Raw genomic sequence first — 57,113 nt, 5'->3', positions numbered from 1 at the left:
ACCGCCAGCCCCTCGCCGCGGGTTACCGGACCGAGCTCGGCGACCGCGCCATGGAGCTGCTCGAGAAGGGCGCCCGGACGCCCGGCGAGCTGTTCGCCGAGTCGAACGTCCGCGAACTCGACGCCGCCGACCTGTTGGCCGACCCGATCCTCGAGCACGTGGACCCCGAGCTCGCCTCGGTCCGCAACATCAACACGGCCGAGGAGTACGAGCAGGCCCGCGCCGAGCCGGAGCCCGAGATCACGATCCACATCCACGGCACGTGGATGGACCAGGGCAAGACCCGGATCGAGACGATCCGCGCCGCCAACATCGGCAGCGCGACGCGGACGATGCGCATCGGCATCGCGGCCGCTCTGCTCGTCACCGTCAACAGCGAGAAGGTGGCGAAGGAGCCCGACGTCCCCCTGTTCCAGGGCGACTCGGTCGCGATCCTGACCTCCAACGTCGGTGTCTGACGCCTCGATGCCGCCGGAGCCCGCGCACGACCTCCCCGCCGCCGAGTCCCTGGCGATCTGGCTCGAGGCGTGCCGGGCCGCGGGGTGCCCGGAGCGCACCCCGGCCGAGGTGGTGCCGCTGAACCGCGCCGTCGGCCGGGTGACCGCCGAGCCGGTGCTCGCCCGCCGCTCGTCCCCCGCCTACGACGCCGCCGCGATGGACGGGATCGCCGTCCACGCCGCGCAGGCGACGGCCGGGGCGGTGCTGACCGACTTCGTCGTCGTCGACACCGGGGACCCGATGCCGACCGGCTACGACGCGGTCGTCATGCGCGAGGACGTGACGTTCGTCGACGACAAGGCCGAGGTCGGCAAGGCGGCCGAGCCGGGCAAGCACGTCCGTCCGGTCGGCGAGGACGTCCGCGAGGGCGAGACGCTGCTGCCGGCCGGGCTGCGTCTCCAGCCCTGGGACGTCGCGGCCGCGGCAGCCGCCGGACACGAGAACCTGACGGTGCATCAGGCTCCGCGGGTGGCGATCGTCCCGACCGGCGACGAGATCCGTCCCCTCGGTTCGCGGCTTGAACCCGGCGACATCCTCGACACCAACTCGCTGATGCTCGCCGCCCAGGCGGAGGAGCTCGGCTGCCGGACGCGGATCCTCGACATCGTCCCCGACGAACCGCCGCAGCTGCTCGCGGCGATGCGCGACGCGGCGGCCACGTCCGACCTCGTTCTCTTCATCGCGGGGTCGAGCAAGGGCCGTGGGGACCACACCGCCGACGTCGTCGCCGCGGCCGGGGCGCTGGCGGTGCACGGGGTCGCGGTGCGGCCGGGGCACCCGGTCGTGCTCGGCGTCGCGGGCCGGACGCCGGTGCTCGGCGCGCCGGGCTACCCCGTCTCGGCCGCGCTGACGTTCGAGGTCTTCGCTGCGCCGATGATCGCCGCCCTGATGAACACCGCGCCCCCGCGGCGCGCGGTCGTCGAGGCCCGGCTGGCCACCGGACTGAACTCGACCGAGAGCAGCGAGGACTGGATCCGCGTGCAGCTCTCCTCCGACGGCGACGATCTCGTCGCGACCCCGCTGACCCGCCGGGCCGGGGTGCTCACCTCGCTGGTGCGGGCCGACGGCATCGTCGTGCTGCCCGCCGGGACCCCCGGTCCCGGGGCCGGTGACCGGGTCCCGGTACGCCTGCTCCGCACCTGAGACGCTGACCCCGCCCGTCCCGAGCACGCCCGTCCCGAGCACGCCCAAGGAGAGTCCCGATGGACCGGAACGTCACGCCCGACGCGATCCTGCAGCTCGGCTTCGGGTTCTGGGGCGCGAAGACGCTCCTGAGCGCGGTCGAGCTCGGCGTGTTCACCGCGCTGGCCGACGGACCGAAGCCGCTGCCGGTGCTGTCCGCGGAGTTCGGGCTGCACCCGCGCTCGGCGGTCGACTTCTTCGACGCGCTCGTCGCCCTCGGAATGCTGACCCGGGACGACAACGGCTACGCCAACACCCCCGCGACCGCGGCGTACCTGGACCGCAACTCCCCCACCTACGTCGGCGGCATCCTCGAGATGGCGAATGCCCGGCTGTACACGCACTGGGGCAACCTCACCGAGGCGCTGCGGACCGGCGAGCCGCAGAACGAGGCCAAGGGCGGCGGCGACGACCTGTTCGACGCGCTGTACTCCGACCCCGACCGGCTCCAGCAGTTCCTGCGGGCGATGACCGGCGCGAGCCTCGGCCCCGCGTACGCGCTCGCCGAGGCCTTCCCGTGGAAGGACTACTCCAGCTTCCTCGACGTCGGTTGTGCCCAGGGCGCGGTGCCCGTCGCGCTCGCGAAGGCGCACCCGCACCTGACCGGCGCCGGCTTCGACCTGCCGGCCGTCGAGCCGATCTTCACCGAGTACGTCACCGAGCACGGCGTCGCCGACCGCGTCACCTTCGCCGGCGGGGACTTCTTCACCGACGACCTGCCGAACGCCGACGTCGTCGTGATGGGCCGGATCCTGCACGACTGGCCGTTCGAGACCAAGTTCGAACTGCTCGGCAAGGCCTACGACGCGCTGCCCGAGGGCGGCGCGCTGATCGTCTACGAGACCCTGATCGACGACGACCGGCGCGAGAACGCCTTCGGTCTGCTGATGAGCCTGAACATGCTCATCGAGACTCAGGGCGGCTTCGACTACACCGGCAAGGACTGCAGCGGGTGGATGACGCTCGTCGGCTTCACCGAGACCCGGGTCCAGCACCTCGCCGGACCCGTCTCGATGGTCGTCGGGATCAAGTAGCGCGTGGCGGATCGGCCGCTGGGTATCGGGATGGGGTTCGGACACCCCTTCCGAGAAGAGGAACCAGCATGGCCACCCGCGTGGGGTACTTCGTCGGCAGCCTGTCGTCGACCTCGATCAACCGGGTCCTCAGCCGCGCGCTGATCCGCCTGGCCCCGGAGCACCTGGAGTTCACCGAGATCCCGATCGGGAACCTGCCGCTCTACAGCCCCGACCACGACGCGAACTACCCGCCGCAGGCGCTCGCGCTGAAGGAGGCGATCGCCGGCTCCGACGCGGTTCTGTTCGTCACGCCGGAGTACAACCGGTCGATCCCGGGGGCGTTGAAGAACGCCATCGACTGGGCCTCGCGGCCGTGGGGACAGAACTCCTTCCACCACATGCCGGCGGCGGTGATCGGGGCGTCGATCGGCGCGATCGGGACCGCCGTGGGCCAGCAGAGCCTGCGCGCGGTGCTGAGCTTCTGCAACGCGCGGCAGATGACCTCGCCGGAGGCCTACGTCCACTTCACGCCCGAGGTGTTCCGCGACGACGGAGAGATCACCGACCCCTCGACCGCGGAGTTCCTGACCGACTACATGCAGGAGTTCGCGACCCACATCGAACGCGTCCTCACCGTCATCCCCCGGCGGTAAGTCCTCAGGCCTTCACCGCCTGCTGATCTGACGGGGCCTCGGCCGGGACCGCGGCGACCGGGGCGTCCGCCGGGGCTTCGGCCGGGGCGAGGCCCGGGTTGTAGTTGGGCAGGTCGGTGTCCGGGTACTCGTCGGCCCACGGGAAGCGGCCGAGCTTCTTGTCGAGCTTGTAGCGCAGCCGGCCGTGCTGCTTCATGTAGTGCCAGACGAAGTGCATCGTCACCGGCTGGGGGCGGATCCAGAACCCGGACGGGATGATGTCGACCGGCTGGGGGTCGGCGATCTTCACGTCGGCGGCGACCGAGCCCTCGCCGTCCTCGTAGGTCATGCGGGCCAGGACGGTGCCGTCGCGCTCGCAGATCTGGGACTCGCCGGTCATGATCGTGTTCCACGGGATGCCGGGCATCGCGGGCGTCTTGCCCTTGATGTTCCCGACGTGCCACGCCGTCGCGGCGGGGGCGCCGACGGCGCGGGCCAGCGTCCGGGTCGTGTCAGCGGCCCAGACGCGGTAGTACTCCATGTCGCGGTTGAACCAGCCGCGCGGGAACGCCCACGTCGGGTACGACGGCCAGCAGCACCCGGCGAGGATGAGGTTCACGCGCGCCGCCGCCATGCGTCGCGCGGTGCGGGAGCGGCCGGTCTCGAAGCCGCACGCCAGCCCGACGGTGCCGAACCGGTGGCTGAAGACGCCGGGGTCGGTGCCGGGCGTGTAGTAGCAGTACTCCCACACGCTCGGCTCGTCCTTGTCGTGCAGGTTGGTCGTGCCGTCCGGGTCGGCGAGGACGAACGTGTTCCGGGTGTCCTGGCCCCGCTTGGCGAGAAAGCCGCCGCCGACGGTGCAGTCGAGCTCGCGGGCGAGTCGCTTGAGCAGCTGGTACGGCGCCCCGTCGACGGGCATCGCGCAGTTGCGCAGCCGCTCGTCGTAGACGTTGGGCGAGGTGAAGGCCTCGGGCAGCACGATCACCTGCGGGTTGTGCTGCCGGTGCGCGTCGCGGACGAGAGCCTCGCAGCGCGCCATGTTCGCCTCCACCTCCCCGATCTTCAGGGCGGGCTGGACGACGGCGATGCGGACGGTGTTGCTCACGAGGCCTGCTCCAGGGTCGGTGCGGGGTGGACGCCGTTGGCGGAGGCGCGCACGAGCTCGCCCTCGTCGCGGGCGAGGTCGCTGCGCTGCGGCTGACGCGGCGCCACGTGATCAGCCGTCAGCTTCTCCGGCGGGATCGGTTTGGTGCCGCCCCACGCCTCCCAGTTCCGGGGCACGAGCCGCTTGCCGCGCGAGATGCGGGCGAGGTCGCGGTAGAGCCGGGCCTTGGTGCTCAGCTCGCGCGTGACGTCGCCGAGGACGTCGCGATTCGACTGCCGCCGGTCCAGGAAGCCGCGGGCGGTCCAGGTGATCAGGTCCGGGTAGTTGAGGAGCTTCTCGGGCGAGAGCGTCCGGCCGAAGGCGTCGGCGAGGCGGCGGGCCCGCTGCGGGTCGTGCTCGCTGGCCTTCCAGATCTCCAGCTCCACCGGCGAGACCGGGTGCGTCTTCGAGAGGCGGAGCGCGAAGTGGTAGCTGATGACGCACTCCCGGTCGCGGTCGAGCTCCCAGTCGAACAGGGCGCGGTCGAGCCACGTCGGGTCGTCGAGCGCCGCCGCGGCGGCCTGGCCGAGCTTGCGGCCGTAGTGGACGCCGTCGCGGATGCCCTGCGCGATGACCGGGTCCTTGAAGTGCCCGGCGTCGCCGACCAGCGCCCAGCCGGGGCCGGAGGACTTGCGGAAGTAGGAGAACGGGTCGGAGGCCTTGCGCAGCTTGGTGCGCGGGGCGCCGCCGGCGATGCGCTCCTTGAGCATCGGGTACTGGTTCAGGCGCTCGTTCCAGTGGACGAGGTCCTGGCCGAACCAGTTGACCTGCTCGCGCGGCGGCATGAACAGCACGACCGCGCCGTTGTCGCACGTCGGGAAGTACATGCCGAGGGTGTCACCGACGCGCCACTGGAACAGCTGCGACCGCTCCTCGCTGTCCGCGGGGTACGGGTCGTCGACGTACATGAAGACCAGGCCGCGGCCGTTCTCGTCGCGGCGGTACGGCACCGCGGACCCGACCAGCGAGGCCACCGTCGACCGGCGGCCGTCGGCGCCGATGACGAGCTTGCAGCCGATCGTCCCGGTGTTGCCCTCGCGGTCCTTGTAGTGGACACCGCTCACACGCCCGGCCGTCCACTCCAGCCCGGTGACCTTCGTGGCCTCGCGGATCTCGGCGCCGGCCTCGCGGGCCACGTCGACCAGGACGCCGTCGAGCGTCGTACGCCGGGGGCACATGCCGAAGTCGTAGCCGTCGACCGGGGTGTAGTCCCAATGGACGTCGATCCCGCCGTGGTTGATCAGCACCTTCGGCTGCTTGGGGGTCCCGGTCGCGAGCAGCGGTTCCAGCGCCCCGAGGGCGGCGAGCTCGGCGGTCAGCGTCGGGAAGACGACGTGGGTCGAGAGCGTGTCGGAGGGGAAGGTCGAGGAGTCGAGCACGACGACCTTCCGGCCGCGCCGGGCCAGTTCGATCGCCGCCGGGGATCCGGCCACGCGGGCACCCACCACCACGACGTCCGCCTGCTCACGCCTGCTCATCCGTGTCTCCGCCCTCACGCTCGTCCTGTGTCCGGGCTCACACCCTGCCGTGCGCCGGTCCCCCGCAGCACCGTCCGGGAGCACGAAGTTCGCTGGCGATCGTCGGTCTGACAGGTCTAGGGTCGCGGCGATGGCTGACGAGGACGAGGTCGCACGGCTGCGCCGGCAGCTCTCGGACCTGCACGGACTGTTCGTCCTCGGGATGCTGATGACCGAGACCCGGGACGCCGACGAGATCGTCGCCCTCGCGCTCGGGTCGGCCCCGGCGCTCGGGCCGTGCTCGTCGGTCGAGGCGCAGCTGGAGGCGGGGTCGGAGGACGAGGTCGCCCGCCCCGCCACGGCGTGGAGCGCCGCCTATCCCCTGCACGGCCCCGGCGGGCTGCGGGGCCACCTCGTCGTCGGGGCGGACGCGCCGCCCCCGGCGGAGGCCGAGTTCCTCTGGCGGGTACTCGCCCACCAGACCGGGACCTCGCTGGCCAACGCCGAGCTGCACCAGCAGGCGCTCGCCGAGGCCGCGGCCGCGGACGCCGCGAAGGAGCGGCTGGCCGCGACGGTGTCCGACCTGGAGCGCACGGTCGAGATCCACGAGGCCCTCGCCCGGGTGAGCGCGGCCGGCGGCGGCGAGGCCGGGATCGCCGCGGCGGTCGCGGAGCTGACCGGGCGGGGCGTCGCCGTCGAGGACCGCTTCGGCAACCTGCGCGCGTGGGCCGGTCCCGGCCGTCCGGACCCGTACCCGAAGCCGGATCGCCGGGCCCGCGCCGAGCTGATCCGCCGCGCCCAGGCCGAGGGCCGCCCGCTGCGCGCCGACGGCCGGCTGCTCGCGCTGGCCCAGCCGCGGGACGACGTCCTCGGCGTCCTCGTCCTGGCCGACCCGGACGGCGACGCCGGGCCGCTCGACACCGTCGCGCTGCAGCACGGGGCGGTGGTGCTGGCGATGGAGCTCGCGCACGTCCGGACCCTCGCCGAGACCGAGCTGCGACTGCGGCGGGACCTGGTCTCGGACCTGACGACCGGCACCGACGCGGCCGGCGCGCACCTGCGCGCGCAGGCGCTCGGCCACGACCTGCACCAGCCGCACCAGGTGCTCGCGATCGGCGGGGCGGAGACCGACGAGCTCGCCGACGCCGTCGACGCCGCGGTCACCCGGCTCGGGCTGACGGCGCTGACCGGCCGCCGCTCGGACACGGTGCTCCTGCTCGCCGCCGCCCCGGTGCCGACGGCCGACCTGCTCGCCGCGGTCGGCGACCGGCTCGCCCGCGCCGTGGCGATCGGGGTCGGGCGGGTCTGCTCGGCGCCGGCGGACTACCCCGACTCGTGCCGGGAGGCGCTGCTCGCGCTCGACGTCCGGCTGAACTCGGCGGATCCCCACGGCGCGACGACCTACGCCGACCTCGGGATCTTCCGTCTCCTCGCCGCGGGCGGGCCGAACCCCGAGCTCGACGCGTTCGTCCAGCAGTGGCTCGGCGCGCTGCTGGAGTACGACGCCCGGCACCGGTCCGACCTGGTCCGGACGCTGATCGAGTACCTCGAACGCGGCGGCAACTACGACGAGACCGCGCAGGCCGTCGCCGTCCACCGGAGCACGCTGCGCTACCGGCTCCAGCGGATCCGGGAGATCAGCGGCTACGACCTCGCCGACGTCGACAGCCGGTTCAACCTGCACGTCGCGACCCGGGCTTGGCGGATCCTCCAAGGCGCGCCGCGCTGACCCTTCGGTGGGACGGCCCCGGCCTGCGAGGCGAGATTCGACCGCCGACTCTCGTGCTCGCAGGCCCAAGCTTTGCCGGCTCGGGCCTGCCAGACTCCGGCCATGAGCGCCCCGACCCTGTCCGCGGAACGGTTGACGACCGCCCCGGGCGACCACGTCTGCGCCTTCTACCGGGGCGAGGCGGAGCGGCGGGAGATCCTGCGCGAGTTCCTCGCCGCCGGGCTTGCCGCGGGGGCGCCGTGCCTGTGCATCGCCGGCGACGCCGACCGGGAGTGGCTGGCCCAGACCCTCGGACCCGACCTGGCGCTGGACTCCTACCCCGCGACCTACACCCACGGCGGCGCCTTCGACCGGGAGCACCTGCTCTCCTACTGGCAGGCCTGGGGCGAGGCGCACGGTCGCGGGACGCGCACGGCGAGCGACATGAGCTGGGCCGAGGCGGCGTTCGGGACGCCCGTCCTCGAGGAGTTCATGGCCTACGAGGCCGAGACCACCGCGCTGGCCCGCCAGCTCGACGCGACCGCCCTGTGCCTGTACGACCTGGAGCGGCTCGGGCGGCACGTGATCATCCCCGCGCTGCGGGCGCACCCCGTCGTCCTCGTCAGTGGTGTCCTGGTTCGCAACCCGTACTGCGAGGCGCGGTAACGTCCGCCACATGGCAGCGACTGTTGTTCTCGTTCACGGCGCCTTCCACGGCAGCGGTTACTGGGCCCCCACGCTCAAGGGCCTCGCGAATCTCGGCATCAACGCTCTGGCCCCCGACCTCCCCGGCCGCGGCGCCGACACCCGGCCCCAGCCGGACCTGCTCGGTGACATCGCCGCGCTGACCGAGGTCCTGGACGGCGTACCGGGTCCGATCGTCCTCGTCGGGCACTCCTACGGCGGCGCGGTCGTCACCGGCGCGGGCCTGCACCCCAACGTCGAGCACGTCGTCGTCCTCGCCGGGTACCTCCTGGAGGAGGGCGAGACGATCAACACCGCCGGCGTGGTCGGCGAGGTCGAGGGCATCGACCACACCGGCCGGCCCAACCTGCGCGACGCGCTCTCCATCGAGGACGGGGTGGCGACGATCCTCCCCGAGCCGGCCCGGCCGATCTTCTACTCGGACTTCGACGACGAGCAGTACGCCGAGATCATCACGATGCTGAGCCCGCAGCGGCTCGACTCGTTCAACCAGCACCCCGGCAAGTACGCCTTCTACGAGAAGAAGTCGACCTTCCTGGTCTGCAACAACGACATGGTCATCCACCCGCACATCCAGCGGATCATGGCCCGCCGCACCACCCGGGCCGCGGCCTGGGACTGCGGCCACTTCCCGATGATCACCGAGGCGGACAAGACCGTCCGGTTCCTGGCGAAGATCGCCGGACAGGTCTGACGGGAGCTCAGGCGCTCAGCTGAACGCCTGGACCAGGGACCAGAGCGAGAGCGTCACCATCACCCCGGCGGCGACCCGCCGGACGACGAGCAGCGGCACCTTGGTCGCGATCGTCCGTCCGGCGGCGAGAGCCAGCCCGGAGACGGCGCACAGGGCCACGAAGGCGCCGATCCCGACCGCGAGCGCGCTGTTGTTGGCGGCGAGGTTCGCGGTGGTGATCTGGGTGAGGTCGCCCCACTCGCTGACGAAGACGGCGAGGAAGCCGGCGCTGTAGGCGGGCCAGAACCGCTGGGTGGCGTCGAAGCCGGACTCGTCGACGGTCTCCGAGGACCCGCGCAGGATCAGCAGGGCCCCGAGCGCGAACATCGCGGCCGAGGCGAGCTTGACCGGGCGGTCCGGGAGCTGGGCCAGCGCCCCGCCGACGAGGGCCGCGAGCGTCGCGTGGACGGCGAACGCCGAGCTGGTTCCGAGCCAGACGTACCGCGCCCGCATCCGGGCGCCCATCGCGAGCGAGGCGAACATCGTCTTGTCCGGCAGCTCCGCCAGGAAGATGACCCCGAAGGCCGTCCCGGCCACCACCGCTGCGTTCGCCACCGCGCCATCCTCCCCGCCGGGCGGGCCCGTCTCGGCCCGGGGCGGGTGTGGGTCGCGTCACCGGAGAGGCGCGCCACAAAGGCGAAATTGCTGCTCAAGGCGGGCGCGTCGGCGTGAGATCCTCCATTCGTAGGACCAAGATCAATCCGAACGGCCCCGTCAAGATCGTTGTGATCTCCGTCGAAGTGTGGCCGGGGACGTACAGCGGTAGACGGAGTGATCATGAGCTTGATCGACACGAACAACACCTCGCAGGCCCTCGACCCCGAGGTGGAGAACGCCCGCGCCGACGCGCGCGGCATCGCCTTCCTCGCCGTCATGGCCGTCGCGGGCGCCCTCACCGTCGCCGCGACCCTGACCCTCGCCACCCCCTCCGGCTCCCCCGCGAAGCCCGGGACCCCCACCGCCCCCGTCGCGGCCCCCGTCGCCGCCGCCCGCTGACGCCCGCCGACACCCTTTTTCGACATTGCGCCGATCCGGCGCGACGCAGCCCACCCGGGCGACGCTCGACGGGTACGGTGCGAACGTGAGCGACGGCACCCTCGCGACGCAGTTCGCGAACCCCGAGGAGCTGGCCCGGGCCCTGGACGGGGTCGACTACCTCGCGGACCCCGGCATCGCGACCGCGGCGTTCCTCGCCCTGCGGCTGGGGCGGCCCCTGTTCCTCGAAGGTGAGGCCGGGGTCGGGAAGACCGCCCTGGCGCACGCGCTGGCGAAACTGTCGGGCACTCCCCTGATCCGGCTCCAGTGCTACGAGGGCATCGACGCGGCCCAGGCGCTCTACGACTGGGACTTCCCCCGCCAGCTGCTGCACCTGCGCGCGGCCGAGGCGGCCGGCGGCGCGGACGCGGCACGGCTGGAGGGCGAGCTCTACGACCGCCGGTTCCTGCTGGCGCGGCCGCTGCTGCAGGCGATCGAGACCAGCCCGGCCGTCCTGCTCGTCGACGAGCTCGACCGCGCCGACGACGAGTTCGAGGCGTTCCTGCTCGAGGTCCTCTCGGACTTCACGATCTCGATCCCCGAGCTCGGGACGATCCACACCGACACGCCCCCGGTCGTCGTCGTCACCTCGAACCGGACGCGCGAGGTCCACGACGCCTTGAAGCGGCGCTGCCTCTACCACTGGCTGGACCACCCGCCGTACGAGCGCGAGGTCGAGATCCTGCGACGGCGGCTGCCGGACGTCACCGAGGAGCTCGCCGACCAGGTCGCCTACGCGACGGGCGTGCTGCGGGAGCTGAACCTGCTCAAGCCGCCGGGGATCGCGGAGTCGCTGGACTGGACCGCGGCCCTGCTCGCCCTCGGGGCGCGGCGTCTCGACGTCGACGCCGCGGCGCGGACCCTCGGCGCGGTGCTCAAGTACCGCGAGGACACCGACCGCGTCACCACCGCCGGCCTGGCGCAACTCGTCCGCTGATGACCCGCGGCGGCCAATCCGGACCCGACCGGGACATCGTCGTCACGATGGCCGGTTTCGTCCGGACGCTGCGGGCCGCGGGGATGGTCGCCGACACCGGACGGTTCGAGGCGATGCTGCGGGCGCTCCACACCCTCGACGTCCGGCGCGGGGTCGACGCGTACTGGGCCGGCCGGCTGACGCTGTGCACCGGACCCGAGGACATCGCCCGCTTCGACGCGGCGTTCGCGGCGTACTTCGGCGGGGAGATCCCGCGCAACGCCGCCCTCGGCCTGCAGAAGACGCCGAGCCGGGTCGTCGGCATCACCGCCCTCGACACGCTCGACGGCGAGACCGACGCCCCGACCGAGACGCAGGAGCTCGCGACCGAGGCCTCGGACACCGACCTGCTGCGCCAGGCCGACTTCGCGACGCTGACCGACGAGCAGCGGGAGGAGGTTCGGCGGATGCTGGCCCAGCTCGCCGCCGTCGGGCCGACGCGCCGGAGCCTGCGCACCGAGGCCGCCGCCCGCGGGGACGTCGACCCGCGCCGGGTGCTGCGCGCGATGCTCCGCCGTGGCGGGGAGACCGTCGAACTCCCCCGGAAGAGCAAACGCGACCGGCCGCGCCGGATCGTCCTGCTCCTCGACGTCTCCGGGTCCATGGAGCCCTACGCCGAGGCGTACCTGCGCTTCGCGCACACGCTGAGCCGCCGGCGGCCGGCCGTCGAGGTCTTCACGATCGGGACGCGGCTGACACGCATCACCCGCGCGATGTCCGCGCGCGACCCGGACGCGGCGCTGAAGGCGGTCGCGGCCGCGGTGCCCGACTGGTCCGGCGGCACGCGCCTCGGCGAGTTGCTCCAGGCCTTCCTCGACCGCTGGGGCCAGCGGGGCATGGCGCGCGGCGCCGTCGTCGTCATCGCCAGCGACGGGTGGGAGCGGGGCGAGGTGGACCTGCTCGCCGACCAGATGGCGCGGCTGCGGCGACTCGCCCGGGCGGTCGTCTGGGTCAACCCGCACGTCGGCAAGGAGGGGTTCGCGCCGACCGCCGCCGGGATGTCGGCCGCACTACCCCATATCGACCGACTTGTCTCGGGCCATTCGGTGGAGGCGTTCGCCGAACTCGCGAAATTGCTGTCCGAGGACTTTCTCCGGGCCGCTCGCCTCTGGCCCGTTCCAAGGTCCGCTGCCTAGGGTGGCCACGTGTCGGTGACGCTCCACTGACGCTGCGAAACCTGACCGTCCCATCACAACTTCATGAGCCCGTCCTCCTGTACCGCCCGGTTGGAGAAGACCTTGGTAGCGATCAATGTCAATGTCGACGGACGATCCGCGTCCCACGACGTAGAGCCCCGCCTGCTCCTCGTCCATTACCTCCGTGACGTGCTCGGCAAGGGCGGAACGCCCGTCGGGTGCGACACCTCGAACTGCGGGGCCTGCACGGTCTCGCTCAACGGCCAGTCGGTGAAGAGCTGCACCGTGCTGGCCGTGCAGGCGGACGGCGCCGACGTCCTCACCATCGAGGGCCTGGCCGACACCGTGGACAGCGATCTGCACCCGGTGCAGGAGGCGTTCCGCGAGTGTCACGGCCTCCAGTGCGGTTACTGCACGCCCGGCATGATCATGGCGTCGGTCGACCTGCTGAAGGAGAACCCGAACCCGAGCGAGGCCGAGATCCGTGAAGGTCTGGAGGGCAACCTCTGCCGGTGCACGGGCTACCACAACATCGTGCGTGCGGTGCAGACCGCGGCCGCGGCGATGGGCTCGGGGGTGACGGCATGACGGTCACCGACAAGGAGTACGAGTCGGCGTTCGGCCAGCCGCTGCGCCGCAAGGAGGACGCGCATCTGATCACGGGTCAGACGCGCTGGGTCGACAACCTCTCCGCCCCCGGGATGCTGTACGCGGCGTACCTGCGCAGCCCGATGGCCCACGCGAAGATCCGCGTCAACACGGAGCCGGCGAAGTCCTACCCCGGCGTCGTCGCGGTGTACAGCGCCGCCGACTTCGGTGAGGCGCAGGCCGTCATCCCCGACGCGTGGACCGTCCACCCGGAGATGAAGAAGCCGGTCATGACGCCGCTGGCCACCGACGAGGTCCGGTACGTGGGCGAGCCCATCGCGGTGGTCGTGGCCGAGACGCGCTACCAGGCCGCCGACGCCCTCGAGGCCATCGACGTCGACTACGAGCCGCTGACCGCGGTGGTCGACCTCGAGGAGGCCGTCAAGGACGAGGCGCTCGTGCACTCCTCCATCGGCACGAACACCTGCTTCTACATCGAGTCCCCCGGCGAGGACTACCAGGCCGCGAAGGCCCGGGCCGAGTCCGAGGGTGGCGTCGTCATTTCGCGCCGCTTCCGTCAGCAGCGCCTGCTGCCGACGCCGATGGAGCCGCGCGCGGTGCTCGTCGTCCCGACCATGGACGACGTGACGGTGTATGCGGCGACGCAGATCCCGCACGTGCTGCGCCTGCTGCTCGCGATGCTGACGGGGCAGCCGGAGCACAAGCTGCGCGTGGTCGCCCCGGACGTGGGCGGCGGCTTCGGCGGGAAGATCAACTGCCTGACCGAGGAGATCATCGGCGTCCACCTGGCCCGGCGGCTCGGCCGGCCGGTGAAGTGGACCGAGTCGCGCAGCGAGAACTTCCTGCAGATGCACCACGGCCGTGCGCAGATCCAGGACATCGAGATCGCGGCCACCCGCGAGGGCAAGCTGCTCGGCCTCAAGGTCGACCTGATCGCGGACCTCGGCGCGGGCCTGCGCCTGTTCACCGCCGGCGTGCCGATGTTCGGCGCGGCGATGTTCAACGCGATCTACAAGATGGACGCCTACCAGTTCAACTGCCGGACGGTGTTCACCAACCTCACCCCGACCGACGCCTACCGCGGCGCCGGCCGGCCCGAGGCGACGTACGCCATCGAGCGGATGATGGACGAGCTCGCCGCCGAGCTCGGCATGGACCCGATCGAGGTGCGGCGCAAGAACTGGATCGAGCACCACGAGTTCCCGTACACGACGATCTCGGGCTCGGTCTACGACTCCGGCAACTACGAGGCCGCGACCGACCGGGCCGTCGAACTGTTCGACTACGACGCCCTCCGCGCCGAGCAGAAGGCCCGCCGGGAGCGCGGTGACCGCAAGCAGATCGGCATCGGCGTCTCGACCTTCACCGAGGCGTGCGGGCTCGCGCCCTCGCGGGTGATGGGTCAGCTCGGCGTCGGCGCCGGCGGTTGGGAGCGCGCGGAGATCCGCGTGACGCTCACCGGCAAGATCCAGGTGGTCTCCGGCTCGACGCCGCACGGCCAGGGTCACTGGACGGCGTGGTCGCAGCTGGTGTCGGACAAGCTCGGGGTGCCGTTCGAGGACGTCGAGCTCCTCGCCGGCGACACCGCGACCGGACCGCAGGGCATGGACACCTACGGCTCACGGTCGCTGGTCGTCGGTGGCTCGGCGATCGTGAAGGCCTGCGACAAGGTCATCGAGAAGGCGAAGCGGGTCGCGGCGCACACCCTCGAGGCGAACCCGGACGACCTGGAGTTCGCGAACGGTGTCTTCACCGTCAAGGGCTCCCCCGGACCGCAGATCTCCTTCGTCGAGGTCGCGGCGGCCACGCAGTTGGCGCACAACCTCCCGGACGGGATGGAGCCGTCGCTGAACTCGGCCTACACCTTCGACCCGGTGAACCTCTCGTACCCGCACGGCACGCACCTGTGCGCTGTCGAGATCGACACCGAGACCGGGTGGACCGAGATCTACCGGTACGCGTGCGTGGACGACGTCGGGACCGTCGTGAACCCGATGATCGTCGAGGGCCAGATCCACGGCGGTCTGGTGCAGGGCATCGCGCAGGCTCTGTTCGAGGAGGCCGTCTACGACGACGCCGGGAACCTCATCACCGGCACGCTCGTGGACTACCTGGTCCCGTCCGCGGCTGACGTCCCGTCATTCCTGACGGACCGTACGGAGACGCCGTCGACGGACAACCCGATCGGCGCCAAGGGCGTCGGCGAGGCCGGGTGCATCGCCTCGACCCCGGCGGTCGTGAACGCGATCGTCGACGCGCTGCGCCCGCTCGGCATCAACGACGTCCAGATGCCGTGCACACCGGAGCGCGTCTGGCGAGCCATCCAGTCGGCGAAGGGCGGTGCGGCATGATCCCGGCGAAGTTCGACTACGTGCGGGTCACCACCGCGGCGGACGCGGTGGCGGCGCTCGGCACGAGCGAGGACGCGAAGATCCTCGGCGGTGGGCAGTCCCTGATCCCGATCCTGCGGCTGCGGCTCGCCGCGCCGGAGCTGATCGTGGACGTCTCGGGTTGCTCCGAGATGACCGGCGTCTCCGAGGACGGCGACGCGATCGTCATCGGGGCGGCGACGACGCACCACGACGTGCTGAACAACCCGCTGGTGCGGGAGCACGCGCCGCTGCTGGCGCAGGCGACCGCGACGGTGGCGGACCCGCAGGTCCGGCACCGGGGCACGTTCGGCGGCGCGATCGCGCACGCCGACCCGGCGGGTGACCTGCCGGGTGTGACGCTCGTCCACGGCGCGACGATGACCATCGCCGGGCCGGGCGGGACGCGTGAGGTGGCGGCGTCGGACTTCTTCGTCGACTACCTGACGACGACGCTGGCCGAGGACGAGGTGCTCGTCTCCGTGCGGCTCCCGAAACTGGGCGCCGGGTGGGGCACGCACTACGAGAAGTTCAACCGGGTGGCGCAGGCCTGGTCGATCGTGGGTGTGGCCGCGGCGGTGCGGCGCGAGAGCGGCAGCATCGCCGAGGCCCGGATCGCGCTGACCAACATGGGTCCGACCCATCTGCGGGCGGCGGCGACCGAGGCGGCGCTCGCCGGGTCGGCGGCCTCCGCCGAGGCGATCACGGCCGCGGCGGCGTCCGCGGCCGAGGGCACGAACCCGACCAGCGACCTCAACGCGCAGGCGGACTACCGGGCCGAGCTGGCCCGCGTCCTGACCGGTCGCGCGGTCGCGAAGGCGGCGGGTCTGTCCTGACCGTCGCATCGAACAGTTGGTTCACTTGAGTCGACGGCCCGTCCCGGACGCCCCCGGGGCGGGTCGTCGCTCGTTACGTCCGACGATGTGGCTGCTATTGCACGCATCTGATCGGACGTCCGACCCGAATGTCCGCGTGAGAGGCTGAGGTCATGGAGCTGCAGCACGAGTTCACCGTCCCCGTCCCGGTCGAGCGCGCCTGGGAGATCCTCAACGACGTCGAGGGCATCGCGCCCTGCATGCCGGGGGCCGCAGTCGACGAGGTGCGGCCCGCCAAGGACGGTGGGCAGGTCGAGGTCGACGGCCGGGTGAAGGTGAAGCTCGGCCCGATCTCGGTGACGTACTCGGGGACCGCGACCTTCATCGAGGTCGACGAGGCCGCGCGGCGTCTGGTCGTGAAGGCGGCCGGCAAGGAGACCCGCGGGTCCGGGACCGCGAACGCGACGATCACCGCGGTGCTGACCGACAAGGGCGAGTCGACGACCGTGGCCGTGACGACCGACCTCGCGATCACCGGCAAGCCGGCCCAGTTCGCGCGGGGCGTCATGGTGGACGTCTCGAACAAGCTGCTCGGGCAGTTCGTCGACTGCCTGTCGGCGAAGATCACCGCTCCCGCCGAGCCGGAGCCCGCTCCCTCGATCCCGGGCTACTCCACCCCTCCGGGCGAGACCGACGACGCCGACCCGACCGGGGTCTCCGCCGCCGGCGGAGCCGGCCGCGCCCCGGCCTCGGCCCCGGAGTCGGGGTACTCCCCCGGTTCGAACGGCACCCGCGCCACCCCGCGGACCATCCCGCCCCAGCGCACCGAGCCCGAGGCCATCGACCTGCTCGGCACCGCGGGGACCCCGGTCCTCAAGCGCCTCGCCCCCCTCGCCGGGGTGGTCGTGCTTCTCCTCTTCCTCCTCGCCCGCCGCCGGAAGTAACTCGCCGGGGGCCTCGGGGTTCATCTTCGCCGGCGCGGCGCGCCCATCCCGAACCTCGGATGGGCGCGGCGCGCGGGAGAAGCTGACCGATCCGCGCGTGGCGCGGCGAAAGAATCGCCGCGGCGCCGGACATTCTGTGGCCGTGAGCCCTGTCCAGGACGCCCGGCGGCGCGCCGAGTTCGAGCAACTCGTCGCGCAGGCGTACGAGCCGCTGCAGCGGTTCCTGCGTCGGCGGACCGACCCGGCGACGGCGGACGACGTCCTCGGGGACGTGCTGCTGGTGCTGTGGCGCCGCGTCGACGAGATCCCGGCCGAGGCGCCGGTGGCCTGGTCCTACGGGGTGGCGCGCGGATGTCTGGCGAACCACGTCCGGGGATCGGTGCGGCAGGAGCGGCTGGTCGAGCGGCTCAAGCAGGAGCCCGCCGGCGGACCGGCGCTCGGGGCCGAGCACGAGGCGCTCGACGAGGCGATGGCTCAGCTGCCGGAGAACGACCGTGAGCTGCTGCGCCTGTGGGCGTGGGAGCAGCTCGCGCCACGGGAGATCGCGACGGTCCTGGGGATCACGCCGAACGCCGCGAGCATCCGGCTCCATCGCGCGATCGGCAAGCTGAAGGAGCTGATGGGACGCCCCGCCACCGGCGGAGCAGCCCGGGGTGAGACGGAAAGGGGTGCGGGCGCATGAGCAACGAGAACGTCCCCTCCGACGAGTTCCCCGCCGACCTCCCGGCCGACTTCGACTTCGCCGCCGACGACGACCTCCGCGCCCTCCTCGCGGACCTCGACCCGATGGCCGAGCGCGTCCCGGTCGATCCGGTCACGAGCGCGCGGGCCCGGGAGCAGGTCGAGCGCGTGCTGGCGGCCGGGGCGGACGTCGTGACGCCGCCGGCCGCGCGGTCCCGCTGGGCCCGGCCGTCCTCGTGGCTCGCCGCCGCGGCGGCGGTCGCCGCGATCGCGGTCGGGACGACTGTTGCCGTCACCGCCGCCGGGGGCGAGGACGGCCGCGACGTCGTCGCCGGCCCCACCGTGCTCGAGCTGCAGGGCAACCCGAGCGACCCGATGACCTCGATGTGCCTCGCGTTCGAGGTTCAGCAGCTCGCCAAGGCGCCAGTCGCGTTCGCGGGCACGGTCACCGAGATCGGCGCCGAGCAGGTCACCCTCGACGTCGACCGCTGGTTCACCGGCGGGACCGCGGACGTCGTCACCGTCGCGACCCCGGAGGGCATGCCCACCGCCGCCCTCGACGGCGTGAACTGGGAGACCGGCAAGCGGTACCTGATCAGCGCCACCGACGGCATGGTCGACGCCTGCGGCTACAGCGGCCCCGCCACCCCCGAGTTCGAGACGCAGTTCGAGCAGGCCTTCCCGACGAAGTCCTGACGGCAGGTCAGGAACTACCAGAGCACCGGCAGTCCGGGGAGCTCCGAGAACACGTTGTCCCGGGTGACCAGCGTCGCCTGCGCGAGCATTGCCTGCGCAGCCAGCATTCGGTCAAACGGATCGGGGTGCGCCCAGGTCATCGTCCCGGCGCGAATCGCGTCGGCCGCGGTGATGGGCCTGTGGTGCGCACCGAGCCGACGGCAGTACATGTCGTGCTGACTGACCAACGCCTCCGCCTCCGGCCACTTGCCGCTGTGGAACTTGATGGCCAACTCCCACGCCGTCACGGCGGAGACGAGCACGTCGTTGCCGATGTCCGTGATTGCCCCACGGGCGCGGTCGGAGAGTCGGTCCGGTGTACTGATCGCCCAGGCGTACGCGTGGGTGTCGAGCAGCAAAGTGCTCATGTCCACCGGGCCAGGTCTGCCTCGTTCAAAGGGTCGAACAGGTCGTCCGGAAGCTCGAGCGGGACGAACCCGAGCTCGCGACCAGGCGGCGGTGCGATCGGGACCAAGCGCACGAGTGGCCGACCGGCGCGTGCCACGACGACGTCCTCGCCCGCGAGGGCGGCATCGAGCAAGCGGGAAAGATTCGCTTTCGCCTCGGCCACGTTGTACGTGCTGGTCATGATGGTCAGACTAACATGACCAACTCGGGTCGGCGCGCCTGTCATGCGCACCTCGCCAACGGGGGCGGCGGTGTCACGATCACGGGCAACGGCGGCAACCCGCGCAGCGCGGCGATCACCAGCAGGATGTTGCGGAGTCCCGCACGAGTGAAGGGGTCGACGTCCAGGCCGGGCGGCAACTCATCGATCTCCTCCTGCCACTCCGGATCGACGCCCTGTGGGCCCGCCCGATGAGCTTGGTAGCGCAGGGCCGACGCCACGACTGCCGCAGCCTCGGCGTCCGCACGTCGGGAGACCACGCGAATGAGATCTGAGGGCAGCCATCCCGCCGTGGTGTGCCCGTCGACGAGCAGGTCCATCGTGCGCGCTAGCCGAATGCTCAGCCACTCCGCGCGCGAGCCCGTCCGGGTGAGCAGGGCTTCAGCGAAGCGACCTGCGTGCTCCGGATTGGCGACCACCAAACTGACCAGGACGGAGGCCCAACACATCAAGTCGTGATCGGCCCGTTCCAGGAGCATCGCGGTCTCGCCGGTGCGAGTGGGGACGCGCCGGCCCGTTTTCTGCGGACGACGAGTGGCGGTGCGGTTCTTCCTGCGCCGAGTCCGGCGGCGCTGCCGGGTTCGAGTGGTCATGGGCGAACCCTGGACCCGGCCACCGACAGTCGGTTTCGGTGCAGGTCAGAGGCCCGCGAAAACTTTTCGTGCCCCGACGAAAGAGTTCCGCGGGTGCCGGACATCCAGTGTGTGACAGGAGAGGGGGGATGGCGGATGAGCGAGTCCTTCGGCGGGACCTCGGAGGAGGACCGACGGCTGCGGGCGCTGCTCACCGGCCTCGACCCGATGTCCGCTCGGGTCCCTGTCGATCCACACACCAGTCCGCGGGCCCGCCAACAACTGGAGCAGATCATGTCGCAGAGCACCGAGTTCGAGACCCCCGTCGCCAAGCGCGCGGGGCGGGGCAAGACCTGGCTCGCCGCCGCGGCGGCCGTGGCCGCGATCGCGGTGGGCACCACCGTCGCCGTGACGTCAGGCGGTGACGACGGCGAGAACGTCGTCGCGGCCCCGACCGTGATGGAGCTGCAGGGCAACCCCAGCGACCCGCTGACGTCGATGTGCCTCGCCTTCGACGTCAAGACGCTCGCCAAGGCGCCAGTCGCGTTCGGGGGGACCGTGACCGACATCGGCAACGAGAAGGTCACCATCGACGTCGACCGCTGGTACAAGGGCGGCGACGCCGACGTCGTCACCGTTCAGACCCCGGAGGGCATGCCCACCGCGGCGCTCGACGGCGTCAACTGGGAGAAGGGTCAGCGCTACCTGATCTCCGCGCACGAGGGCATGGTCGACGGCTGCGGCTACAGCGGCCCCGCCTCCGCCGACTTCGCGAAGCAGTTCGACAAGGCGTTCCCGGCTTCCTGAGCGGGCGTCAGAGCCCACTGACGTCAGCGGGATCGCGCGCTATGGCGCCCGATCCCGCTGACGTTGTGACGTTAGTGGGGACGGGGGCCGGGGTCAGGGTCAGGTTCCGGCCGCGAGGCGGAGGGTCGAGCCGGCGCCGCCGAGGACGGGGCGACCGTGGCCGAAGCAGGCGACGTCGACGTCGAGCTGGGCCAGGGCGCGGAACGCGTCGAGGACCCGCTCCCCGTCGAGGTTGAACACCCCGGGGATGACGGCGCCCTGGTGCTCGGCGATGACGTCTCCGGTGAACAGGACACCCTGGCCGGGGAGGTGGAGGGCGATGCTGCCGTCGGTGTGGCCGGGGACGGCGAGGACCCGCGCTCCTCCACCGAAGGGCAGGACGTCGCCGTCGTGGACGTCGAGGTCGACGGGCACGGGCGGAGCGGCCGCGAGGTCGGCGGCGACCTGGGCGTGGAGCTCGCGTTCCCAGTCGGTGAAGTTCGGCGGCGGACCAGCTTGCTCGCCGCGGATGACCGGCGCATCCGCGACGTGGGCGACGACCTGCGCACCGGTCCGCGCACGCAGCTCGGCCGCGGAACCGACGTGGTCGTCGTGGAAGTGGGTGAGCACGATCCGCGTCAGCTCGCCCGGGTCGCGGCCGCGCCGGGCGAGGGCGTCGAGGATCGCGTCCGTCGACCCGACGGGGCCGGTGTCGATCAGCGTGACGCCGTCCGGGTCGTACCAGACGTAGAGCTGGAACCCGGCGACCTCGACGCGGTCGAGCCGGTCGGTCAGGCGTTCGGCGGACATGCGCACCTCCGTCGGTCGATGCTGCGTCCAACGACGGATGTGCGACAAGCGTTTCCGGGTTCGCCGTCAGCAGAAACCTGACGTGACGTCAGGCGAAGGTGTCGCAGGCGTTGAGGTTGCCGCTGTCGCGTCCGGTGGTGAACCAGCGCTCGCGCTGGGCGGCGCTGCCGTGGGTCCAGGACTCGGGGTCGACGCGCCCGGTGGACTTCTGCTGGATCCGGTCGTCGCCGACGGCGGCAGCGGCGGCCTGGGCCTCGCGGACCTCGTCCTCGCTGACGGAGACGTTCCCGGCGTCGTCGGCGAGCCGACTCCACACGCCGGCGTAACAGTCGGCCTGGAGCTCGAAGGCGACGGAGAGCTCGTTCTTACGCTTGGGCGAGGAGCGTTGCTCCTGGCGCATGCGGTCCTCGGTGCCCAGCATCGTCTGGATGTGATGCCCGGCCTCGTGGGCAAGGATGTAGGCCTGCGCGTACCGCCCCGCGGCGCCGAACTGGCGCTGGAGCTCGGCGAGGAAACCGATGTCGATGTAGATCGACTCGTCACCCGGGCAGTAGAACGGCCCGACCTGCGACGAGGCCCGCCCGCACCCGCCGGTGCTCACGGCCGTCTCGAAGAACGTCAGTGCCGGACGCTCGTAACGCTCGCCGCGACGGGCGAAGTCGTCCGTCCAGACCTCGTTGATCTCGTTGTAGACCTTGACCAGGTAGCAGTCGTCGTACTTCTCGATCGCGCCCTCGGTGTTGCAACGGGTCTGCAGGTCGCCGGAGGTGTCGGCCTTGCTCTGGACGCTCCCGTCGGCGGGAAAGAGCAGGGACGGGTCGAGGCCACTGCCGCCTCCGCCGAGCACGCTGAACAGCGCGTAGACCAGGAGCCCGACGATGCCGACGCCGCCGCCCCCGATCGCGGCGGTGCTGCCCTTGCCCCGGCGGTCGCGGACCCCGGAGGCGTCGACGGAGCTGTCGTCGAACTTGATCACGGCCGGGACGCTACTCCCCGCCGGTCCCGGCGGGCGCGGCGCCTACGCCGGGACGCAGCGGGAGTTCAGGACGGCGTGGACGTCGGTCCGCTCGGGGCCGTCGAGGTGGCCGTCGGCGGCGAGCAGGGTCGTCAGGCCGCGCAGGTCGACGAGCGCGACGCCAGTGATCGACTCGCTCACCCACGGCAGCGGGGTGTCGACGAAGCACAGCGCCCCGTGGACGGGGACGGTGTGGCCGACGTCGACGAGGGTCCGCTGCAGTGTGACGACCTCGCGGCGGAGCTGGTCGACGAGCTCGGTGCGGTCGCGGTAGTTGATGAACAGCCGCTCGTCGCGCGGGGTGAGGATCCCGCCGGTGCGGCGCACCTCGTGGGGGCCGTAGTGGGTCTTCGCGTCGACCACCCAGACCCCGGACGGCGCGACGACGAAGTGATCGACGACCTCCCGGCTCGGCCGGCCGTTGGGCCCGACCGTCCGCCGGTCGTGGAGCGCGAGCACCCCCGGGACAGCCGTGATCGCCGCCGTGACGGGGTCGAGCTCCCGTCGGCGTTCCGTCTCCCGCCGACCACCACGGCGCAGGGGCAGACCGATCACGACTGGGTTATCGGCGTCCCCACGCCCAACGTGAGGGTGACCTAAGACCCGCAGCGGATGCACAGCGCGGGGACAGGGTCAGGCTGGCGGGAAGCGCGAGTCGAGGAGAGCAGCGACCGACGCGCGCGCCGCCGCGTCAAGGTCGCCGCGACGCTGGACGGCCTTGCGCAGCCCCCGGCGGCCGATGAGCGGGATGCCGTCGATCGCCTTGTCGGTCCACGGGAGCGTGGTGCCGACGAAGCAGAGGGCCCCGTGGACCGGGACGTCGAGCTGCGCCGTGATCAGCGCTCGCTGAACCGTTTCGACCTGGCGCTGGAGCCCCTCGATCAGGGAGGTCCGGTCGCGGCCGTTGATTAACAGGCGGTCCTCGCGGGGCCGGAAGACCCCACCGAGGCGCCGCACTTCGAGATCGCCCTTGTGGGTCTTCGTGTCGACCACCCAGACCCCGGACGCCGCCACGACGAGGTGGTCGATGTTCGCGCGCGAACCGCCGTTCAGTCGTCGATCGTGAAGTACCAGGACGTCCGCAATCCCGTCGAGCACCGCGCCGACGGCCTCCTCGCCCTTCGCGCCCTGGTCCCACACCCGAGTCGAGGTCGGCTCCTCATTCAAGGCGAGCAGCAGTCCGCCGATGCGGGGAAAGCGGGCACGGGCGTGGTCCTCCCGCTGTGCCCGACGGCGGTCGTACTCGCGGCGGGCCGAGGCTCCCGCAGGGGAACCGGCTGAGGTCGCGTCGCCGGCGTCGTCACGGCGGGAGGATCGCTTCACCCCGCCGTCATCGGGTCGTTCGGAGATCGACGTGAGGCCGGCGGTCGGAGGTGTGCGACTCGCCCCGTTTCGTCCTCCGCCGAACGGATGAACGTGCCTGAGCGCCGGGGTGGTGGGACGGCCGGTCGACCACAATCCCGGTCGTTCCGACGGCGAAAGCCGTCCCGTTCCGTCAGGAGGTTGTGTGTTCCACCGCACCGTCCGCGTCGCTGTGATCACCGGAGTTGCCGTCGCCGCCCTGGCGGAGGTTCCGAGCGCGGAGGCGGCGTCATCGCCGGTCCGGGTCTCGCAGGTGTACTTCGACCCGCCGGGCAACGACACGAAGGCCAAGGCGTCCAAGCTGAACCTCGAGAAGGTGGTCATCCGGAACACCGGCCGCAAGGCAGTCAGCCTCGCCGGCTGGACGCTGCGGGACACGTCGAGGACCCATCGCTTCGTCTTCCCGAAGGGCTTCAAGCTCGCGGCCGGCGCGACGGTGACCGTGCACACCGGGAGCGGCAAGAACACCGCCGGCCACCTCTACTGGCGGAGCAAGGACTGGATCTGGAACAACGACGGCGACCGCGCCTACCTGCGCAACGCCAAGGGCACCGTCGTGCACCAGTGCGCCTGGACGAAGAAGAGCGCATCCCCGAAGTTCTGCTGAGCCTCAGCAGGCCGCGTCGCAGGGTGGGATCTCGCCGCGGTCGTCGCGGAGCTCGCGGATCGCTCTGGCCGGGGAGCGGTCCTTGCCGTCGCGCCAGGCGTCGAGGTAGGGGGCGGGGGCGAGCATGCCGCGGCGGACCCACCAGGCCCGGTGGGGTGTCGGCCAGGACAGGCCGAAGTGCACGTGGGGACTGGTGCCGCGGGCGCTGCCGGTCCGGCCGACCTGGCCGAGCCGCCGGCCCGCGGTGACCCGCTCCCCCGGCTCGATGCGGCGGTTGATGACCGACAGGTGCGAGTAGTAGTAGCGGACCCCGTCGTCGCCGATGATCGAGACCGACAGCCCGCCGCGGGTGGCGCCGTCGTTCCTCCGCGGGTTCCACCGGTCGCGCCGGCTCACCTCGTCGACCACCCCGTCGGTGACCGAGACGATCGGGCATCCCTCGCGGGCGAACACGTCGCTCGCCGGGTAGTCGTGGTGGACGCGGCCGTAGCTCGCGTCGCAGTCCTGGATCGGGAAGACGTACGACGGCGAGGGGGAAGCCACCGACCCGGCTGCCGTTGTCCCGCCGGCCCACGTCATCGCGAACGCGACGCCGATTGCCACCAAGATTCGCACCATGTCCTCCCCCGTGCCCACGTCCGCGTCGGCGAACCCCGGTCAGATCTCGCGGTGGAAGTAGAACGCCCGCTCCCCGGTCTCGGGGTACTCGATCTCGGTGAACCCGTGGGAGCGGTAGAACCGCTGGGCGTCGACGTCGCCCTCGTCGACGTTGATCTCGAAGGTCGTGACGCCCCGTTCCTTCGCGGCGGCGATTGCGCGGGTGAGGACCGCGGCCCCGATCCCGCGGCTGCGGAGCTCGGGGCGGACGTAGAGCTCCTCGAGCAGGGCGACCGGGCCCGGGCTCCACAGGCTCGGGCGGAACGTCGTCACCGCGACCGCGACCGCCGGCTCCCCCGCGAGCAGGATCTTGAAGTCCGGTCGGGTCACCAGGGTCCGGATCCGCTCCGCCAGCTCCGCGACCGGCGGGGTCGGGCAGTCGAACTCGACGTTGAAGTCGTGGAGCAGCTGGGCCGCGCTCTCCGCTTCCGCGGGCCCGCACACCCGGACGACGTAGTTCGCATCGGTCATGATCCGAGCATGCCAAAGGCTCGCCGGCCCGACCCGCGGACGCCCCTGACGCAATCGGCTGCCTAGAGCGCCGCCACCGAGACGGCCTCGGCGTGGGCGACCAGGCGCCGCAGATCCTTCGGGTCTCCCGTCGCGATGATGGCGCCGGCGGAGAGGTCGGCCACCGCGACGAGGAACGCGTCGATCGCCAGCGTGGAGTCCGCCCCGCAGGCCCCGAGCAATTGACCCGCACGAACCGCGACACGGCTGTCGACCGCGTGCACCTCGACGCGTTCGCGGCGGAGACCGGCGAAGACGGCAGCGTCTTGGGAACGTCCGCGCACGACCTCCGCGAGGACCGCAGCGACGGTCGCAACGGGAAGTTCGCGGCGGCGCATCTCGCCAACAAGCGCACGAACGCGGTCGCGCCGGTCGGCCGGGCCGTGCGCGATGGACGAGAGGGCCTCGCTGTCCAGCAGGAGCACCGCTCACCCGGCCCGGCGGCGACGGCGAGGGGCGATCTTCGACGCGGACGCCCGCGAGGCGTCCCATGCTTCGACAAGGTCCGCGGCCCAGGCGAGAGTCTCGGTCGGGACGGGCCCGTGCTCCCGTTCGAGCTCGACGAGCCAGTCGTCGACGGCCGCGAGGTGCCGGACCCGCGTCAGGTACGCGGCGACGGCCGAATCCACGGCGGCCGACAGACTCCGCGCTCCCACCAGAGCGCGCAGTTCCTCCAGCTGCTCCGAGTCGAGCGTCAACGTCACCTTCGTCTTGGGTGCCATGGCCGTATGTTAGTACCTTCATACGACTAAATGGTCGCCCCGGCCGTCTACTGGTCCGGCGGCCGACGGTTATCCACAGCTCTGACGACCCCCTTCCCCTCGCCCTCTTCCCCGGGCACAGTTGCGCCACTTCACACCACCGGGGGGACGGATGGACGAGCGGACGGTCAGATCGTTCGAGGCACTGAATCGTCGGGAGACGCCGACCGATGCGCTGACACCACGTCAGTTGCGGAAGGTCCGGTCACTGGCGCGGGCTGCTCTCGCCGATCGCGGGATCGAGGCGGCGATCTACGCCGACCACCTGAAGACCTTGGACGGGCGAACGTTCGGGCTGCACAACCTGATCTCGAAGTGCCGGACGAGCGGGCTGCCCGTCGAACTCTGGGACGAGGTCGTGCGGCTCCACTTCGACGCGCTGCTCGACGCGTTCCCCGACGGGGCCGACCCGGGCGTGGTGCCCGCCGACGAGTTGGAGGCGAACACCTTCGTCCGGCTGCAGGTCGAGGAGGCGCTCCCCCGCGACTGGCACCCGCACTACCGCTACGTCCGACGTATCGGGGGCGGGTTGATCGAGCTGCTCGCGCACCGGAAGGACGACATGGTCCGCTGGCTCCGGGACGAGGACCTGGAGCCCCACGGCACCGAACGACTCCGTGAGGTCGGACTGGCGAACGTCCGAGCCGTCGAACCGGACGAGCATGTGATCGTCGAGGAAGGAAAGCTGCGCTTCCACGTGGTCCGCGGGGAGTCGGGCTTTATTGCGTCGAAGTTGCTCGTCCTCCCGGACCTGCTCGCCGACGTCCTCGGTCGGCGGTCCTGGCCCGAGGGGGTCGCAGTCGCGGTGCCGTCCCGCTACGAGATCGCGTTCGCGCCCGTCGGCCCCGGGATCCTTGGCGGCACCGCGGGGCTGTGGTCCTACGCGGCGTGGGCCTGCGCGCACCGCGCCGGGCCGCTGAGCCCGTACCTGTACTGGTGGCGGGACGGCCGGGTCACCCAGCTGAGCTACTTCGGGCCCGACGGCAACGGCCACCTCTACCCCAACCCCGCCTACGAAGCCCTTGTGGAGCGCTACGACCCCGACGGGATCACCGGCGCCGCCTGACTCCTCCACCGACTACCGAAGGATCGCCATGCCTGAGACCACCGTTCTGACGCCCCGCCAGATCCGTGACCACACCTATCCGCTGCTGCTCGCCGTCACCGACCGCGGGACCAAGGGCCGCCCCGGGTTCACCTACGCCCGCCCGGTCGGCGAGGACCTCGTCGAGTTTCTGGCCCACCGGGACGGCGACGACCTGCGGCTGCTGCACGACGGCGAGGTCGCGACGGTCGGTGCGGCCGAGCTGTTCACGCTGGCCCGCGAGCGGCTGCGGCTGCTTCCGTTCGAGAGCTCCGAGTGCGTGCAGCAGGACGGCGGGGAGTTCTACGTCCTCCGCGGGGCGGCGGAACTCACCGCCGGCAAGCTCGTCCTGCTGCCCGACGTCCTGCGCTCGGTGCTTGGCGTCGCGACGGAGACCCCCGCCGGACTGCTCGTCTCCGTGCCGACCCCGCACGAACTCGTCTGCGCCCCGGTCGCCGGCGACCTCCCGGCGACCCTGCTGTACCTCGCCCGGTACACCCTGATGACCTACGAGCAGAGCCGCCGTCCCCTGAGCCCCATCACCTACTGGTGGCACGAGGGCGTCCTCACTCCGGTCGTCACCATGGACGAGGACGGGATGGTCGACTTCCGCCTCCCACCCGCCTTCCTCGACGCCGCCGCGTCCTGACGCGACGCATCGCGCGGTGTGGCTATTCGTCGGACTGCCGCGCGATGAAGTCGGCCATGCCCGGGACGGTGAACGCGACGACCTCGTGCTCCGGGGCGTAGATCAGTCCCTTGGCGATGAGGCTTGCCCGCGCCGGGCCGAGACTTGTCTGTGGACGGCCGTTGCGCACCGGGTCCACGCGCTCATGTAATGAGTTATGTCGGACACTAGGATTTCCTTATACCCGCTAATACTTCGCTACACCCGCGTGAGACTGCGCACCCAATATGCCGGTCGGCACCGACATCGCCAGGCTGCTCAGCCTCTACCTGGCTTCGCACCGCCGGAGACCAGCGCACACGCGAGGCGCTGCTCCTCCTCATCCGGGTCGCCGAACACTAGGGTGAGCGGCAAGGGTGCGAGTGGGGGTTCGATGGCCGGAGGGTTCCAGGTCGACCTCGAGGCGCTGATCGGCGCTTCGAAGGGCGTCCTGGACCTTGCCCGCGACTTCCAGAACACGGACGTCAAGAACTTCCTGCCGGACCAATCAGCTGCCGGATCCACCGCTCTCGCCAAGGCGCTCGACGAGTTCGGCGATCGCTGGAATCGCGGGATCGACAACTTGATGAAGGACTCGACCGAAATCGCCGGTCGGCTCGGCGAGACCGCGGTCGCCTACATCGAGGCCGACCGCGCGGTCGCACAGACATTCCGGGACCTGCTGGCGCGGCTCGAGTCAAGCGGTCCGATCGGCTGATGACCGACTTCACCATCTCCGGCGACCCGGCTGCGCTCCGCGCGTCGGCGTCGTCACTGCGCGCCCTGGCGATTCGGCTGGAGACGACCGCGACCTCGATGCGTCGCCTGTCCACGTACGGGTGGGAGGGAGTCGCCGCAGACGCGTTCCGGGACGCGTTCACCCCGGAGCCTCGCCGTTGGGAGCAGGCCGCTGACGGGTTCCGGGACGCAGCCTCGGCCTTGGACGCGCACGCCGGAACCCTGGAGTGGGCCAAGACGCGTGCGGTCGCGTGTGCTGAGGCCTGCCGGGCCGCGGACGCCGTCACCGACCAAGCACGCCGAGCCCATGAGGCGGACCGGGCGTTTCGTCCGCAGCCCGCGTACGGTCGCTCATTGCTCGAGGCCGCGGGCGCGTTCACGGACCCAGGGGCAGCCGCGCGTAACGCGGCGTTGGAGGACTTCCGCGCGATCGGAAACGAGGTCGAGGACTCCGGCGACCGCGCGGCGGCCCGAGTTCGCGCCGCCTGCGACGCGGCTCCTTCGAAGCCCGGCTGGTTCTCGCGCACCGTGGGAAGCTTCTTCCTCGGCGCCGGTGAGTCTCTCTGGGACCTCGGGAGGATGGCTCTCTGGGACCTGAACCCGCAGACACAACTGGCGTGGGCGGCCGTGCGCGTCGCCACCGGGCAGGCAACGGTCGGCGAGATTGCCGATGAGTTCGAATCCAAGGGCGAAGCCCTCGCCGCCATCGCGCAGGCGGCCTACCAGGATCCCGACGGTTTTGCTCTCAACGTCGGGAAATCCCTCATCGATCTCGAGACCTGGCAGGACGATCCCGCTCGGGCACTCGGCCACCTCGTGCCGGACGCGGTCGCGGCCGTGGCCAGTGGTGGTGCCGGTGCCGGAGCGAAGGCGCTCCGGAGCCTCGACGGCATTCACGACGTCGCGATGTGGGAGCGGCCGCTGCACGGCCTGAGGACGCTGCGGGGCACGAACGCTCTCGATCTCGCCGGTCTCGGCAACCTCGACGACGTGTCCCTGGCACGCCACCTCGACGAGATCGGCCCCTCCGGCCAGAGCCTCCTGCTGCGCCGCGGGGAGGACTACGAGATGCGGTCGATGGCTGGCATCTTCGAGAAATCCAGAGAGACCCACTACGCCGCACACCTGGACAGCTTCGCCGGCACTCCGGGGTCGGTGGCAGACCGCGTCGTCGACGGCGGTCCGTTGGTGAACTATCACGCTTCCGCGGCGCCGGGATCGGGTGCCTTCTGGACTGACCCGGCGGAGATGCTCCGCATGCGGAGTGAACAGGATGCCTTCGACCGTCTCGCTCTCCGCGATGAGTGGGACATGCGGTTCGAGGACGGCACGTGGCATCAACTGTCACGCGACGAGATCACTGTTCGCGAGTTCGCCGTCGGCGAGGAGCAACGCATGCAGACCGGCACGGTGGGCCCCCAGGACCGCGCGCAACCGAGGGCGTGGGAAGCAAACGCTGAGGCGTACCGCGGGGCGTACCGCGACGATGTCGGCCCGACCCACCGGCTCGATGGAACGCCGATACCCGAAACCCGCCCCGGCGGCGGTGTGCAACACATCGCGGGACGCGAACCCGGGGCGTACAGCGCCGAGGTCCCAACCTGGAGCGGACCACCGCCCTGGGTGGAGCGGGCCGACGGCGACTGGGGTGGCTTCGCAGCAGGCGCTGCCGCAGGGGTCGCAGTCACCAGCGGCGCCGAGACCATCTCGAACGCTGAGCAGGTTCGCCCGTGAACGACCCTCGTCGCGACGCGGAAACCGCCGTGCGCAGCATCATCCGCAGCAATCCCGGACTGTGCCTGCTCGACGGTCTCCTGGGGCCCTGGTTCGACCTGCCGTCCTCGGCGGCCTGGCGCCGGCGAAGTCCGTGGCCATCTGGCCTGGATGTCCGCGCTGCGTTTGCGTTACTGAATGAGGATGTGCCGGCGGCCGCGGTGGACAAGTTGTCCAAGGCCGAGGAGAACGCGACACCGACCGACACACAGCGACACGAGTACGAGACTCGAAGCCGCGAACACAGTCGGTCCTGGGAGTTGCCGGAGGCTGCGGACCTTTCTGCCCACATCGAGTTGGATCTTGCGTGGCGTCGGGTCGACGGCTCGGAGCAGGTGGGCAACCCTGCCGGCCTCCTGGCCAATCCGCGGTGGTGGCCGGGGCGCGACGCGTCTGGTGATCCCGCCGGCCTCAGCGGTGCGGTGCGCGCCGGCGAAGAGCACCCTGACCTTCACCAGCACGAAGTGGTGGCCGGACTCCTGCGACTGTTGCAACGACCCATCGAGACTTCCCCGCGTCACTGGATCGTGGCCGCGAACGACTACCGCGTTCGCACCGCGCGGTGGCTCGACGCCGTCTCGACGGCGGCCGGCGCGCTGCGCACACCCGCCGGGCTATGCCTTCTCGCCACCGTGATCGCTGCGGTCAAAGCGGATACGGAAGGGCCCCTGACCGCACGGGCCCCGCGCCTGCGCGCGTCGGCTGACGCCGTGCGCCGGGCGTTCGCGAAGATTAACGATCCGCTCTCCGACGACGCACTCGCCAGCCTCCTGGACGCCGAGCCTGGGACGGGCCGAGGCGCCCTCGTGCGCACCCCGCTGGCCGTTGTCGAGCGGCTCGACGGGACGTGGGGGCCGGACGACCGGGTGAAGCCCCCCTTCTTCTGGGCCCTGCCGGCCGGTACCGACACCGATGGGTACGCCGAGGCGTGGGCACACCATCCGGACCCGGCCAATGATCTGCCCTCCCAGCAGCCGCCGGACGCCGGTGCCGACTGGCTGCTGGCGGCCACCGAACGGCGCGTCCGGGACCGCCTGGCAAGGTATCCAGCCACGCAAGCGACCGGGGGCCGACGCGGATGGCGCCGCTGGCTGCCTACAGGACGGGGATGACATGCGTGGCAAGGTCGACGAGCGGCAGGCGGAGTACGACCGGTGGCAGGAGCTCAGCCGGAACGCGACGCTCACTCGGCTGGACATGGCCCGGAACATCGCCCAGGACGGGCGGGACGTCGCGCCGCTCCTTAGGGCGTTGAGCGTCGAACCGATCTTCATCCGCCCCCACGCGGACGGCAGCGTGGACGTCTCCACCGACGCCCAGGGCGAGCGGTTCGTGCACGCGTTCACCTCGCACGTTCGACTCGCGGCGTCGGTGCCCATCGATGCGCCGGACCTGACGGTGCAGCAGATCCTGCTCCCCCGGTGGGCGGCATCGTTCCCGGCACCGGCCGGCGTCCGTCTCGATCCCGGGACGGCGTTCGACGTCTCTCTCGACGCCCGACAGGTCCACGAGGTGCGGGCCATCGCCGCCGGCATCCCGACCCCGGCTGCCCTGCGCGCAGTCGACCGCCACGAGACTCTTGATCTTGTGCCCGGCCCGGACCGCCTGATGGACCTCGACCAGCAGGTGGTCACCGCGGTGACCACCCACGCCGGGCCCGCGGTCGCCGCGGCGATCCGACGGGCCGGCGCCCGACTCGACGGGATCGGTGGCCGGGACTGGCCGGTCTACTACCTCCCGGCGGACGTCCCGGAGCCCCTCGCGTCGGCGATCCGGGCCGACCTCCCGGCGAACGTGGTGCTCGTGCCGGGAACCCCGGCGATCCCGCCGAACATCGCCGAGTATCGGGCGCAGGCGGTCGCGCTGTCCGAGCTGACCTAGTCTCCGGGCCGCGGCGCCCGACCCCGTTTGCGGTTCATCTGGTGGTGGGACTCGCGGCTGAGCTTGGCGACGTAGGCGGTGCCGAGGTCGTGGACCATCCCGCCCATCGCGTCGACGGTGTCGAGCTCGGCGCGGATGTCCCGGTCGAGGCCGGCGGGGGCGATCGGGAGCGCCTCGCGGAGCCGGTCCCGGGCCTCATCGAACAGCGCCTCGCCGGCGCCGACGTCCCCGCGTTCGAAGGCCTCGGAGGCGCGGCGCTTGCTCTCCTGCGCCTCCTGGAACAGCGCCTCGGAGCGGACCGTCGGGTGCGGGACCCGGCCGGCGGCCTCGTCCCCCGGGACGACGTTGACGCTGACCGGCAGCGACACGACGTGCTCGATCAGCCCGGGCAGCTCGACGTAGGCGAGCTCCAGGGTCGCGATCCGGGCCGGGCCGAGTGCGGCCATCCCGGGGACGCGGAACTTCATCAGCACGCGGCGGCCCTCGGCGCCGAAGAAGTCGCCGAGCTCGACCATCAGCTGGTTGGCCGAGATCTGACGCGTCGGCAGGTCGTTGTACAGGTGCGCGAGAGCGACCGGGTCCTCGACCGTGACGATCAGCGACGCCGCCTGGACGACCTTGTTGAGCAGTCCGTCGACCTCGCCGGCGATCGCCGCGCCGGCGGCGTCGGGGTTGTCGGCGAAGACGTGGTTGCCGTTCCCCGCGCGGGCGATCGCCGCGAGCAGCGTCTCGTCGTAGCCCCGTCCGTAGCCGAGGGTGGAGGTGACGACGCCGTCGGCGTAGGCCTTGGCCGTGACGGTGGCGAACTCGTCGGCGTCGCGCAGGCCGGCGTTGACGTGCCCGTCGGAGACGACGAGGACGGTGCCGCCTGCGCTCGCGACCCGGCGGAGCTCGCGCAGGCCGCGCAGGTAGCCGGCGGACAGGTCGGTGCTGCCGCCCGCCTCGACGGACTCGACGGCGCGGACCGCCCGCTCCTTGTCGGTGAGCGGTCCGGCGGCGACGACGACCTGGGCGGAGTCGTCGAAGGTGACGAGCCCGAAGTTGTCGGTCGGTTCGAGCCGGCGGATCAGCGCCACGAGTGCGGCCTTGGCGCCCGCCAGCGGCGGCCCCGCCATCGAGCCGCTGCGGTCGAGGACGATTTGCAGCGAGGCGGGCGCCCGGGTCGCGTCGACCGGCGCCGCGGGCGCTTCGAGGTCGACGAGGACGGTGACCTCGTCCTCGGCCTCGTGCGCGACCGCCGCGACGTCGAGCAGTGCGTTGAGCTTCATGTGATCCTCCATCACATCCCGGTGGGGTGGGCAGGCGCCCGGTCCGCGGATCGAGCCGGGCGCCACGGGCGGGTCCTAGTAGGCCGAGGCCTGGATGACCCGGAAGGTCGCGCTCTTGAGCTGCGCGGCGTCGTCGCCGGAGACGAACTCGAACATCGCGACCTCGTCGGACTGGCCGGGGCCGAGGGCCGAGACGAACGCGGTGTCGGTGGCGATGCGCGTGCCGGACGGGGTGAGCGCCTCCACCTTGACGTCAAAGGACTGACGCTTGCTCGACTTGTTGGTCAGCGTCACCGTCAGCTTGCCGTCGGTCAGGCCGAACCCGAGGTCCTTGGCCCTGTACGTGCCGATGGCGACGCCGAGGTCCTTGGCGAGGACGTCGTCGGTCGCGTTGCCGACCGCCCGGTCGATGGACTTGCCCGCCTCGTCGACCGCGGTCGCGACCGCGACAGTGGAGGCAATCGCGCCGAGGCCCGCGAGGATCGCGAGCACCACGCCCGCGATCGCCTTGCCCTTGCCGGCCCGGCGTCCCGCGGCGGCGCCGCGCCACCCGACGATCCCGAACCCCAGCCCGATCGGGGCGAGGACGAGCGAGATCATCCCGACGATCGGGATGAGGCAGAACACCGCCGCGACGATGCCCAACACCAGACTGGTGATCGCCGGGCCCTGGCGCCCGGGCCCGTTCATCACGACCACGGGCTGGACGTACCCGGCCTGCGGCAGGCCGGCCGATTCGAAGTTGGTCGTGCTCATAGGAATGACCCCCCGGTCAGTGGAAGCGATCGGCACCCGGAGCGGCTCCCCACCGCGTCCCGTGCCCTGATGAACAAGACCGTAGAGAGGGGGTCTGACAGTTTCGGATTTCGTCGGCGTCCTGAGGGGCGGTCAGACCTTGAGCACCCGCAGGGGCCGGTGCACCTCCGCCATCCGGTCGTAGTCGTCGTCCTGGGTGACCACCGGCAGCCCGAGGTCGATCGCGGTCGCGGCGATGAGGGCGTCGGTCAGCTTCACCGTGCGGGTGATCCCCGCCTGGCGGCAGTCGGCGACGAGCCGGGCCCAGGCTCCGATCACCGACTCGGTGATCGCGATCGGGTCGGCCGCGCGGGCCAACGCGAGGGTGTCGCCGCGACGGGCGCGGGCTCCGTCCTCTTCGGCGAGGAGCACGCCGAGTTCCAGCTCGCCCACCGTCACCACCGAGACCGCGCCTCGGCGGGGCAGCCGGCCGAGCGGCCGCTCGACCTCACGGGCGATGAAGACGGAGGTGTCGAGCAGCCCCGCTTCGGGCTGCGGGTCGTTCACACCTCGTCCAGGGTGTGGCCGACGGTCTGTTCCAGCTCAGCGGTCAGCGCAGCGTCGGCCGAGCGGGCTTCCAGCTGTCCGGCGAGCCAGTCCCCGGGGAGCCAGCGGGCCCGGGTGGCGTGGGGAACGATGTCCGCCACCGGCGTCCCCCGCACCGTCAGGGTCACCCGCTCCCCCGCCATGACGGCGTCGATCACCTCGGCCGTCTGGTTCCGCAGCTCCCGCACCCCGACCTCCATGTGCGACAATGTAGCACTCGCGGCCTCAGCGACTGGGCTGAGCGCGCTCGACCCAGGAAGCCATGTACAACGTCAGCCCCGGGATCGTGCCGAGGATCTGCGGAGTGTCCCGATTCGTAGGGTCGACGACACCGAGTTCGGCGTCGCTACCGAGATGACGGACGGCCAGGAACTTGGTGCGGTCGGGAGTCACGCCGAGCACCGCCCAGCCCTCGATCATGCGGACCTTGCCGGTGCGAGGGTTCACCACCGCGGTATCGGATGCGGGGACATCCGAGCCTGCACGGTAGACGGGGCTGACGACGAATCCCTTGCCGGCGACAGGACTGCCGATCTGCGGAGCGACCGTGATGGCGCGCCGCTTGCCGTCGAAGTCCATGAGGAGGATTTGATCGTCACGGTTCTCGGTCTGCACGACCGACAGGAACCCGCCGCCCGGGCCCGCGGCCGCGATCGAGGCCGTGTCATCCCTGGTCTCGAAGAGGACGGTGCTCTTCGTCGACTTCGGGTCGTAGGACATGTACCGATGCACGATCGTGTCGCCGGTGCCGAGGTCCTCGTACCGCAGGGTGCCGTCGGGTTGGAACTCCGGGGAGAACGCGTGCGGGCGACCCAGGCCGGGGATCTCAGCGATTACCCCGTCGCTCTGAACCAGCCCCAGCTTGTCGATCTGTTCATCCCCCGCGGCGACCGCGACCGTGCCGGCGTTGGCGGTGATCCAGGAGATCCGCTTGTCGGCTGTCAGCCGATACGCACGAAGCGGGTTCAGCGTGATGCCGTACACGTCACTGAACAGCACGTTGCCGTCGCCGCTCCCGACCGCGTAGATGTCGAAGGCGGACAGCGGCGGCGCATCGGCGGCGATCCGCGCGACCGCCGCTTCGTCACCGGGGTCGTCACCGCAGCCGGCGGAGGCGAGGAACACCGCAGCAAGCAGCACCGTCCCTCCCAGCCGCAGACTGAGCAGTCGCATTCCGCGATCCTCCTACTTGCTGACGTACGGCGTGAAGTGGAACGCGACCACGCCGGGCTCGGTCCCCGCCGGGAACTCCCAAAGCCCGTGCGCGATCGCGCCTTGGAAGTCCTGACTGCCGCTGTTGCGGAAGCATCCGTACCAGCGCCCGATGCAGTTGTCTTGCCACCAGGCGTTGACGGCGTTCAGCTCGACGTCGTTCATGTAGCTCTCGTACGGCGCCCGGAACGAGCCAAGGAGCTTGTCGGACGGGTGCTGGGTGATCGAGGCGTTGATCGAGACCGGCTTCCTCTCGACCTTGAAGCCGAGCCCGAGCGAGTAATCCTCGGGGGTCTTGCCCGTCTGCCAGGCGAACCCGATGCGCCTCGACTCAGTCTGGTCCGCCAGCGCCATCCCGGTGCCGACGCGGCGCAGACGACCACTGTCCAGATCACCACCGCCCTTGGAACACACCTCCCACTGCGTCGTGCGGCCGACGCCCATCTTGCGGGCACCGGCGAGGCGGTATGCGTGGTACTGGAATTGCACGCTCCCGTTCTCGAATCTCACGTACTTGGTGCTCGGGAGGTAGGCCGTCAGGCCGGCCCTTTCGGTCGACTTGATACAGCTGCGCACACTGTCCGTGGGCCCGCCCTCGATGACGACGGACTTCATCGTGCCGGCGCCGACCACGGCTCCGGTGACCGCGTCGACCAAGTTGTTGATCACCTTTGCCGGTTCGAGCTCGATGGTCTTGCCGGTCCGGGTGTCGAACCCGGTCCTGCCCTGGATCACGATCGAGTCGAACGTGGTCAGCACGTCGCTCTGCTCGTTGGTGCCGGCGACCGCGGCGGGCGCGGCGACGACACTCCCGAGGAGCGCGGCCAGGCCGAGGCCAGCGCCGACAGCAGCGGACACACGAGAAGACATCGAGATCTGCATGGATTCGCCCCCCGACGAAGTCGCGGCGCCCCCCGGCACCGGTCGGAGGACACTATCGACCAGGCGCCCGGTTTGTCCTGAGAGCGACCTGAAAGTCGCACACCGCATTTCGGCGGCGACGAGTTGAAGGCCTAAGCGCGAGCGCTGCGGCGCAATCGCGCGACGAGGCCTTCTCCCCCGACCGCGGCGATCACGGCGGGGTCGCCGCAAACGATGAGCCGATCCCGGGCCCGGGAGAGCCCGACGTAGAGCTTCTCCCGGGCCCGCTCGTCCCGTTCGTCACCGCCGAACCCGTTGACCGCGAGGACGACCGCGGCCCGTTCGAGGCCCTTGAACCCGAGGACGTGGCCGTAGAAGACCTGCTCGGCGTCCCAGAACGACTCCCAGTACGTGTCCTGGCCGCGGGCCTGACGCTCCGTCTGTTCAGGGTGCCGGCGGCCGGTGGTGAGCAGCGCGATGTTGGCCGGGGACCAGCCCTCGTCGAGGAGGGACTCGACGGCGTCGTCGGCCATGCCGAGCACGTCGTCGGTGGAGCACTCCAGGAACTCGACCGGTCCACCCGGTCCGCCGCGGTAACGCATCCGCATCGGCGCGAGGGGGCCGAACGACTCCGCGATCGGCACGGTGTTGCGCAGGTTCTCCTCGAGCAGGACGGGAACGAGCGGCACCGGCGGCGTGCCCTGGCGGGCGAAGACGCGCTGGCCGTCGTCGGCGAAGACGTAGAGCCCGCCGTTCTCCTCGTCCCGCAGGCCGGCGAGCAGCGCGGGCCACCAGGTGTCGGCGAAGTCCTGGGCCTCGTCGATGACGAAGGCGTCGAAACGCTCCCCCGGCGGCAGGGCGTAGGCGAGCTCGACCATCTCGGTCGGGAGGCGGTGCTCCCAGAAGTCGCTGTCGTCGTCCGCGCCGTCGGGGCCGCCCCACTTCTTGCCGAGGCCGTGGAAGGTGCCGACGTAGGCGGGCACCTCCTTGCGCTTGAACCCGGCGACACGGCGCTGCAGGAACGCGGCGAGGCCGCGGCTGTAGCAGAGCAGGCCGACGCGTTGCCCTCGGCGCTCAGGCGCCGGGCCTGGTCGACGGCGAGCCAGGTCTTGCCCGAGCCCGCGCCCCCGCGGACCTCGACCCGAGGCAGCGCGCGCAGCGCCTGCAGGATCATCGCCTGCGGCTCGGTGAGCAGGTCGGCCATCGCCTCGCGGTCGGCGGCGACGGCGGCGAGGTCGTGCTGGGGCAGCATCCGCCCGCCGAGGCACTCACGCAGCGCGACGGCATCGGTGTCGGACAGCGGCGGGCGGCCGCTCTCCTGGCGCTCGAGAACGTCCCAGATCAGGCCGGCCGGGTTGGCGTCGGCACTGAGGTCGTCGCGGTCGAGGACCAGGGAGCGCTGGCAGTCCGGGATCGCGAAGCCAGCGTCGACCGCGGAGAACGGGAACGCGACCAGGTGCGCGAACCGGACCCCGCGGCCGGTCCAGCGGGAGTCACGGCCGAGGCAGGCCTGCAGGGCGTACTTGCACCGGCGGGCCTGCTCGACCGGGTCGACCGGCCGCCGGCCCTGCTGGTCCTGCTGCCACCAGGTGTGCCCGTCGTGGCTGATGCTGCCGCCCTTGACCTCGATGACCGCGACCCCGGCGCCCGGCATCGCGACGATCAGGTCGGCCTCGTGGTCACCGGCGTCGTCGGTGAGCCGGAGGTTCGCGACCAGCACGTCGTCCGGACGCAGCGACGCCTTCACCGCCGCCCACACCGCCCGCTCCGCCGCCGAGACGAACCGCGGCTCCGCCGGGACGCAGTGCACCATCCGCCATCACCTCGGCGGTCAGGCTAGTGCCGGGCGGAAGCGCTCGACCTCCTCCCCGAAAGGCCGGTGGAACTGGCGGACCCCCAGGCAGCGTTCCCCAGCGTCGACCAGCCCACCGGCGGGGGAGTTTCGCGCGCACCTACGGCTGGCCGCACTCGCCATCGCGCTCCGGAGACGGGTGATCGTTGTGCAGGCCGTTGAGGCCGCTCAGAGCGATCCCGACAACCTGTTCGGCAACTTCGCCCGCAGCCTCCGTGCCGACCAGCAACGGGTAGAGGAGTTGGAGTCGGGAATCACTGGGGTTGTCCGGCGATTCTCCTCACTGCAGTTGCGCTATCCGAGCTGGATCAAGGTCGAGGCCCTGGCCCCGGGTGCGGTTGACGATCTTGTCCAGGCCGCCTCCGGCTCCGCGAGTCGGAAGCACATGCCCCGACGGCCACTCCGGCGACCGACGTCGCGATCGAGGTCGCTTAACAAGAGGACGGCTAGTTGATTGCGTTCCCCGCGCCCGCGGCCTCACCGGCCCGGACCTCGGCCGGCGCGAAGCTGATCTGCTAATCTCTCCGGCCAGTCGCTTATCAGCTAGTCGGGCCTTCCGCCACTGTGGCCAATCAAACCGCCGCCGCCAGAAGGCGGAGCCCGACAGCAGCTTCCGGGTCGAGCCGGGTTGGGCCAAGGCAGACGACTGTCTCGTCCTCAGCGCGATCCAGCCACAGCCGCTCGCGCACGGGCTTGTCGTCGTGCAACACAACGACCAATCGACCCTCAAACAGATCGAGTTGACCGTCCAGCACTGGCTCGTACACCTCGGTCGGATCATCGACGAGCCGGAACCGATGGTCGGGCAAGGTTGCCGGGGTGAGGTCGAACAGAGGAATGGGGGCGAGGCGGCCCTGCGTTGGCGGTTCGGCGCCGAGCAGGCGGGCTAGGACGTGCGCGGCGGATCCGCGGCGCAGGAGTTCGTGGTGCGGTTCGTTGCCGCGGCTACGCAGGCAGCGATAGCAGCTCGTCTCGGTGCCACACTCACAATCGGCCACGCGACGCAGTGCTCCGCGGAACACCTGCTCCAGTGACCCGGCGATGCGTTGGACATGCCCTGCACCGCCGGGGACGGTGTCGAAAAGCATGAGCGTCGTACCGCCCGACGGTGCGTGATACAGCGTGCCGTCGACGTCGGAACGCGCGATTTCGAGCTGCTCGCACGCGGTCTCGACCAGGGCGTAGAGCATCGAACGGGCCAGTGCCAGATCTTTCACCGGAGCGAGCCCGGGCGGCAGGACGATCTCCAGCATGTCGGTCTCGAACTCGTGGGCAAGCGACTTGTTGCTCATGTTTCCGGTGCAGTCCTGCCCTGTGGCGGGGTGTGTGTGCTTGGCCGAAGCCTTCTCAGTCTGTGGTTGGGCGTAACCGCACCAACCACAGATTGCGAAACCCCGCCCGTTGGGTCCGTCCGACAGCGCGAGCAGGCGACCTCGCACGCCGACCTGGGCGAGGACCGGCCCGCCCGGCAGGGGGAGGGTCACCTCGGTGCGTTCGGCACCAGGGTCCGTGACGTAGGTGTCGCCGTGCCACGCCCGGGTCGGTTTGCGGATGGTCTTGCTCTTGTCCTTGGCGGCGATAAACCCGAAAACAGGGACGGTATAACGACGTGCGGCCCCCCTAGGCTGAGTCTGGCAGGCTGGGCACAGATCGTCGATCCGGTCAATCTGGTGGCGGAAGGCTCCGCACCCCTCGCAGACCGAGTAGTACTTCTCCTCGAGCTCACGTCCGGGCAGCCGGTAGAGGCCGACCGATCGCCACAGGGCGTTCGCGGCGACGATCTCCCCGCCGGGCGCGTACTCGTAAATCGCAGTGCTGAGGTCACGGGACAGCTCGACATGCCGTGCGAGCTCGGCATCGGCGTAGTCCAGGCGCAGTTCGACGGTGTCAGTCGGGAACCCGTACTTCGGCAGCACGTTGCGTCCGGCGAGCACCCCGATGAGATCCTTGCCGGTCACGGTGTTGAGCACCTTCTGCATGCGCGCCGCCAGCGGGAACCTCTTGGCGGCAGCGGCTTCGTCCATCTTCTTGGTGTAGATGTCGACGTCGTGGGCGAACTCGTCGCGGACATCGGCGAGCAGCCTGGTCAGCGGCTCCACCCACGCGTCGGTCTCGACGCCGATGGCCCCGGCGACGGACGAGGGCAGGACGGCGCGCAGGCTGGCGCGAACCGATCCGGGGACCGGGTCGAGGTACTGCGCGACAAGGTCGGCGGGAACGACGCCGGTGTCGTCGGGCAGGAGAAACTCGCCGGCCTTGCGCCAGATGCGGTGGGTGTACTCGAACTGGTGGCGGAAGAACGCGGCCAGCGCGATGGAGTGGGCGTGGCGGCGGTCGATGCGTTCGTTGTCCAGCGGGATGTAGGGGGCGCGGACCTCTCCGGCAATCATCCGGTCGGGTGCGGCGTAGGCGGACAGGTCGTGGGAGCGGCGGGCGGCGTAGGTGAGGACGAGGGCGGCGGAGTCCGCGCGGCGCCCGGCGCGGCCGGCGCGTTGGACGTAGTTGGCGGTGGAGGGCGGCATGTTGCGCAGCACGACGGCCTGCAGCTCGCCGACGTCGACGCCGAGCTCGAAGGTCGTCGAGCAGGACAGGGCGTTGATCTCACCGGCGATGAACTGCTGCTGGATCTCCGCGGCCCGGTCCCCCGTCCACTGCGCCGTGTGTTCCTCGACACGCAGCGGTACGGGGATCATGCCGCGGTAGACGCTGCGGTAGTGGTCGGGGTCGGCCTCGGGCAGGGGCGGTATCCAGCGGTCGAGTCGGCCGGGGCAGTTGTTGGTCGGGCAGACGTCGAGGACGTTGCGTCCGGTGATGCGTCGGCAGGAGTCGCACTCCCACAGCGGGGTGTCGTCGGGTCGTTCGGGGTCGACGACGCGGGCGCGCAGTGCCTCGTGGTTGACCTGGTGGAGCGCACCGAGGGTCTTGTCGGTGGACGGGACGAGCCAGTCGATGCGGCCGGAGGTGAGCAGGCGCCACATGTTCTCGAGCATCGCCTTGGGGTCGTCGGTGCGGCCGAGAGCGGTGAGGACGCGGGTGAGGTAGCTGGCGCGTTGGTTCTGGCCCTTGGTGGGGACCCAGCTGAGGACCTTGCGTGCCGGGTCGGAGCCGTCGAGTCGCGCGTAGATGGGGCCGCGACGGGGGTCGAAGATCTCGTCGCGCGGGTCGACGTCCTCCGGTGTGGAGGTCGCGCCCTGGCGGCGCAGGGTCTGCACGAGGGTCTCGAGCAGGTCCCAGGCCTGATGCTCCGTCAGGCCTAGTGCCAGCAGGGGCGCGGGGACGGGCCAGCCGGGGTCGCGGGCCAGCGACCAAACGAGCATGCCGGTGCCCTCGAGGCTGATGCGCTCGTCCAGTCCGACGACCTCACGTTGCGCCCAGAGCGACAGCTCGCGGCGGCGGTCGCCGGCGCTCTGGTGGCGGGTGAAGACGCCGTTGCGGTCGGCGACCCGCTTGGTGTGGTGGACGAGGTCGCGCAGCACGACCGGTCCGCCGTCCTCGTCGGCGGCCGCGGCGAGGAGGCCCTCGTGCAGCATCCGGCGGCGGGCGAGCCCGGCGTAGGAGTTCTGGAAGTAGGGGGCGAAGTAGGCCGCGGCCTGGCGGCTGTCGCTGAACAGCAGGAGTTTGCGACCGCCTCCGGGACGCTCGGCCTGCGCGGGATCGGGCGCCTCCGGCAGTGCTTGGTAGAGCGCGGTCGCGAGCACGGCGACGGCCGCCTCGTTGCCGGCCTGGAACAGTCGGATCGCGTTGTCGCCGCGGTGGCCGCAGGACATGCAGCGGCGCAGGTTCGCGGGTGGCTTCTTCAGCACCCGGACTCGTACCGGGGGCGCGCCGGCGCAGCCGTTCCCGTCACAGAACGCGTCGCCCGGAGTGAGGCGCCCGCAGTGGGAGCACAGGCTCGCCGGATCGGTGTTCGGGTCCTGGGTGGAGGTGTCGAGGACGGCGTCGTCCTCGTCGTCGGTCTCCTCGCCGGTGTCGAGTGCGAGCCACATGCGTTTCTCGTCGAAGGACCTGCGGGAGCGGAACGTCGGTGCCCCGCCGACGCTCTCCAGCGTCCCGGCGAGGTGGACGGCCCCGCAGCGGGTGCAGGCGGCGAACTCGAAGCAGGCGTCGCCGCATTCCTCGCAGCGTTCGTGCCGGTTGAGGCTGACGTGCGGCCCGCTCGCGCCGAAGCACGCGAAGGCGCCCTCGGTGGCGCGGGCGAACAGGTGGAACCGGGCCGAAAGGACGGGTGTGCCGGCGTCGTCGACCGTGCTGTTGGCGAGGGCGACGAGCGCCGTGGCGTGCGCGGCCGCAGCGGGGTCGGTCGGGAACAGGGCGTCGGCGATCTCGGTGAGCGGCTGGGGCCCGTGGCGAAGCAGGGAGCGGAGGCGACGGACGTTGGCCTCGTCGGCGAGGGCGCGTCCCGGGTCCGTGGCCGGGTGCCCGTTGTCCTTGGCTGCCTGCAGCACTTCGCCGGGGTCGGCGTCGAGCAGGCGGGCGTACTCGGTCGCGGGCAGGGGTCCCCAGGAGGGGCCGTCGGGATCGGCGATGCGTTGCGCGGTGACGACGTCCTGCGCGGCGGGATCGTCGGACCAGACGAACGGCGAGTCGAACAGGTCGGTCGCGAAGCGGACGACCGCGGCGTTGTCACCGCCGACGCTGGCGCTCGTAGCGATGCACTGGAGCGCTCGTTCGCCGCCGACGCGGTCCTTGAGGCGTCGCAGCAGCATCGCGAACTCCGCGCCGCGGGTGCCGTCGTAGCAGTGGGCCTCGTCGACGACGAGGAACTGCCAGTGGCCGTCGTGTTCGCCCTCGAACAGGTCCATGTCCTGGGGGCGGAGCAGGAGGTACTCGAGCATCGCGTAGTTGGTGAGCAACAGGTGCGGCGGCGTGCGCCGCATGACCTCACGGCTGAGGAGCTCGTTGGGCAGTGGGGTCTCGCCGGGGTGCTGAACCGCGAACGCCTCGCGCGCGTCCTTCTCCGAGTTCTTCGTGTCGCCGGTATAGCGGCCGAAGGTGACCTCGGGCAGCGCCGCCAGCAGTGTCCGCAGGCGCTTCATCTGGTCGTTGGCCAGGGCGTTCATTGGGTACAGGAGCAGAGCCCGGACGCCGGGACCGAGCGTTCCGGCGGCGCGTTCGCGCACGAGCCGGTCAAGGATCGGGAGTAGGAAGCTCTCGGTCTTTCCGGAGCCGGTACCGGTGGCGACGACGAGGTTTCTCCCGGCTGCTGCCTTCACAATCGCGGCGTGCTGGTGGCGGTAGAGCGGGCGGTCCAGCGGCAGGACCCTCGCGAGATCAGCGATGTCGGGATGGAGCACGCCGTCGGCGATCAGCTCGCGCAGAGTTGCACCGGGAGAGTACGGCGGGGTGACCTCGAGCAGCGGACCTTTGGTGACGCCCTCCCCGATGGCGGCCGCGATGGCCTGGTCAAGCGCGTACGCGAGACGTGCGTCGCGGGGCGCGAGAAGACCACCGAGGTAGCGGCGATAAGCGGCCTTGATGGCGTCGCTAGTGGTCAGCGGGTCGAGCGATCGAGTCAACGCAGGGCTCCCGCGATAGTCAGTTCGGCCAGGAGTAGGTCACAGGTGACCATCCGGGGGGCGCGACGCGCCAGAGTGGCGTAGGCGTCGAGCTGACCGCGGACGAAGCTCTCCGCACCTCGGTCGCCTCGGGCCGCGAAGCGGCTGGCAAAGGCGAGGCCGATGGACAGCGCCGGGAGAAGGACCCAGGAGTTCGAACGTGTCCACTGCCGTTCCACGTCGGGACAGCGTGCGGCGATCGCGCCGACCGCACCGACCGCACCGACATTGACGCCACTCGCGGCGCGGACCTTCAACGTGCTCGAGGTCGTCGCATCCTTTGCGCGCGCGGCGCGCAGCGCCGCGCCCACCGCGGTGGCGGCCGGCAGGTTTGAGTATTCACCGAGCATCGCCTGCGCGAGTTCACGGATGTGCGGCTCCAGTCCGCGTCGGTCGAGAATCTCCAGACAATTGCGCATCCACGGCGGATGTTCGATAGTCGACGGTGCGGTCTCGACTTGATGGAGCGCCAGGAGGAGCCGCATCTCGCGGACCCTCGCGGGAGCAGCAAGTGCGACAGCAGCAACACTTGGGACATTGCGTACGTCAAATAATTGCCGGGCGGCGATGGCTCGATCTTCGCTCGACAGGAGGCCTTGCGGAACGACTGCGGCGGCCAGCCACATGCTGTGGACCTGCTCCATCGGCAGCTGAGCCAGCATCTCGGCGTTGCCGACGAACGAGCCAATCCGTGTGTGCGGGTCCTCCCTGCCAGCCAGTAGGTCCGCAGCCACGTCGCCCGCGCAGCGTACGACCTGCTCCAGCAGTTCTTCGTCGCCTTCGGCCAGCGAGTGAGCGCTGGCAATGGCGGCCGCCAACGGACTGCGCTGCCAGAGCCGCAACTCGTCCTCGCGTCCAACCCAGGGGTCCGGGGCGAGGAGAGTGAATCCTGCCGCGACCATCGGGCCAACCGCGGTGTCGGGGCGGATGCCGCCGCCCGCGAGGGCCTCAAAGACCTCGGCGGGACCGTGTGAGACCGCCTCGGTCGCAAGCCGTCGGACGTCGGTGCGGGCGAGTTTGCGGACCGCCGGGGCTCGGGCGTAGAGCCGCAACCCCAGGGCGGCGGTGCCGGGCCGTGGGCTGAACGACTCCTCCCCGGCGAGGCAGGCCCGGAGGTGCTCAGCGGGGTCGCCAGCCGTGGGCGGCCGGTAGGCGACTGCTTCGATGAGATAGGTGTTCGCGTTCCCGGGCCACTCCGGCCATTCGGTGGGCACCCAGGGGTCGTCGATGCGCAGATGCACTAAGACCGGTCCGCCGTTCGCGAGGCGGTCAGGAAGCACTGGCGAGCGCAGGTCTTTGGCGATCTGCACCACGTGCGGCTCGGCCCAGGGCGCAAATCCCTGGTAGATGCCCGCCATCAAATCATCCAGAACAACGTCGGCCTCGAGGACGAGTCGGCCGTCGACGATGTCCACCCGACGGGCGAGTCGGCGCGGGTGGCACCGACCGACGGGAAAACGGTTCCCAGCGACTTCGAGCTCCAGGTTGGCGGCGCCGTGAACGGCAACCGTGTCCGTGATCGCGCCGAGGTCGAAGCGGCATACCTCGCCCGAGCCGGCCTGCCCGGCGCGTAGACGTTGACGGTCCGCCCCACCCGCCACGACGACAAGTTGCGCGTCCGTAGCGCGCGGGACGGAAATGTCGATCGAGGCCTCACCAAGGTCCTCGTTGTCGATGGAGACCGGACGGACTTTCCAGGAGCTCCGGCGGCCCCCAATCGTCGTAGCCGCCGCCATATGAGGCGGCGTCACCGTAAACACTTCGGTGCAGTCCGGTCCGGACACGGTGAACTGGCCGCTGGGCTCAGTGCTACGCAGGAACCGATTGGCAGGACGGACGTCGAGTGAACACCCAGCGACTGATGCGGCTCTAACCTCGACTGCGGCCCGGACCAGGCCCTCGTGGGTCAAAGCGCGCCACGCCGGCTCGACCGCGACGGACAGCCCTTCCGCGAGCTCGATCGACCACGTGCGTCCACGGCCCAACGGGCCACGGACGGTGATTTCGTATGGCCCCATCAACGGGCGTGTCAGGCCATCGAAGGCGGCGATCGCGGTCGATTCAGCCACGCGGTGTTCCTGGTTGTAGACCACCTCACCGGTGCCTGGGCGACGGATGCGGATAGTCCAGGAAATCTCACCGCCGGGCTCACCCGGCACATGGATGCGCGGCACACACCCGTACACCGGGGAGTCGTACATCGTGCGGACGCCGGGCAGCGTCTCGGGGAGTTCCAAGCGCGGACGGCGGGCGGCTCGGACCACGCGCCACGGGGCAGCGCCCCACCGCAGCGCAGTCACCGAGGAAAGGTCGACCTGGCGCATCTGCCACCCCGCCCAGCCGCAGGGCGCGTCGACCTCGGCTAGCACGCGGGCGTCGCCCTGGATCTCGAGTGCGGCCTCGGCAGAGTCCGTCAGCTCCGGATGCAGCAACCACACGGGCTCGCTGGGAAGGGACACGGTACGCGGAAGCTCGCGGCCGTCGTCGGTGAAGACCAGCAGCGGTGCTGCGCGGTCCACGACGTCAAGCTCAGTGACGAGTGGGCTGCCGGCCAGCTGGACCTGTACCGACGCGGCGGGTCGGTCGATGACCACGCTCGTGGCGGGGGCAGATTCAGACGCGCCAGCCCAGAGCCCCTTCGATTTCACCTGCAGGGGGATGCCGTCGATCGTGACGAGCCAGACCGCGCGGCCGTCCGGCGCCTCGCCGACCGGTGGCAGCCACGCGAACACTCCGCGGCCGTAGGGCTCGAGCATGAGCCGCGGCCGGTCCGCCGTGTGCGCGTTCCGGATCCGCGGTCCTCGGGTGAGGGCGAGGGCACCGGACTCAGCGAGGCCACGGGCCTGCCCGACGACCCAGCTGGGGAGATGAAGGCCGGTACCGTCGAACTCCGGCTCATAAAGCCGGTCGAGTAGGTCCAGCACACGGTCCAGGTACTCCTCGGCGAACTCACCGCCGTCGCGGATAAAACGCGCGACCGGCTTGTCCACATCGCTGAGCCGTGACTCACGGCCGGGCGCGGTGGCCCAGGCGTGGAGGTCGGCCGCGGTGATCTCGGGGTCGACTTCTTGACGCGACGCCAGAAGTCGCAGAAGGTCTTTGAGGCAATAGCTCGGCACGCCCGCGTGCATGAGGATCTCGGAGACGAAGCGCTGCGGGCCCCTGAACCGGGCGAGGCGGAAACGATCGAGATTGTCGAGAAAGGCCTGGCCCCACCGCGCCTGATCGGCCTGGCCCAAAGTAACTCCAACGGCCTCGCGTACAGCGGTCCAGTAATTCCCGCTCTCGTATCCGAAACGGGCGATGCCGGCCATACCGGTCAACAACACCGCCGGATACTTGGTCTTGAGCCAGCGGTTCTTGTCTTCGTCGTAGCTGTCCTCGTAGATGCGGCCAAGGGCACGTAGCGCGTCACGGACCTGTTTCTCGTCGGGGTCAATCTCCGCGACCAATGAGGCGCCGCGTAGATCTGTGCGCCACCGCGGCTCGAGCATGTCCAGTACTTCCCTCGGCCGCACTACGCCTCCCCAAGATCTCAACGTCTCACGCTAAACAGCGGCTCCGTTCGGGCGGCATCGGTTTGTCGGCCGAGGATGGTCGGCCGTTCGGCGGATGGGCAGCACATAGCACACAGCACTGATCGAACTCGTACTACTTCCGGTCCGCCCCACAGGTGCCGGCCAGTTCGGAGCTCAGCCCACAACGCGCACCCCGCCGGCTCAAATCCGCTGCCGGAGTCTGCCACTGCCGCGCAAACCGTTCCTTCTCGTGGACTGATTCCCACGGACTAGGGTGACGGTCAAGAAACAGCGGTAGTCGGCAGTAAGTTGCTCGGGCTACCACTGGTGGTGATGAGCAGTTCGTCCCGAGCCCTCGTCATGGCCACGTAGAGCAACGACCGCTCGCGAGCGAGTACGTCCATGCGGTCGGCGTCGGTCAGACCCTTGAGCAGGTACTCAGCCGGGAGCAGGTCCGCGTTGGCGCCGGCGATGAGGACCCGCGAGAACTCCATGCCCTTCGCGCGATGCATCGTCATCACCAGCGGCCGGCCGGGGCGCGGGGCGCCCTGTTCGACGACGCGGACCGCCACGCCACGGTCGTCCAGGCCCCGCGCGAGCTGCGTCGCTTGGTGGGAGTCGCGGACCAGCAACCCGATTGCCTCCGGCTCGACACCAGCCGCCAGCCAACGGCTCACTTCCTCAGCCGCCTTATCGAGTTCAGCCGTCAGGCTGGGGCACGGGATGATCCGCGGCGCCGGACCGCTGCGCGCCGAGCGATAATCAGCAACCTCCGGCTCGCCCTCGAGGTCGACGAAGGCGGCACCGCTCAGCGCCCCCACGGCGTACCGCAGGTTCTCGGCCGTCGTGCGGTAGTTCAACCGGAGCCGCTGCGAGCGGCCCACGATCTGGATGCCGTAGCGGCCGAGCACCACCGACTGGCCGTAGATGCGTTGATGGGCGTCCTCGGCGATGAACAGGTCATTGGGACCGGGCGCGACGAGGGCACGGAGGAACTGCCAGTGAGCGGGCGTCAGATCCTGACCCTCGTCCACCAGGACGTGATCGACACGCGGAGTACCCGACTGGCCGGCCGTCCGGTCGAGATGCGCGGCGGCGACCGCCGGGACCTCGGCGAAATCGATGCTTCCTTCGATGGACGCCCCGCTCCGATAGGCCTCGATCGCCGCCCACACAGCGATCCGCTTCTTCCGGTCCAACGCCACGCCACGGCCGGGGCGGCGTGCGGTGAGGTACTCGTCGCGGGTCGTGATGCGTCCAGGCAGCACGACCATCGCGTACTCCGCGCTCAGGAAAGCGGCGCTGCTCAGCTCGTCGGGCAACTCGGGCACCGTCGCGGCGGCCTGCGCCCAGGCGTTCTGCGCTGTCCGGCCGCTGATCACCGGTGACCGCACACCGAGGACGGACTCCAGATCCATCGCGAGGTCTTTCGCGCCCACGAGCACGGCGCGGGCGGCGGCGTCGATGCCCGTCACGTACACGCCCGAATCACCAAGCTTCGACGCCCGCGGCAGGGTCGGGTCGAGCCGCTGGAGTGCGTGGTCCATTGCCTCGGCGAGGGTGCGGGTGTAGGTCGTGAGCAGGATCCGGGCCGCCGGGTTCTGCCGAGCCAGATGCCGCGCCCGGTGCACGAGGACGACAGTCTTCCCGGTGCCGGCGCCGCCGGAGAGGCGGAACGGCCCGTTGTAGGACTGGCTCGCGTACTTGCGCTGCTCGGGGTGGAGGAACACGCGCCACGCAGCGAAATCGCCGTCCTCCAGCGCCCTCCGCAGTTCCTCGTTGTCCTCGATGAGCGCGAACTGGAGCCTCGCCGCCGGATGCTGCAGCGCCGCGATGAGCGCGTCGTCCTCCTGCTCGGGCGTGGCCGGTTCAGGATGCGGCTCCACCGGGGTGTCGAGACCGAGCGTGGCCTTGACCGTCCACAACGGAGTGCCACTCGCGAGGTCGATCAGCGCCAGACCCTGCCACTGCACCGCCGTCTCGGCGAGGACCAACATCTCGTCCTCGGAGGTCGCCGCCAGCGCGGCGCGGGCGAGGTCGGGGTCGATGCCGAGATCCTCGACGAGAGACTGCAGATCGAATCCACGCGACCCGAGCAGGGACGGCGGGGCTTCGGCCTTCGGCGCCTGAATCGGCCGCGCGGGGGCGGCCGCCGGGACTGCGCCGTCCGTCGCGGTGATGAGCTCGGCGATGCCGTTGACCGGATTGACGGACAGCCGCGATTTACGCGCGATGGCGATGGCTTCGTCGTGCGGCCAGACGCCGATGTAGATGTAGTGGGCGTCCTTGCCGTGGCCTTGCAGCTTGAACAGCACGGCGCGCCAGAAGTCGTTGACCCGGCCGGTGCGAACTCTCTCGTCGATGCATCCGGCGATGGGTTCGATGTGGAGGCCGGCGAGGCTGTCGTCGGTCGAGAGCTTCTCGAGGAAGGCGAAGGCCTGCTTCTTCACCGACGTGTCCACGTCGCCGCCCTTGCTGGGCGCCATCACGATCTGCGGCATGAGTTATCGCTTTCCGTCATCGTCGGGCGAGAGCCGAGGGGGCGGATCGCCGTCCGTGCGCCACACGGTCCAGCGGTGCTTCTCGAGGTCGGCCAGGTCTTCCTCGCTCATGCCCGCGTCGGACACCACTCGCTGGGCCGGCCACGCGAGGCCGAGGGCGATCCCGTCGTCGGTCTCCAAGCCCTGCTCGGGAACGGTTATGCGCGGGTCCGAGGCCATCCGCAGGATCGCGTCGCGCTCGGCGTCAGTGGCGCTGTCGTACAGGTTCTTCCACGGTGGCGGGATCGTGACGGTCAGCGTCGTGGTCGTCTCGGTGGCGGGTTCAGCTCCGCTTTCGAGCAGCGTGCGTGTGGTGATGTGCGCGGGCGGGGTGCGGAGGTTGAGCAGATTGCTCAACCGGAGCCACTCCCGCCAGGCCTCCTTGGCGCCGTCTGCGCCGAGCTGATGCGTGCGGTCGTCGAGGCTCAGAACGACCGAGGCTGCGCTCGGATCCCCGTCGGCGGTCGCGGCGAGGGCGACCGTGTTTTGGGACCACACCCACGAGTTGTCGACGTCCCGCACCGCCGGTGCCGTGAACGCGTCGTACTCGACGACGACTCCCCCGACGACCAGGTCGGCGCCGGTACGAGACCGGCCGGCGAGGAACCACGGGACCCAGGACGCCAACCGGCTCAGGTCATCCGGGCGCGGGTTCTGGATCCAACCCAGCATGAGATCGATGGGATTGCCGAGGGCCCAACTGAGGGACGTGGAGTTCAGCGCACCCGACGACATCGCCATGAGTTCGCCCTGCATCGTCGGTTCCCACCACGGCGGCGGCTCGGGCGTTGTACCCGTCCGGGCGGTCTCGATGTCCGGCGCGGTGACGGCGAGGACGACGCGGCCGCTGTCCCGGAGCGTGGCGCGTTTGATCGCGTCGTCGGCCACGCGCGGGTGGGACGGGCTGGCGTGGTACTTCCAGCCGTCGGTGAAGACCACGAGGTCCGGGACGCCCTGCCCGCGGAGGACGAAGTCGGGCTTGGAGCCGAGCATGTTCTGCTGCGGTTCGAGGGTCCAGACCCGGCCTCCGCCGAGGGTGATGGTCAGCTTGTTGCCCTCGGAGGTGGGCTGTTCCCTGACGGTGGCGCCCATGGACTTCAACCGATCGAGCAGGACCTGACGGAACCGCTTTTCCAGCCAGGACTCCGGATCCTGCTCCACATGGGCGGTCTCGGTGCACGTCCAGCTCATCGCCTCGGGCGGTTCGCCCTCGCCGTCGGCGGTCAGGATCTCCCGCAGGTGCCGCTCAGCCGCGGCCCGCGAGGTGAGCCGGACCAGGTGCGGCGCGGCGAACGGCAACAGACAGCGGTGGCACGCGAGGCGTTCTTCGTGCTGGCACGCGCAGTCCCGCAGCAGTTCCCACGCACGCCGGAGGATCGTCCAGACCGCGGCGGGTTCGGCGAGTTCGGCGAGGTACCCGGTGCCGCCGGGGACGACGTCGTGGAGCAGCAGCGCCTTCGGGTTCGCGGCGTCGTTCTGCGCGGTGGGGTCGACGATCACCTCGAGCTGGAGGTGGTCGGGCGCCCCGCCGAGGCGTTCGCGCAGGCCGAGCAGCAGCGCGGCGGAGAGGCTCGGTAGGGCGAAGGTGTCGCCGAGGGTCACCGAGTAGGGCAGGCGCACGACGAGGCCCTCGGTGCGCAGCGTCCGGGACAGCGCAACAGTGCGGACGCGTTCTTCGGCGAGCTTCCGGTTGGGGCACCAGGGCCGGTGTTCGTGCGGCATGTTCACGCCACTGCCCGTGTCCAGTTGGCCGCAGGCCGCGCACACCCGGAAGAGGGCGGGCGCCAGGACCGCGCCGGCGATGTCGCGTTGCGGGCCCCTCGCGCCGGCCGGTCCGAGGTTGAGCCAGCGGATGGTCAGGTCGCGCAGGTGTTTGGCGCCGAAGCCGTAGTTCTCGACGTACCACTCGCGGGTGATGCGGTCGCGGTCGATGTCGGCCGCGACCTGGATGGTGTAGACGCCGCGGTCGCGCTCGTCGCGTTCGTCGGTGATGGCGGCGTCGTCGCGACGCATCGCGGAGTAGACCTGCTCGAGTTCGACGACGTCGATGCGCTGGTTGACATCCGCGATGCCGGGGCTCGCGCACCGCGGGCACGTGGCGACCGGACCCTCGATGGCCAGGTCGCGCGCGTAACCGCACTCGGCGCAATGGATCCAGGTCCGCACGGCCTGGGCGTCGTGGCCAAGTTCGATGGCGTCGACCTTGATGCGGCTCCCGCCCGCGTAGAAGGTGGCGCCGGGAGCGAACTCGCGCAGCGCCATCGCGCCGCCGCGCCGGTAGCGGTGGGAATCCGTGCGGTAGTCGCCACTCTCGGGGTCGACGTAGGACAGCGCGACGTCCAGTTCGACGCCGTCGCCGAGCAGGGTGTAGTTGGGCAGCAGCCCGTGCTCCTCGAGCACTCCGATCCAGTACTCCCCGCGCAGGTCAGCAAGCTGACTGTCCGTCAGACGCAGTGCGGCCTTGGCACTGCGGTAGGCCTGGACGTCCTCCTCGGAGGCGCCGGGAGCCTTCTGCGGGCGGCCCTCGGAGTCGAGGACCTCGGCGCGCTGTTGGAGGTCGGGCAGCGAGGCGTGAATGGCCTTGCGCCGGTGCTCGAGGGTCTCCACGGTGGTGGCCCACCGCTGCGAGGCGTGGTGCAGCCGTTGGGCCAGCGCGCTACTGCCCACCGGCCCGCCGGAGGGCCGCGTGGCCCACTCGCGCAGCCGGTCCCGCGCCGAGTCGGCGAGCCCGTCGAAGGTGCCGAGGAAGGCGTCGAGCAGCTCGGTGGATCGGGTCTCCGCGAGGTCGATGAGCGAGCCGAGGTAGCTGCCCTCGCCCGTGCTTCCGATGGCCTCCTTGGCGGTGGCCGGGTGGACACCGTTCGGGTCGCGGGCGATGACGTCGGCGATCGAGGCGATGTACTGGCGGCGCAGGATCTCCTCGGCGTCCAGGTAGGTGGCGGGCGGGCGGACGTCGCCGTTGATGACGGAGAGGGGATCGCCGAGCCGGGGCAGTTGGTCGCCACGGCCGGTGACGAAGGACAGGCACAGCGCGTTACCGGTGAGACGACCCGCGCGCCCGACCCGCTGGAGGTAGGAGGCGACGCTGCGGGGCAGGCCGGCGAGCATCACGGCGGACAGGTCCCCGATGTCGATGCCCATCTCCAGCGTCGGGGTGGCCACGAGGACATTGGGTGCCTGCGGTTCGGCGTGGGCGGACCTGAACGAGTCCTCGTAGGCGCGGCGGTCCTCGTCGGGCAGCAGGCTGGTGTGCTCGCGCGCGACGACGCGCCGCATGTCCGCGGAGGCGTAGAGGCGCCGATAGAAGTTGTCGGCCCGCGCGGCCGGCGTCAGCGTTCCCTTGCACCGCGCGACAAGGCAGGGGGCGCCGTCGAGTTGGGCGACCACGGTGGGGCTGGCCGGGGTGTCCGCCTGGCAGGTCGGGCAGAGCAGTTCGTGGCGTTTGCCGGCGAGGTCGGCGAGCGGCACCTCGGCGACGACGATCGACGAGGCGGGCAGCTGGTAGATCTGGGCGCCGGACTTGGAGGTGACGGCGGTGATGACGTCGGCCTGCGCGAGGCGTTGGAACAGCAGCCGCGCGAGCTTCGAGCCGTTCTGCGGGTCCAGGCCGAGGCATTTCGCGGTCCACAGCGCGTACCAGCTCTGGGTGGCGGTGACCGGGTCGAGGTCGCTGCGTTTGTCGTTGACTCCCCCGACGCGCGGATAGCCGGGCGCGGGCCGGCCTGCGGGGAACGCGGGCATGCCCTCGGCGCGGGGCCGACCACCCCAGATGGAGAAGCGGGCGCCGTCCTCCTGCTGGTAGCGGTGGAACCACTTGTGCTCGATGGCGCCGCGTTCGCGCATGCGCTCGAGCACGCCGCGGACCCAGGCGGTGCGTCGGGCAGCGTCGGGGCCCTCGATCAGGTCGAGCGTGCCGAGCCCGCCGGCCTCCTCGATGGCCTGGTCGGCGGCACGCAGCAGTGCGGCGGGGCCGACGGCCACCTCGGCGGCGACGCTCCCGGTGCGTTCGAGGGTGCGCCCGGTGCGGGACTGCAGCCCGAACTCCAGTGTCGCGTCGAGCAGCAGGCGCAGTTTGACGCGGTTGCGGACACCGGTGGGGACCTCGCGCAGTTTGGCGCGCTTCCAGAACGGTTCGAACTGTTCCTTGTCCGCGAGGTCGGGCGGGACGATGCGGTACCGGCGGTGCCGGTCGTCGCCGGCGTTGGCGATGACCTGGTCGACGAGGGCTTGCAGGTCGATCGGTTCACGGCCGACGGCTTCGCGCAGCACGGCGCGCAGGGTGAGGCTGTAGGAGCGGGTCTGCACGAACCCGGCGCGGTGGGCGGCGTCCTGGACGCTGTCGGTGAAGACGAGTGCCTTCTTCTCGCGTTCGTCGAGGTTCTCGGTCCCGAACAGGGTGGACAGCGTGACGGACAGCAGGGTGGCGATGGCCGAACCGAGCCACCGGATCGCGTCCTTCTGCCCGCAGGCGGGGCAGGTGTCGTCGATGGATCGGTCGCCGGCGTCGTCGCCGGTGTGGGTGAGGACCGGCAGCACGGAGCCGCCGCGGAAGTCGGCGGTGTTGCTGGGTGGGTGAGGAAGCAGTTGTCGTTCGCGGACGGCGAGCCACCGCAGGCCGGGCACGAGCCGAGGTTCGGGTTGCCCGGCGGCCTCGGCGATCACGGCGTCGCCTTCGGTGGGGGCGTGCAGCAGCGGACGGTAGCGGGCGTCGCGGGCGAGTTTGCGGCGGCGGATCTGTTCGTCGGCGCCGTCGAGGTCATGGCCGGTGGGGGCGAGGACGACGCCCCACCCGGAGCGGCCGCAGTGGCGGCAGAACAGCGCGGGGAGCGCGAGGCCGGTGTCCGCCGTCGGCTCGTCCGCGTGGTCGGCGTGCTCGCCGTCGTCGGCCCATCGGTAGCGCGGGACCGCGGAGACGGAGCGGTCGATGCGGGTGAGTTCGCGGACCCAGAGGTGCAGGTCGACGTTGGCGGCGGCGCGACCGACCTTCGCGCGGACGTGGCTGAACGCCGCGAGCAGCGCGACGAGGAACTCCTCGGCGCCGTCGGCGTGGTCGGCGAACAGGGTGACCGCGAGGTCGCGCAGCGGGACGGCCTCGCGGGCTGCCTCCAGCAGGCGCGGGGTGAGCGGGTGCGCCTTGAGCAGGTCGAGCGCACGGTCGGCGTCGAGGTCGTCCGTCTCGGCGGGGTCGAGGGCGTACAGGGCGCCGAGGACCTGCCGGCACAGCGCGGCGCCGTCGGTGCGGCCGAGGTCGGCGAACCCGAACCAGTCGACGCCGGTGGCCGCGGCGAGGTTGACCGGGGTGTACCCGTCGGCGGCCACCCGGGCGGGGGCATCGCCGATCCACTCGTCGACGCCGAGGCGGGTCTCGGTGACGACCGCGTCGGCGGGGAACGGTTCGCCGAAGACGGTGGCGGCGAACTCGAGCATGGTGGCGGGGTCGCCGCCGTCGCCGAGGGTCGCGGAGGTGGCGACGGGGGTGATGCGGCCGAGCGGCCGGGCCCAGTCGTCGGGGGTGAACTGCGGGTCGTCGGCGGCCCAGTGGCTCTTGAGGGCGAGGCCCAGGCGGCGGAGCAGCATGGCGACGTCGGTGCCCTGGGCGCCGTCGTAGGTATGGAACTCGTCGAGGACGAGGTACTGGAGGCTGTGGGCGCTCTTGGCCCACAGGTCCGCGTCGGCCCGGCGCAGCAGGAGCTGGTCGAGCATCTTGTAGTTGGTGAGCAGGATGTCGGGTGGGTCGCTGCGGATGACGGCCCGGTCGGTGATGAGCCCGTCGGCGGTGACCTTGGTGCGCAGCTTGCCCTTCTCGCCGGTGTAGAGGGCGGCGGTCACTCCCCCGAGGCCGGGGTCGTTCACGAGCAGCTTGGTGAGGCGGCCGGCCTGGTCGTTGGCGAGGGCGTTCATCGGGTACAGCACGATGGCCTTGGTGCCGGTGATGCCGGCCCGTTTGGCGCGCAGCGCGTGGTCGAGGATCGGGTGCAGGAACGCCTCGGTCTTGCCCGACCCGGTGCCGGTGGTGACCAGCGTCGGCTGCGGCCGCCGCTCCGGCCCGAACAGGGCTGCGCTGCTCAGCCGGGCGTAGGCCGCGGCCTGGTGCCCGTAGGGCGGCGGGGCGCCTTCCGGGAACCAGTCGAGGACGTCCCGCCAGCCCTCGGCCGCGGGGCGGAACGGTAGCCGCAGCCGGACGTACGGGCCCTTGAACAGGCCATTGGCCGGGTCGCCGAGGAACTCGGCGAGCGCCCGGCGGGCGTCCTCGTCCGTGAGGGCGAAGGTGGTGGTCAGGTAATCGGTCAGGCTGTCTCGAATCGCCCCTGCTTGAACACTCGGCAAGAGCTCTGGCACCGGGCGCCTCCTCACGCCGTACTCGACCACGCCGTTGCGCGGCAGTCTGATCAGAGGCTATCGGCGCGCACGTTGCGCGGGGTTGAGGTGCGCCCGCTGCGCCTGAACCCACGATGCCCCGGCGCACGCGCGCGGAGAAGTGTCAGAAGGTGTCCGTAACCTCGGTCGGAATCGCATCGGCTGGCGGGAACGAGGTGGAAGGTGCACAGCGAACCCGATCCAGGCATCGGTGTTGAGCTCATCATTGGCGTGGTCAGAGACATCGGCGTCCCCAGCGAGACGGTCCGCCAGAGCCTCGAAGGTCAGTTGCGGTCGTTCGGCTACGACGTGCAGACGATTTGAATCGCCCCGGGTTTGATGGAGACTCCGTTAGCTGGTTCCGGTTCCTGCGAGCTGGTTGA

The 57,113-nt window shown here is 71.0% G+C and carries 49 protein-coding genes and 2 pseudogenes (1 of these 51 running past the window's edge); 25 read left to right on the top strand and 26 right to left on the bottom strand.

All coding sequences use genetic code 11. From position 1 onward, the window contains the following. From mobA to ABD401_RS18215, 4 genes are all read left to right on the top strand, one after another. Window positions 1-458: the 3' portion of a molybdenum cofactor guanylyltransferase gene (gene mobA / locus ABD401_RS18230; RefSeq protein WP_344607339.1), read on the top strand. 403 nt of this gene lie to the left of the window's left edge; the window shows 458 of its 861 coding nt (coding positions 404-861); the start codon falls outside the window, past its left edge; its stop codon occupies window positions 456-458. Next, a complete protein-coding gene (locus ABD401_RS18225) occupies window positions 451-1,641 on the top strand; it encodes a molybdopterin-binding protein (RefSeq protein ID WP_344607337.1) in 1,191 nt (396 codons plus the stop codon). Before mobA ends, ABD401_RS18225 begins: the two co-directional genes overlap by 8 nt. 59 nt (window positions 1,642-1,700) lie before the next feature. Then, a complete protein-coding gene (locus ABD401_RS18220) occupies window positions 1,701-2,714 on the top strand; it encodes a methyltransferase (protein ID WP_344607335.1) in 1,014 nt (337 codons plus the stop codon). A 68-nt stretch (window positions 2,715-2,782) separates the two neighbouring features. After that, window positions 2,783-3,349 (top strand): NADPH-dependent FMN reductase, encoded by a 567-nt coding sequence (locus ABD401_RS18215; RefSeq protein WP_344607333.1) that lies wholly within the window; start codon window positions 2,783-2,785, stop codon window positions 3,347-3,349. Window positions 3,350-3,353: 4 nt separating this feature from the next. On the opposite strand, the gene ABD401_RS18210 is transcribed toward ABD401_RS18215, so the two are convergent. Together ABD401_RS18210 and ABD401_RS18205 are read right to left on the bottom strand one after the other, a co-directional pair. Then, complete coding sequence (locus tag ABD401_RS18210; RefSeq protein ID WP_344607331.1) at window positions 3,354-4,433, bottom strand: carbon-nitrogen hydrolase family protein; 1,080 nt, start codon at window positions 4,431-4,433, stop codon at window positions 3,354-3,356. Next, window positions 4,430-5,950, bottom strand: a complete 1,521-nt coding sequence (locus tag ABD401_RS18205; protein WP_344607329.1) for an NAD(P)/FAD-dependent oxidoreductase — start codon at window positions 5,948-5,950, stop codon at window positions 4,430-4,432. The genes ABD401_RS18210 and ABD401_RS18205 overlap by 4 nt, the downstream gene beginning before the upstream one ends. Before the next feature lie 130 nt (window positions 5,951-6,080). Here ABD401_RS18205 and ABD401_RS18200 point away from each other — a divergent pair, with 130 nt between their 5' ends. From ABD401_RS18200 to ABD401_RS18190, 3 genes are all read left to right on the top strand, one after another. Next, window positions 6,081-7,658 carry a PucR family transcriptional regulator gene (locus ABD401_RS18200; RefSeq protein ID WP_344607327.1) on the top strand — a complete coding sequence of 526 codons (1,578 nt, stop codon included), beginning with the start codon at window positions 6,081-6,083 and terminating at the stop codon, window positions 7,656-7,658. Between the two features lie 102 nt (window positions 7,659-7,760). After that, complete coding sequence (locus ABD401_RS18195) at window positions 7,761-8,303, top strand: MEDS domain-containing protein (protein WP_344607325.1); 543 nt, start codon at window positions 7,761-7,763, stop codon at window positions 8,301-8,303. Between the two features lie 10 nt (window positions 8,304-8,313). Continuing rightward, window positions 8,314-9,036, top strand: coding sequence for an alpha/beta hydrolase (locus ABD401_RS18190; RefSeq protein WP_344607323.1), 723 nt, complete (start codon window positions 8,314-8,316; stop codon window positions 9,034-9,036). Between the two features lie 15 nt (window positions 9,037-9,051). On the opposite strand, the gene ABD401_RS18185 is transcribed toward ABD401_RS18190, so the two are convergent. Beyond that, window positions 9,052-9,630: a TMEM165/GDT1 family protein gene (locus ABD401_RS18185; protein ID WP_344607321.1), complete on the bottom strand. Its 579-nt coding sequence runs from the start codon at window positions 9,628-9,630 to the stop codon at window positions 9,052-9,054. A gap of 222 nt (window positions 9,631-9,852) precedes the next feature. Between ABD401_RS18185 and ABD401_RS18180 the strand changes: the two genes are divergently transcribed. The 9 genes from ABD401_RS18180 to ABD401_RS18140 all read left to right on the top strand — a co-directional run bounded on the left by ABD401_RS18180 (window position 9,853) and on the right by ABD401_RS18140 (window position 18,336). Continuing rightward, window positions 9,853-10,071 carry a hypothetical protein gene (locus tag ABD401_RS18180; RefSeq protein WP_344607319.1) on the top strand — a complete coding sequence of 73 codons (219 nt, stop codon included), beginning with the start codon at window positions 9,853-9,855 and terminating at the stop codon, window positions 10,069-10,071. Window positions 10,072-10,156: 85 nt separating this feature from the next. Then, entirely contained in the window at window positions 10,157-11,047 is an 891-nt protein-coding gene (locus ABD401_RS18175) for an AAA family ATPase (RefSeq protein ID WP_344607317.1), read from the top strand. A 47-nt stretch (window positions 11,048-11,094) separates the two neighbouring features. Next, window positions 11,095-12,222 (top strand): vWA domain-containing protein, encoded by a 1,128-nt coding sequence (locus tag ABD401_RS18170; protein WP_344607315.1) that lies wholly within the window; start codon window positions 11,095-11,097, stop codon window positions 12,220-12,222. Between the two features lie 63 nt (window positions 12,223-12,285). After that, window positions 12,286-12,810 (top strand): (2Fe-2S)-binding protein, encoded by a 525-nt coding sequence (locus ABD401_RS18165; protein WP_425566197.1) that lies wholly within the window; start codon window positions 12,286-12,288, stop codon window positions 12,808-12,810. Next, entirely contained in the window at window positions 12,807-15,182 is a 2,376-nt protein-coding gene (locus tag ABD401_RS18160) for a xanthine dehydrogenase family protein molybdopterin-binding subunit (RefSeq protein WP_344607313.1), read from the top strand. The genes ABD401_RS18165 and ABD401_RS18160 overlap by 4 nt, the downstream gene beginning before the upstream one ends. Continuing rightward, window positions 15,179-16,036, top strand: a complete 858-nt coding sequence (locus ABD401_RS18155) for an FAD binding domain-containing protein (RefSeq protein WP_344607311.1) — start codon at window positions 15,179-15,181, stop codon at window positions 16,034-16,036. Before ABD401_RS18160 ends, ABD401_RS18155 begins: the two co-directional genes overlap by 4 nt. A gap of 152 nt (window positions 16,037-16,188) precedes the next feature. Beyond that, window positions 16,189-16,959 (top strand): SRPBCC family protein, encoded by a 771-nt coding sequence (locus ABD401_RS18150; RefSeq protein WP_344607309.1) that lies wholly within the window; start codon window positions 16,189-16,191, stop codon window positions 16,957-16,959. 142 nt (window positions 16,960-17,101) lie between these two features. Beyond that, window positions 17,102-17,641, top strand: coding sequence for an RNA polymerase sigma factor (locus ABD401_RS18145; RefSeq protein ID WP_344607307.1), 540 nt, complete (start codon window positions 17,102-17,104; stop codon window positions 17,639-17,641). Next, window positions 17,638-18,336, top strand: a complete 699-nt coding sequence (locus ABD401_RS18140) for a hypothetical protein (protein WP_344607305.1) — start codon at window positions 17,638-17,640, stop codon at window positions 18,334-18,336. Before ABD401_RS18145 ends, ABD401_RS18140 begins: the two co-directional genes overlap by 4 nt. A gap of 14 nt (window positions 18,337-18,350) precedes the next feature. Here the strand turns inward: ABD401_RS18140 and ABD401_RS18135 are convergent, their stop codons facing one another. Genes ABD401_RS18135 through ABD401_RS18125 form a run of 3 tightly spaced genes read right to left on the bottom strand, consistent with a single transcriptional unit; the run spans window position 18,351 to window position 19,596 of the window. After that, a complete protein-coding gene (locus ABD401_RS18135; protein WP_344607304.1) occupies window positions 18,351-18,743 on the bottom strand; it encodes a type II toxin-antitoxin system VapC family toxin in 393 nt (130 codons plus the stop codon). After that, window positions 18,740-18,964, bottom strand: a complete 225-nt coding sequence (locus ABD401_RS18130; RefSeq protein ID WP_344607303.1) for a type II toxin-antitoxin system Phd/YefM family antitoxin — start codon at window positions 18,962-18,964, stop codon at window positions 18,740-18,742. Before ABD401_RS18130 ends, ABD401_RS18135 begins: the two co-directional genes overlap by 4 nt. 41 nt (window positions 18,965-19,005) lie before the next feature. Then, on the bottom strand, window positions 19,006-19,596 hold the full coding sequence (locus ABD401_RS18125) for a hypothetical protein (RefSeq protein ID WP_344607302.1): 591 nt from the start codon (window positions 19,594-19,596) through the stop codon (window positions 19,006-19,008). A gap of 135 nt (window positions 19,597-19,731) precedes the next feature. On the opposite strand from ABD401_RS18125, the gene ABD401_RS18120 reads away from it, so the two are divergent. After that, window positions 19,732-20,382, top strand: coding sequence for a hypothetical protein (locus ABD401_RS18120; protein ID WP_344607300.1), 651 nt, complete (start codon window positions 19,732-19,734; stop codon window positions 20,380-20,382). A 99-nt stretch (window positions 20,383-20,481) separates the two neighbouring features. Here the strand turns inward: ABD401_RS18120 and ABD401_RS18115 are convergent, their stop codons facing one another. The 4 genes from ABD401_RS18115 to ABD401_RS18100 all read right to left on the bottom strand — a co-directional run bounded on the left by ABD401_RS18115 (window position 20,482) and on the right by ABD401_RS18100 (window position 23,509). After that, the gene (locus tag ABD401_RS18115; protein ID WP_344607298.1) at window positions 20,482-21,171 is read right to left on the bottom strand and encodes an MBL fold metallo-hydrolase; all 690 of its coding nucleotides are present in this window, start codon (window positions 21,169-21,171) and stop codon (window positions 20,482-20,484) included. Window positions 21,172-21,259: 88 nt separating this feature from the next. Beyond that, entirely contained in the window at window positions 21,260-22,144 is an 885-nt protein-coding gene (gene ypfJ / locus ABD401_RS18110; protein WP_425566199.1) for a KPN_02809 family neutral zinc metallopeptidase, read from the bottom strand. A 45-nt stretch (window positions 22,145-22,189) separates the two neighbouring features. Next, window positions 22,190-22,741, bottom strand: coding sequence for a nuclease-related domain-containing protein (locus ABD401_RS18105; protein ID WP_344607294.1), 552 nt, complete (start codon window positions 22,739-22,741; stop codon window positions 22,190-22,192). A 78-nt stretch (window positions 22,742-22,819) separates the two neighbouring features. Beyond that, on the bottom strand, window positions 22,820-23,509 hold the full coding sequence (locus tag ABD401_RS18100) for a nuclease-related domain-containing protein (RefSeq protein ID WP_344607292.1): 690 nt from the start codon (window positions 23,507-23,509) through the stop codon (window positions 22,820-22,822). Between the two features lie 184 nt (window positions 23,510-23,693). Here ABD401_RS18100 and ABD401_RS18095 point away from each other — a divergent pair, with 184 nt between their 5' ends. Then, complete coding sequence (locus ABD401_RS18095; RefSeq protein WP_344607290.1) at window positions 23,694-24,155, top strand: lamin tail domain-containing protein; 462 nt, start codon at window positions 23,694-23,696, stop codon at window positions 24,153-24,155. A gap of 3 nt (window positions 24,156-24,158) precedes the next feature. Here the strand turns inward: ABD401_RS18095 and ABD401_RS18090 are convergent, their stop codons facing one another. From ABD401_RS18090 to ABD401_RS18075, 4 genes are all read right to left on the bottom strand, one after another. Next, window positions 24,159-24,773, bottom strand: coding sequence for a M23 family metallopeptidase (locus ABD401_RS18090; RefSeq protein WP_344607288.1), 615 nt, complete (start codon window positions 24,771-24,773; stop codon window positions 24,159-24,161). Between the two features lie 39 nt (window positions 24,774-24,812). Beyond that, the gene (locus ABD401_RS18085; protein WP_344607286.1) at window positions 24,813-25,283 is read right to left on the bottom strand and encodes a GNAT family N-acetyltransferase; all 471 of its coding nucleotides are present in this window, start codon (window positions 25,281-25,283) and stop codon (window positions 24,813-24,815) included. 62 nt (window positions 25,284-25,345) lie between these two features. Next, a complete protein-coding gene (locus ABD401_RS18080; RefSeq protein WP_344607284.1) occupies window positions 25,346-25,747 on the bottom strand; it encodes a hypothetical protein in 402 nt (133 codons plus the stop codon). Window positions 25,748-25,750: 3 nt separating this feature from the next. Continuing rightward, the gene (locus ABD401_RS18075) at window positions 25,751-26,044 is read right to left on the bottom strand and encodes a CopG family transcriptional regulator (RefSeq protein ID WP_344607282.1); all 294 of its coding nucleotides are present in this window, start codon (window positions 26,042-26,044) and stop codon (window positions 25,751-25,753) included. Between the two features lie 151 nt (window positions 26,045-26,195). Between ABD401_RS18075 and ABD401_RS18070 the strand changes: the two genes are divergently transcribed. Then, window positions 26,196-27,149, top strand: a complete 954-nt coding sequence (locus ABD401_RS18070) for a hypothetical protein (RefSeq protein WP_344607280.1) — start codon at window positions 26,196-26,198, stop codon at window positions 27,147-27,149. Window positions 27,150-27,177: 28 nt separating this feature from the next. Beyond that, complete coding sequence (locus tag ABD401_RS18065; RefSeq protein WP_344607278.1) at window positions 27,178-27,816, top strand: hypothetical protein; 639 nt, start codon at window positions 27,178-27,180, stop codon at window positions 27,814-27,816. Between the two features lie 22 nt (window positions 27,817-27,838). On the opposite strand, the pseudogene ABD401_RS18060 reads toward ABD401_RS18065, so the two are convergent. Then, window positions 27,839-27,961 (bottom strand): annotated as a pseudogene (locus tag ABD401_RS18060) (ATP-binding protein); the annotation flags it as partial. Between the two features lie 267 nt (window positions 27,962-28,228). Between ABD401_RS18060 and ABD401_RS18055 the strand changes: the two are divergent. From ABD401_RS18055 to ABD401_RS18040, 4 genes are read left to right on the top strand one after another with little or no spacing between them, the layout of a single operon-like run. Next, a complete protein-coding gene (locus tag ABD401_RS18055; RefSeq protein ID WP_344607276.1) occupies window positions 28,229-28,552 on the top strand; it encodes a WXG100 family type VII secretion target in 324 nt (107 codons plus the stop codon). Beyond that, a complete protein-coding gene (locus ABD401_RS18050) occupies window positions 28,552-30,306 on the top strand; it encodes a WXG100 family type VII secretion target (protein ID WP_344607274.1) in 1,755 nt (584 codons plus the stop codon). Before ABD401_RS18055 ends, ABD401_RS18050 begins: the two co-directional genes overlap by 1 nt. Beyond that, a complete protein-coding gene (locus tag ABD401_RS18045) occupies window positions 30,303-31,457 on the top strand; it encodes a hypothetical protein (RefSeq protein WP_344607273.1) in 1,155 nt (384 codons plus the stop codon). Before ABD401_RS18050 ends, ABD401_RS18045 begins: the two co-directional genes overlap by 4 nt. Before the next feature lies 1 nt (window position 31,458). Next, a complete protein-coding gene (locus ABD401_RS18040; RefSeq protein ID WP_344607271.1) occupies window positions 31,459-32,226 on the top strand; it encodes a hypothetical protein in 768 nt (255 codons plus the stop codon). Here the strand turns inward: ABD401_RS18040 and ABD401_RS18035 are convergent. From ABD401_RS18035 to ABD401_RS17985, 11 genes and pseudogenes are all read right to left on the bottom strand, one after another. Further along, complete coding sequence (locus ABD401_RS18035) at window positions 32,223-33,494, bottom strand: vWA domain-containing protein (RefSeq protein ID WP_344607269.1); 1,272 nt, start codon at window positions 33,492-33,494, stop codon at window positions 32,223-32,225. The two genes, ABD401_RS18040 and ABD401_RS18035, sit on opposite strands and share 4 nt — an antisense overlap. A 75-nt stretch (window positions 33,495-33,569) precedes the next feature. Further along, window positions 33,570-34,250: a hypothetical protein gene (locus ABD401_RS18030; protein ID WP_344607267.1), complete on the bottom strand. Its 681-nt coding sequence runs from the start codon at window positions 34,248-34,250 to the stop codon at window positions 33,570-33,572. Window positions 34,251-34,382: 132 nt separating this feature from the next. After that, complete coding sequence (locus ABD401_RS18025) at window positions 34,383-34,796, bottom strand: PIN domain-containing protein (protein WP_344607265.1); 414 nt, start codon at window positions 34,794-34,796, stop codon at window positions 34,383-34,385. Next, window positions 34,793-35,035 (bottom strand): type II toxin-antitoxin system Phd/YefM family antitoxin, encoded by a 243-nt coding sequence (locus ABD401_RS18020; protein ID WP_344607263.1) that lies wholly within the window; start codon window positions 35,033-35,035, stop codon window positions 34,793-34,795. The genes ABD401_RS18025 and ABD401_RS18020 overlap by 4 nt, the downstream gene beginning before the upstream one ends. Before the next feature lie 25 nt (window positions 35,036-35,060). Then, window positions 35,061-36,008, bottom strand: coding sequence for a hypothetical protein (locus ABD401_RS18015; RefSeq protein WP_344607261.1), 948 nt, complete (start codon window positions 36,006-36,008; stop codon window positions 35,061-35,063). Between the two features lie 12 nt (window positions 36,009-36,020). Beyond that, window positions 36,021-36,917, bottom strand: a complete 897-nt coding sequence (locus tag ABD401_RS18010; protein ID WP_344607259.1) for a hypothetical protein — start codon at window positions 36,915-36,917, stop codon at window positions 36,021-36,023. A gap of 143 nt (window positions 36,918-37,060) precedes the next feature. Further along, window positions 37,061-38,721: pseudogene (locus tag ABD401_RS18005) on the bottom strand (nuclease-related domain-containing DEAD/DEAH box helicase). Window positions 38,722-39,332: 611 nt separating this feature from the next. Further along, complete coding sequence (locus tag ABD401_RS18000; protein WP_344607257.1) at window positions 39,333-44,276, bottom strand: DEAD/DEAH box helicase; 4,944 nt, start codon at window positions 44,274-44,276, stop codon at window positions 39,333-39,335. Next, a complete protein-coding gene (locus tag ABD401_RS17995; RefSeq protein WP_344607255.1) occupies window positions 44,273-47,809 on the bottom strand; it encodes a hypothetical protein in 3,537 nt (1,178 codons plus the stop codon). Before ABD401_RS17995 ends, ABD401_RS18000 begins: the two co-directional genes overlap by 4 nt. Window positions 47,810-48,114: 305 nt before the next feature. Beyond that, window positions 48,115-50,334 carry a 3'-5' exonuclease gene (locus tag ABD401_RS17990; RefSeq protein WP_344607253.1) on the bottom strand — a complete coding sequence of 740 codons (2,220 nt, stop codon included), beginning with the start codon at window positions 50,332-50,334 and terminating at the stop codon, window positions 48,115-48,117. 3 nt (window positions 50,335-50,337) lie between these two features. Next, window positions 50,338-56,712 carry a DEAD/DEAH box helicase gene (locus ABD401_RS17985; protein ID WP_344607251.1) on the bottom strand — a complete coding sequence of 2,125 codons (6,375 nt, stop codon included), beginning with the start codon at window positions 56,710-56,712 and terminating at the stop codon, window positions 50,338-50,340. A gap of 201 nt (window positions 56,713-56,913) precedes the next feature. On the opposite strand from ABD401_RS17985, the gene ABD401_RS17980 reads away from it, so the two are divergent. Then, complete coding sequence (locus ABD401_RS17980) at window positions 56,914-57,054, top strand: hypothetical protein (RefSeq protein WP_344607249.1); 141 nt, start codon at window positions 56,914-56,916, stop codon at window positions 57,052-57,054. The last annotated feature ends 59 nt before the right edge of the window (window positions 57,055-57,113 follow it).

The sequence above is a fragment of the Sporichthya brevicatena genome, from assembly GCF_039525035.1.
Taxonomy (GTDB): domain Bacteria; phylum Actinomycetota; class Actinomycetes; order Sporichthyales; family Sporichthyaceae; genus Sporichthya; species Sporichthya brevicatena.
This window is presented reverse-complemented; position numbering and strand designations above follow the sequence as displayed.

What these genes read in the sequence shown, in the direction of transcription:
- ABD401_RS18020 (WP_344607263.1), bottom strand. Translation starts at nt 35,035, where the DNA reads ATGGAGGTCGGGGTGCGGGAGCTGCGGAACCAGACGGCCGAGGTGATC.
- ABD401_RS18010 (WP_344607259.1), bottom strand. Translation starts at nt 36,917, where the DNA reads ATGTCTTCTCGTGTGTCCGCTGCTGTCGGCGCTGGCCTCGGCCTGGCC.
- ABD401_RS18120 (WP_344607300.1), top strand. Translation starts at nt 19,732, where the DNA reads ATGAGCGAGTCCTTCGGCGGGACCTCGGAGGAGGACCGACGGCTGCGG.
- ABD401_RS18180 (WP_344607319.1), top strand. Translation starts at nt 9,853, where the DNA reads ATGAGCTTGATCGACACGAACAACACCTCGCAGGCCCTCGACCCCGAG.
- ABD401_RS18140 (WP_344607305.1), top strand. Translation starts at nt 17,638, where the DNA reads ATGAGCAACGAGAACGTCCCCTCCGACGAGTTCCCCGCCGACCTCCCG.
- ABD401_RS18090 (WP_344607288.1), bottom strand. Translation starts at nt 24,773, where the DNA reads ATGGTGCGAATCTTGGTGGCAATCGGCGTCGCGTTCGCGATGACGTGG.
- ABD401_RS18015 (WP_344607261.1), bottom strand. Translation starts at nt 36,008, where the DNA reads ATGCGACTGCTCAGTCTGCGGCTGGGAGGGACGGTGCTGCTTGCTGCG.
- ABD401_RS18190 (WP_344607323.1), top strand. Translation starts at nt 8,314, where the DNA reads ATGGCAGCGACTGTTGTTCTCGTTCACGGCGCCTTCCACGGCAGCGGT.
- ABD401_RS18125 (WP_344607302.1), bottom strand. Translation starts at nt 19,596, where the DNA reads ATGACCACTCGAACCCGGCAGCGCCGCCGGACTCGGCGCAGGAAGAAC.
- ABD401_RS17990 (WP_344607253.1), bottom strand. Translation starts at nt 50,334, where the DNA reads ATGCCGCAGATCGTGATGGCGCCCAGCAAGGGCGGCGACGTGGACACG.
- ABD401_RS18115 (WP_344607298.1), bottom strand. Translation starts at nt 21,171, where the DNA reads ATGTCCGCCGAACGCCTGACCGACCGGCTCGACCGCGTCGAGGTCGCC.
- ABD401_RS18085 (WP_344607286.1), bottom strand. Translation starts at nt 25,283, where the DNA reads ATGACCGATGCGAACTACGTCGTCCGGGTGTGCGGGCCCGCGGAAGCG.
- ABD401_RS18040 (WP_344607271.1), top strand. Translation starts at nt 31,459, where the DNA reads ATGCGTGGCAAGGTCGACGAGCGGCAGGCGGAGTACGACCGGTGGCAG.
- ABD401_RS17995 (WP_344607255.1), bottom strand. Translation starts at nt 47,809, where the DNA reads ATGCTCGAGCCGCGGTGGCGCACAGATCTACGCGGCGCCTCATTGGTC.
- ABD401_RS18165 (WP_425566197.1), top strand. Translation starts at nt 12,286, where the DNA reads ATGAGCCCGTCCTCCTGTACCGCCCGGTTGGAGAAGACCTTGGTAGCG.
- ABD401_RS18200 (WP_344607327.1), top strand. Translation starts at nt 6,081, where the DNA reads ATGGCTGACGAGGACGAGGTCGCACGGCTGCGCCGGCAGCTCTCGGAC.
- ABD401_RS18030 (WP_344607267.1), bottom strand. Translation starts at nt 34,250, where the DNA reads ATGAGCACGACCAACTTCGAATCGGCCGGCCTGCCGCAGGCCGGGTAC.
- ABD401_RS18195 (WP_344607325.1), top strand. Translation starts at nt 7,761, where the DNA reads ATGAGCGCCCCGACCCTGTCCGCGGAACGGTTGACGACCGCCCCGGGC.
- ABD401_RS18050 (WP_344607274.1), top strand. Translation starts at nt 28,552, where the DNA reads ATGACCGACTTCACCATCTCCGGCGACCCGGCTGCGCTCCGCGCGTCG.
- ABD401_RS18135 (WP_344607304.1), bottom strand. Translation starts at nt 18,743, where the DNA reads ATGAGCACTTTGCTGCTCGACACCCACGCGTACGCCTGGGCGATCAGT.
- ABD401_RS18075 (WP_344607282.1), bottom strand. Translation starts at nt 26,044, where the DNA reads ATGGCACCCAAGACGAAGGTGACGTTGACGCTCGACTCGGAGCAGCTG.
- ABD401_RS18150 (WP_344607309.1), top strand. Translation starts at nt 16,189, where the DNA reads ATGGAGCTGCAGCACGAGTTCACCGTCCCCGTCCCGGTCGAGCGCGCC.
- ABD401_RS18130 (WP_344607303.1), bottom strand. Translation starts at nt 18,964, where the DNA reads ATGACCAGCACGTACAACGTGGCCGAGGCGAAAGCGAATCTTTCCCGC.
- ABD401_RS18065 (WP_344607278.1), top strand. Translation starts at nt 27,178, where the DNA reads ATGCCTGAGACCACCGTTCTGACGCCCCGCCAGATCCGTGACCACACC.
- ABD401_RS18160 (WP_344607313.1), top strand. Translation starts at nt 12,807, where the DNA reads ATGACGGTCACCGACAAGGAGTACGAGTCGGCGTTCGGCCAGCCGCTG.
- ABD401_RS18035 (WP_344607269.1), bottom strand. Translation starts at nt 33,494, where the DNA reads ATGAAGCTCAACGCACTGCTCGACGTCGCGGCGGTCGCGCACGAGGCC.
- ABD401_RS18170 (WP_344607315.1), top strand. Translation starts at nt 11,095, where the DNA reads ATGGCCGGTTTCGTCCGGACGCTGCGGGCCGCGGGGATGGTCGCCGAC.
- ABD401_RS18070 (WP_344607280.1), top strand. Translation starts at nt 26,196, where the DNA reads ATGGACGAGCGGACGGTCAGATCGTTCGAGGCACTGAATCGTCGGGAG.
- ABD401_RS18155 (WP_344607311.1), top strand. Translation starts at nt 15,179, where the DNA reads ATGATCCCGGCGAAGTTCGACTACGTGCGGGTCACCACCGCGGCGGAC.
- ABD401_RS18215 (WP_344607333.1), top strand. Translation starts at nt 2,783, where the DNA reads ATGGCCACCCGCGTGGGGTACTTCGTCGGCAGCCTGTCGTCGACCTCG.
- ABD401_RS18055 (WP_344607276.1), top strand. Translation starts at nt 28,229, where the DNA reads ATGGCCGGAGGGTTCCAGGTCGACCTCGAGGCGCTGATCGGCGCTTCG.
- ABD401_RS18220 (WP_344607335.1), top strand. Translation starts at nt 1,701, where the DNA reads ATGGACCGGAACGTCACGCCCGACGCGATCCTGCAGCTCGGCTTCGGG.
- ABD401_RS18205 (WP_344607329.1), bottom strand. Translation starts at nt 5,950, where the DNA reads ATGAGCAGGCGTGAGCAGGCGGACGTCGTGGTGGTGGGTGCCCGCGTG.